A 57671-nucleotide genomic window follows, 5' to 3' on the forward strand; every position below is an offset into this window, starting at 1 on the left:
TGCGGCTTCAGACGGATCCTCCACTGTCTCCTGAAAACAGTTCACATACACATAATCATTGCCGATTCCCTGCATCTTTGTAAATTTCATCGCAGCTGCCTCCTTTGCTTTGTAACCCGTGTTCTCCTTTTTCTTTTCCTCCGGACAGCATAACACCTATCCAGTCCGCAGAGAAAAAAGAGGGTGTCTGTAAAAGATACCCTCTTCGTTTCTTTGCTATTAATCATAGCAATCCATAATTCTTTTGTCAATGCAGAAAAACAGTTTGTGTCAGGACTCTCCTGATTAACAGGTAGCTCCGCCCACCTCATGGAGCTTGGCGGAAAGGATTTCCTCTTTCCTCTCCAGGATCTCATCAGAGATCAGCTGCGCTTCCACATTCTCAAATCCAAGACGCTCAATGGTATCGGAGAAACGCTCCCCTGTCTTTCCCTGTTCCCTGTACAGAAGCAGTGTTTTCTCAATCACGCTCATAAGCTCTTCCTTGGTTGTGAAAATTTTGCTCATAGGCTTGCCAATGGCAATTTTCTTTCCCCATCTTCCGCCCAGGTAAATCTTATATCCGTAAGTACCATCCTCGATGGCGTCAAAATGACAGGTTCCGATACAACGTCCGCAGTTGATACATTTCTCTCTGTCAAGTTCCATAATGCCGTCAACCAGTTTCACGGCATCAATAGGACAGGCTTTCACAACTCCGCATTTCTTACATCCGCTGCACATGTCCTCATCATAGTTGGGAATGAGCTGGCCCACAATACCAAGATCATTCAGGTTAGGCTTTACGCAGTTATTTGGACATCCGCCCACGGCGATCTTAAATTTATGAGGCAGTTTTACATCATGCCAGTTTACATAAAACTCATCATGGATTTCCTCTGAAAGACCAAAGGAATCTAAAAGACCGTACTGGCAGGTAGTTCCTTTACAGGAAACCACAGGGCGCACTTTGGAACCGGTACCGCCTGTGTCCAGCCCGCATTTCTGGATATAGGCACGGAACTCGTCAATCTTCTCATAGGGAACTCCCTGTACTTCAATGGTAAGACGTGTGGTATATGTAACTGCGCCGTTGCCGTACAGCTTTGCCGCCTCCCCAATACAAATCTGCTGTTCTGCTGTAATTTTTCCGTTCTTTGTAATGATCCTGGCGGAAAAATTATCGGTTCCCTTGTTGCTCAAAAAGCCCAGGGCTTTTACTCTTTTTTCATCTTCACTGCTCACTGTTAATGTTGCCATTTTAATTTCCTCCAACTTTTTATCTTTTATGGCCTTGCCTGTCCTGTGTGATCCTGTTGTTTCTATTGCTCATTTTGTCAGTCTTCCATCAAATCTTCCCCGTTAAAGGTACTTCCGCCTTCCAGAACCTTTGTATTGGTATACCCATAAGATTTCAGGCGGTTCTGCAGCATGTATGCCCTTTTTCCTTTTGCACATACCAGAAGCATCTTCTCATCCTTGCTGTGTCCTTCCACTTCTCCGTCAACTTCCTCCAGGTTCATGAACTCCACACCTTCCAGGGTTGGTTTCAAAGAAGCGTCGATCACCTTATAACCTTCTGCCTTGCCCTCCGCAAACTCAACCGGAGTAAAGGTCTCGAAAGAACCGGACATCTTGTTCAGAAGGATATTGATGCAGTGTGCAAATGGATGGATAGCGGTTGAGAACGGCGGTGCATAAGCAAAATCCAGATGCTCCAGCTGCTGCACCGTGGCCTTCAGACTCAGTGCCACTACAGCGATATCCACCATCTTGTCTACAGCACCTTTTCCAAGAACCTGGATACCCAGGAATTCACCTGTTGTCTTATCCGCGATCATCTTAACCAGGAAGGAATCTGCTCCCGGATAATAATGAGCCTTATCATCCACTACAGCCACAACGGAAACCACATCGTGTCCTGCATCCTTTGCCACCTGCTCTGTAAGTCCTGTGCGGCCTGCGTTCAGACCCGGCAGTTTTACCACACCCGTTCCCAGAACACCGGGATAGGAAACATCAGCACCGGCAATATTCTGTGCCGCGATCCTGCCCTCAATGTTAGCTGAGGAACCCATAGGTGACCATGCCCTGGCCTGTGTCATGCGGTTGGTGATCATGGAGCAGTCCCCCAGCGCATAAATATCCTCGTCATTGGTCCTCATATGATCATCTACCAAAACAGTCCTGTTTGGCGCAAGCTCGATGCCCGTATCAGCCAGGAATGCAGTATTTGCACGGATACCAAGGGAGAGCACCAGCGCATCCGCTTTGATGGCTCTTCTGGATGTTTTGACCTTCTCAACCGTTCCGCTGCCTTCCACGCCTTCCAGCTTTGTATCGAGGAGTGTCATGATCCCCTGGTCTGCCAGGTGGTTTTCCACAAACTCTGCCATCTCCGGGTCAAATCCCGGCATAATGTGTGGCAGCATATCCAGAACTGTGGTGCGGATGCCGCGGCTCTGAAGATTCTCTGCAACTTCCAGGCCGATAAATCCACCGCCTGCGATCACTGCACGCTTAATTGTGCCCGACTCTGCTGCTTTTCTGAGCGCTTCCGCATCATCAGGAGTCCTCATAAGAAATACATTTTTCATATCCAGTCCCGGAAGGGGCGGTACAACCGGAGACGCACCTGTTGCTATTACCAGTTTATCATATGTATACTCTTTTGTCTCACCGGATTTTAAGTCTTTTGCAGTGACCTTTCTGCCCTGGCGGTCAAGCCCTGTCACCTCAATGCCTGTCTCCACTTCCGCACCTGTCAGTTTTGCAAATTTCTGAGGTGTGTTGACGATCAGCTGGCTTCTCTCATGAATGACATCCCCTACATAATAAGGAAGTCCGCATCCTGCATAAGATATGTCTTCACTCTTGGTCAGAATCAGAACTTCTGTTTCTCTGCTTTCTCTTTTCAGTTTTGCTGCTACCTTTGTACCTGCGGCTACACCGCCAATGATCAATACCTTCATAGCCCATACCTTCTTTTCTCAAATTTGCTTTTCGTGTTATCCGGTCCCTGCTCCCGTCTCCGTTCCGAAATCGTTACGGTCTGCAGACCTGCCTGCGAACAGTGACCAAGGATTCGTTACTGTCCGCGGGATAGTATTATACGATCAGTAACAGGAATTATTTTCCTTAGCTTTATATCCAGTATAGCACTTGTACATGTATAAGAAAAGTAATATAATATTATATAATTAATAGGTTTTACCTATGTTACTGTACACAGGCGATTGTACCGGGAGGCATTTTCATGCCGGAAGCATGAAAATCCCGAGGCAGCCAGCGCGATATGGGGCAGAATGCTCCATATCTGTGCATCGCGAAGCGTGTTACTGGACACGGAGTGTACAGTAACTTACCTATGATAAAGGAGATGTGTTATGACAATCCGACATCTGAAAATATTTCTGGCTGTTGCAGAAGCGGGAAAGATGAGCCTGGCAGCGGAACAGCTTTTCATCACCCAGCCCTCCGTCAGCCAGGCAATCCGGGAACTGGAGGAACACTATGGGACCCTGCTCTTTGAACGTCTCTCTAAAAAACTGTATATCACAGAGGATGGCAAAACCCTCTATGTCACTGCCAAACAGCTTGTCACACAGTTTGAAAGCCTTGAGGAGAGCATGCGAAAGGAAAACCGGCGGGAGAAGATCCGCATCGGCGGTACCATTACCCTTGGCAGCGGCATCCTCTCTAAGGTAGTCCGGGACCTGAAAATGGAACAGCCGGACCTTGACATTTATTCTTATATGAATAATACACAGATCATAGAACAGAAGCTTCTGAACATGGAGCTGGATGTGGGCATCGTGGAGGGCAGGGTCAAAAGCCGTGATCTGATCAGCATCCCCCTCATAGATGACATGCTTGTGCTTGCATGCGGTCAAAACCATCTTTTTTATGGCCGTCATACCTTATTTATCAATGAGCTGAACGGACACGATTTTGTAAAGAGAGAGCCCGGCAGCGGCACAAGAGAGCTGTTTGAAAATTTCATTGTCCGCCACGGCCTTGATATCCACACAGTCTTTGAGGAGAGCACCCCTGATTCCATAAAAAATGCCATACAGATCAACAACTGTATGGCTGTTATCTCCATCCGTCTTCTGGAAAAAGAGATCCAGAACCAAGAGATCCATGTATTCACCGGCCCTCACAAAGAATGGAACAGGGACTTTTCCTTTGTATACCACAAGGACAAATACCTGACCGATTCCATTATCCGCCTGAAGGAGATTGTGAGCAGTTACAATGATGTGGAAGAAATAAAAAAACTCCCCGGAGGACAGTTAGTTGACCGCTGAACACAGAATGGCTGCCGTTTTTAGCGGCAGCCATTCCTATTTCATTTAAGCTTCTACAAATACTTCTTTTCCCATACCGCAGATCGGGCAAACCCAGTCTTCCGGAATATCATCAAATGAAGTTCCCGGTGCGATTCCGTTCTCAGGATCTCCTACCTCAGGGTCATATTCATATCCGCATGGTTCACATACATATTTTTTCATAATATTATATACCTCCTATAATTAGCTTCTCCAGTTATCTCCTGAATTACACTGATTTTATCACATATTCATTCATAAATCCAGTCTTTTTTTGTCCAATTTATCCATTGCTAAATATTGTGTTATTGTACACAGGCCACTGTACCGGGAGGCGTTTTCATGCCGGAAGCATGAAAATCCCGAGGCCGCCAGCGCGATATGGTGCAGAATGCTCCATATCTGTGCATGCGAAGCGTGTTACTGGACACGGAGTGTACAGTAACAATATCGTTAAGAAGAGACTGCACACTTACAAAACTCATAAGTGCGCAGCCTCTCTATCCGGGAAAGTAAGAGGAGTTTACTTTCCCTTCCCTATAATTTGGAAATCCGTATGTATAAAACAGATTTCCAGGACATATTCCAAGTAACTATTTCTTTTTCTTGTAGCCAGCCATCTGCCGCGGGTCAGCATCCGCCACCACAGCTCTGGAATTTTTCTTTCTGGCCAGTACCATAATCTGTTTTGCATCTGCCTTTGTGAAAAACAAGCGCTTGCTTCTATTGCCCCTGCCAAAATGGAGCGCTATCAGTTCCGGATGCTTTCTGTCCTCGCGGATCACCGAAACGATCTCTTTCCAGCTCCAAAAATCATAGTGTGTGGTAATCCGCATCTGATAAAAAATCTCCAGTCCCCTCTCGGTAATGACGGTATCTTTTTTCATCATCAGTGTCAGTATGTACAACACACCAAATACAGCAGCCACGCGGTAAGGCGTGATAATACCGCCGATAATCAGGGCAGCGGATAAGATCCAGCAGCCATATGTCACCCACGGTTTACGTGGTTTCAAATCCCTTGCATAATATATCGGTCCTTCTAATGAGTCCCAGGGAAGATGCTCAACACTCACTATGATACTCCTTTCAAAAAACAATAGACATCATGTTTATGCCTGTGCTCTCGGTGCTTTACCTGCTGCACGCATAGCTTCAAGATTCTTCACTGCCAGCTCATGTTTATCTGCCGGAGCTGCAGCCGGTTTGCGCATGGTCGTCTTTCCAAAAATATTGGTATACGCGCCGTCAGCCCAGAAGATATTGCGTCCCAGGAACGCCAAGATTGCTGCAAGAATCGGGTTTAACAAGTTAACGAATGCAAATGGGAAGTACATGAACGGATGCACTCCCAGAACGCCCATCTGGTAAGCGCCGCAGCCCGTCCACGGGAACATAACTGCCCATAGAGTACCACAGTCCTCCAATGTCCTGGACAACATATTTCGTCCCAGACCCATCTCATCATATTTGTCCACATAAAGCGGAGCCGGCACACCAATTCCCAGGAACTGGTCGCACATGGTAGCATCGCAGAATAAGGATGTCAGAAGTGTGGCAAGGATCAGACTTCCCACAGAGTGAAGTCTCTTCTTCAGACCTCCGAACAGTGTATCCACACATCCGCAGCGCTCCAAAGCACCGCCGTAGGCTACAGCCAGCAAGATCAGGTTAATGGTCCACATCTGGTGGTCCATACCTCCCCTGCTCAACAAGTCGTTGGCCAGATCGTTGGTGGATTCAAATGTTGTACCATAATGCAGAACGTCGAACAGTTCTCCTAAGCTGTGCATACCCTGGAAAACTGCTGCAAACAGAACACCGCATCCCACAGAGATGGAAATACCAACCAGTCCCGGTACCTTCATGATACAAACAACCACGATCACAACAATAGGAAGCAGCAGGATCGGACTTAAATTAAAGCCTTCTGCCAGTGCTGCCTGCAGATCTGTTGCAACAGAGGCATCAAATCCTGATGTATCAATATTCAGGCCCATGATCGTATATAAGATCAGGGCGATCACAAACGTTGGCCCGGTGGTCGAGACCATGGCCGTAACGTGGTCAAACAGTCCCGTCTCCGAAACTGCTGCTGCCAGGTTTGTAGTATCGGACAGCGGTGAGAATTTATCTCCCACGTATGCGCCGGAGATGATCATACCAGCTGTGATGGCAGGATTAATACCAAGACCTGCACCAATACCTAAAAAAGCAATACCGATGGTAGCGGTAGCAGTCCAGGAAGAACCACATGCCAGACCAACAACAGCACACATAATACAGCCGATTGGCAGGAAAAGCTTAGGTGTCAGTAAATCCAGGCCGTAATAGATCAGGGCCGGAATTGTACCGGACATAATGAAAGATGCCACGAGAATACCAACTGTACAAAGAATCAGTATCGCTTCCATTGTAGCATTCAGCCTGTCCAACATACCAGCCAGCATGTCGGAGAAGCTGTGTCCGCAGAGACAGCCGATGATACAAGCCACTACGATAGATACCAGTAACGGCATATGGGCATCGCTGTATCCGCTTCCTCCTACGAAGCCATAAAGCATGAGTGCCATCATGACAACGATCGGAATGATCGCTTCGATAAAATTAGGAAGGCGAACTGTACGTTCTTTCTTTTCTTTTTTTCCCATTAAGACTTACCCTCTTTTCTTAAATTATTTTTGCAGGACAGTTTAAGAATTTATTTTGTTTCTATAGCTCCGCCAAGGGCCTCCTCTACCGCTTTGACGAGAGAGCCATCCTTAATAATTTCTTCACAGTAGTTGATATCACCATATAATTCACGGTCCTCATCTAATGTGGCAACCTGTTTGCGGACTAAGTCATAAGCAGCCTGTGTTCCTTTGCCCAGACCTTTATTGCCGCGCATATCAATACCCTGGCATGCAACCATAAGCTCCATAGCCAGAACACGTCTTACATTCTTAGCGATCTCCCCTGCTTTTCTGGCAGCGATCGTACCCATGGATACGTGGTCTTCCTGACCGGCGGATGACGGGATACTGTCAACAGATGCCGGATGTGCAAGAACTTTATTCTCGGAAACTAATGCTGCTGCAGAATACTGCACGATCATGAATCCGGAGCAAACGCCGCCGTGAGGTGTTAAAAATGCAGGCAGTTCACTGTATGCCGGGTTGACCAGACGCTCAATACGTCTCTCAGAAACGTTAGCCAGCTCGGAAACTGCGATTCCCAGGAAGTCAAAGCTTAATGCCATAGGCTGTCCGTGGAAGTTACCGCCGGAGATTCCGTTCTTATCCTCTTTAAAGATGATCGGGTTATCTGTTACAGAGTTGATCTCAATATTTACATGGTCAAGTACATAATTCACTGCATCCTTGCTTGCACCGTGGATCTGCGGTGAACAACGCAGGGAATAAGCATCCTGTACGCGGATCTCGCCCTGGCGTGTGGTGTTCTTGCTGCCGTCCAGAAGTCTCAGCAGGTTTCTTGCTGTTGCAAGCTGTCCTGAATGGGGACGTACATCATGCAGACGATGATCCAGAGCGCTCACAACACCGTTCTGCGCCTCGAAGCACAGAGAGTCTGCAATATCTGCAACCTTCAGAAGCTGCAGCGCGTCGTGCAGTGCCAGTGAACCGGCGCTTGTCATAGCCTGTGTACCATTGTTCAGAGCCAGTCCTTCTTTTGCGGACAGTTCAATCGTCGGGATACCTGCACGCTTCATAGCCTCTGCACCCGGAAGGAGCTCTCCTTCATAGTAAGCCATACCCAGGCCCAGCATCGGCAGAACCATATGAGATAAGGGTGCCAGGTCTCCGGAAGCTCCAAGGGAACCTTTCTCCGGGATAAACGCAGTAACACCTTTATTCAGCATATCAACCATAGTCTGAACGGTTTCCAGACGAATGCCTGAAAAACCTTTCACCAGGTTGTTGATCCTAAGCAGCATAATACCTCTTGCAACATCAACGGGGAACGGATCACCAGCACCAACCGCATGGGTGATGATCAGGTTTTTCTGAAGAGCCTTGCACTGGTCCTGAGAAATCACAACATCACTGAATTTACCGAATCCGGTAGTGATCCCATAGACAACCTTCTCTTCCGCAACAAGGTCATCCACCACTTTTCTTGATTCGATAATGTTCTGTTTTGCCTCCTCGGCTAACTCAATTTTTGCATTCTCACGACAAATTAAAGCAATCTGTTCCAGTGTGAGGTCTTTACCAGTAATTACAATATTGCTCATATCGCACCCTCTTTTCCTTATATTTTATAGTGCAATTATACAGACCCTCGTGTCAAAAAAGCGTCAATAAATGTCAATTTCCACAAATGCAATTATCTGACAATTCTCTTTCATCGTCAAATTCTTTGTGGTACGGTCATTTTTCCGTCATTGGCGAACAATATTTTTTCGTGTTATCAGGCTAAATTAAAATATTTTTTTATAGCGGGAATCTTTTATCAGAATCCCGCTTTATTCTTGATCTCCTTCAAAACTTTCACAGTGGTAGGATTATTCATTTTTTCCGAGAGCTGTACCCCCTTTTTGTAATGACGCTCTGCCTGTTCTGTCTCTCCCTGTTCCAGAAGAACAAGTGCCATATACGCCTCCGCCCGTTCCAGTCCCCAGTAATATCCATGCCTTTCAAAACAGGCGATCGCCTGTTCCAGATATTCCCGGGCTGCTTTTATCTTTCCCAGAAGATAATAAATCTGGCCCGCATTGGAATAGAACTGCCCCAGTCCGTTTGTGACCACCTTGCCGGTTCCCTTTTCTATGGCAATTTTATAGTAGGACAGGGCTGACTGGTAGTCACCGGTAGCACGGCAGGCATCCCCGATGTAGTTGTAACATGCCGCAATGCTCATAATATAGCGGGAATCTCTTCCGCTGTAATCCTCAAATATCTGACGAGCCTCTGTCAAAGTCTGGCGGGATTCCTCATATCTGCCTTCATGGAGCAGATACCAGCCTTTCAGCCTCATAAAGGCACCTCTCTCATCCGGTTCCTGTACATTTATCAGGGACAGGCCTTCATCCACGTATTTCTTTACCAGTTCCAGGTCCTCCACCTGAATCCCGTAAAAGATCATCTGCTTGAAATTATTCAGAAGAGACTTTTTATCCTCCAGCATCTCAGCCAGTTTCATGCTCTCCTCAATATTGCGGATGCCGGACGCGTAATCCCCTACAGCAATGTCAAAACGGCCCTTGACATAATACATTTCCTTTTTCATTTCCTGCAGCTGATGAGAATCCTCGTCAAACTGGATCACCTTCTGGGCCAATTCTAACAGTTCATTTGCCTCAAAGGTCACTCCATAATTGTCGTCGCCATATTCCATCTCCCAATGAAGTACAGGAAAGTTTTCATTGACAATCGTATAATACTCTTTCAGATATTTAATCTTATATTGATACGCTTTCACCATGTTATGGCACTTCTCATAGTGGTGGATCGTCATTGGAAGATACCCAAAATTTTTCTTCCCCTCAGCCTTTGACTCATAATACTCAGCCAGCATCTGATGATACATGCGTTTCTTGCCTTCGCTCTGGCGCTCGTATATAAACTGGCGGAATACCTGATGCTCAAATTTATAGTAGACATTCCAGCCAACAAGGATCTCTTTGATCAGATGGCGCTCCTGCAGTTTTTCCAATATGCGGACCAGCGTCAGCCTGTCCATCTTTGGCAGCAGAAGCTCTATCTCCTCAATACTGATCTTTTCCGGAAACATGCTCATGCAGTCCAGCACTTCATTTTCCGTTTCCGGCAGACCTGCGAGCCGGGCTTTTATCACATTGTTGGTCTTCTGGGATTTTTCCAGGGTATATCCTTTTTCTTTTATGAGACTGACCAGCTCCATCAGGAAAAATGCATTTCCGTCCGTCATCTGGTAAATGCTTCTCTGTTTCTGCTCATCCCCATTGAGTTCAGGCAGATACTTGTGAAGCAGCTCCATGGTCTCCTCCTCCGTAAAGGGGTTCAAAGAGATCACATGGAGATAATCCTTTTTCATCAGTTTCTCCAGCGATTCCATAACCTCCACATCATTGTTCTGGTTATAGGTACACATGAGCAGGATCCGTTCTGTCCCAAGTGTCAGCAAGATCCTGTTCAGCAGCTGGAAACTCATGGTATCCATCCACTGGATATCGTCAAAAAACAGCACTACCTTATGCTTCTCCACAATTTTGCGGAACATATCCAGAATGGCCTTCTCCATAAGCTGATAGGTGAGTCTTCCAAGGGGTTTCTCATCCCCCAGAATACTGCCTTTGAAGAAGCGGTCAAGCTGTGCCTGTTCCTCCTTTGTGATGGAGCGCTCCAGCAGCCCGTTTTCCACGCATTGCTCCACCTCCCAGAAGATATCATTCCAGGGACGCAGGAAAAATTCGGACTCCTCCCTGTAGCAGGCAGCATACAGAGGGATCATCTGATACCCCCGGACCATCTGTTTTGCCTTGTCAAGAAGGGCTGATTTTCCCACTCCGTCCTCCCCGCTGATGGCCACACATTGGGGATGGCGGCTTTTCCCTGTGCCCACAATACACTCGCTGACCTGGTATATTTCAGAAGTCCTGCCCAAAAAAGGAGCATTCCAGCCAGCGGCTTCCACAGTGGTATTTCCTTTTACATTAAAAATGCGGTGAAACAGTTCCTTGATCTCCGGGGACGGCTCCACACCCAGTTCATCAGCCAGGACCTTCTCCAGATCGTAATACAGCTTGATCGCCATATTATAGTTTCCATTCACCGCATAGATGTCCATGATCTCATAGTACAGCTTTTCATTGTAGGGATCATGCTTCAGCAGGATATTGCTGTACTTTTGAATCAGATCCACATCTTTTGTGGCATCTGCGTCGTACAGCTTTTCCCTGGCACATTTTATAAATGCCTGATTGTACTGTTCCTGCATGGAAGTGATCCACTCTTCATATTCGTAGCTGTTCTTTATCATAAAATGGGAGAGAAATCCCTCCTCCTCGTTTTCCAGAATGTTCTCCGCACTGATATGGTCCCAGTCAATATCGGGCATACAATCCGGATTCAGGGAGATACTGGTATGGCCTGCTGTCACCAGAATTTCTTTGCCCAGCAGTTTTTTAATCTGGTAAACCGCTTCTCTCAGGTTCTTTCTGCCCACATTCTCATTGTCCGCACCCCAAAGCACGTATATGATCTCTTCCCTTGTAGCTGTCTTCTTCACACAGAGGTAATAGAAAAAGCCCTCTGCTTTCTTATATGGAAAATTCACACGTTCTCCGTCTACCTCTACATAAGGTCTTCCCAAAAGATGTACACTGATGTTCGCCACAATTCATCCCTCATATTCTAAATCGGTCACTGCCCACAGCCCTGCAAAGCAGGAGCCTCATGAACAGTAACCTCAATTTACAGTCCCAAAGTCATAAATTATACTGTGTTAAGTATACTCTAATGCGGACACAACTGTCAATACTTCACCAAATTATGGAAATTTGAAGCTTCTTCTTGTTATTACTTTACCATACAAAAATATGGCAGATGGATTTCCTTGTATTTTTTCACTGATATAGGCTGGTTTCTTTTCTGTTTCTTATATATTTTCACAGTTTGTTTTTTCACCGTAACTATTCAGTAGGTCTGCGCATTCACTGCGCTGACCGTAAGAAAGTGTACCACGGCCAAGCAAAAATCCCATCGCCAAAGGCGATTTTGCATGAATTTTTGCCTGTAACTGTGAGGGTACTGAACAGTTACTTTTCACCTATTATTATAGGAAGAAACTCCTTCGCAAAGTGTAAAACGGTTCTTGCGGAATGTGATCAGCCCTTCCTCCTGCATTCTGCCCAGCTCATCGGACAGAACACTACGGTTCACGCAGAGATAGTTTGCCATTTCCTCCCTGGAATAGGGAATCTCCACGGTATCACTGCCTCTTTTGCGGCATTGAATGCGCAGGTATTTTAATACTCTCATTCTCACACTTTTGGTGGAGAGAATATCAATTCTGTAAAACTTCCTTACGTTTTCATTGGCAATGAACGCCATCAGCCTGCGTTCCAGCTCCTCCTCCCATTTTTCATGACCCGGCATCCAGTCAAAATACCAGACTTTTGCATCCTGGCTGCAGTAGGCCGAATAGGGACTCTGCCGTGTGGGAGTGCAGACCACATCTGCGCCCAGCATATAGGAGGGGACCAGTTTCTGGAAAAGTCGTTCATTTCCCTCCATATCAATGCGCACAATACGCACCTCCCCTTCCAGAACAATGCCCAACTGTCCCACAGTGTCACCTTCATGCAGGAGTAGTTGTCCTTTACCATAGTCCTGTATCCTTCCTCCGAGGAGACTGCAAAGTTTTTTGATTTCTTCTTTATTTTTTTGCCTGAATAGGAAGCTGCGTTTTAATATTTTTTCATAATTCTCAAGTTGGTCCATTTTGTGTTGTTCCACCTTTTTTGTTTGCTTGTTTTATTTTATCATTTTTGGGTGGGTTCGTAAATTGTTACATTGGATTGATGGGGGGACGGGCTGGCGGGGGTGTCTGCTGGGCTCCTTTGGCAGCCAGCTTCGTTCCCCTTCAACTAATCGCTAACTCCGACTAAGACGCTCAGCAAAGGCTTCGCGCCAAGTCTGCATAAGCGATGGATTTTCAGGCTCTCTACCGCAATGTCTGCCAAAGGAGCCCAGCAGACACCCCCACCAGCCCTGGTTTTCTCTCCGGCAGTAAAAGCATTGTAAGCGAAACATTTTTCCAAAACATAGCAGCCATCCACTACAACTTCCGATCCGCCAACAACCAGGAAGAGGCATTTCTCTTCCCCGGCCCTCTCCCTGCCTCTTCCGTCCCCCCTTTCATTAATATTTTCAAAAGATGTAAGAACCCCGTTGAAAATTCATAACATATAGTATATGATAAAATTATGAAAACTGCCTGGAGGGATTGTTATGATTCGCAGACCCAATATTTTATACTATAACAATGGGCAGACGGAAAAGGAAAAAGTTTTGGAAAAAGCAGCACGCCGTATGGGATTTGATTTTTCTCCCATTCTCCCACAAAATGTACTGCAGACAGTGGGATATCTGGCAAAAATCAAAGGCTTTCCTCCTCGGAAAATATCCGTGCTGGAAAACCTTCCTTCTATTCCTATGGATGTTATGGTTATGTGTAATTTCACTGACGATAACCTGAACCACCTTCTTCGTATGATGAAGAACGGGGAACTTCCATCCGTTGCCTTAAAAGCAGTCCTCACATCCCAGAACTGCTTCTGGACATTTGCTCATCTTGTAAAAGAGCTGGAGGAAGAACACAGAGATTTTATGGAGAGAGAAGAGGAAAAATAAGGCTGAGGGAACGCAGGTGATGCGTTCCCTCAGCCTTGTTTCATAGCTGTTTATTTCTTTTTCTGTATGGGCAGGGTGACAGATTCAGGGACGTTCTCAAACCGGGCCTGTACGTTTCCGTCCACAGATATTTGAAATCCGGATGGGCTGCCATATCGTTGGCCGTTCTTATCATACTGGATTGACACCAAATGCCCTCCTGCCGGAACATCTGTCAGCTTGAAATAGTTCCAGTCTTCGTCCAACAAAGGAGATATGATCAGTTTTCCCTCTTCATACATATGGATCCCTGCTGTGCCGCTGATGAGCAGGTCACAGAAGGTGGAGTGGTTGTAATCTTTTCCCCGCTCATATCCTCCCGTTTCCTTTGGGAATCCCCGTTCTTTTAAAAAACTGCGTGCTTCCCATTCTCCCGTTTCGGGATGCAGGTTCTCATCTATCCAGCAGATTTTTTGACCATCTTTGTTCAGCCTATAATGAGAATCTGCATACAAGCGGAGTAAATCCGTATATCCTTTTTTTCCGAATCCGGTGTCTCTTCTATTTTCCCTGCACTTTTGCAGGTATTCTGCCGCTGCGGTCAGGGTCTGTGATGTGGAAAAGGGCCAGGAATAGCCATTCCACAGACATGGGTGATTGACCGTTTTTTCTAAGTATCCGGGATAAGGGCTGCAGGTTCTTGGCCCATAGGGCGCATAAAAACATGCACTGTCCAGCAGACAGGAAAAGGACCTCCCCATTTTTTCCGCCTGGGTATTGCCCTCAAACAGATGCGGCAAAGCGAAGTACCAGGGCAGATAACCGCTGATCTCATCCATTTCCGTAAAGCTGCCCAGATCTGGGTCTCTGCTTTCTGCCTGTATTCCTCTGTAAAAATTCAAATCCGGCTGCCAGAGCAATGTCTGTATTCTTCCCCATAGCTGTTCTGCCTCTTCAAGATATTTCTCCTGCGCAAAATGGTCTCCTGTCCATTTTGCCATATGGAAGAGCGCATAGGCCGCTGCTGTCATATAAGAATTTAAGGTAAGACGGAGTCCGCTGCCCCCTGCAGAGAATTCCATACCGTCCCGGTCGTCTGAGGACCAAAACAGGCCGCATTTATGCATGTTTTTCGCTTTCCATTTTTCGTAGCTTTCTTCCATGCTGGGAAACAAGTCTGCCGCCAGGCTGTGATCCCCTGTTGTTCTGCAGAATCTGTAAACTGCGTGAATCAGCCAGTTGCTGTAATCCCGCTCGTATTTGCGGCCGCTTCCTTTGAACCAGTAGATGCAGTAATCCCTCAGATATTTTTCACCGCCCCTGAGCCAGCGCCCTTCCATCAGATGATGGCCTGCTGCGCACGATATGGCGTTATAAGCACCGGACCAGGGGACTTCCGGAAGAAATTCTGTGATGATATATCCCTCTGGGGTTCTTTTTATATGTTTCCGGTAAACCCACCAGCGGAAATAATAGATTTCCTCTATGACCGGATCCGGGCAGTCCAGCAGGGGAATGTGTTCCTCCATCCAGGCTGCGGCATGTGCATTGTCAATCTCCTGTCTGCAGACTTCCTCATCCTGACCAGAAAACTTCCCTGCATAGTATTTTACTTTCCCTTTCAGGTGCATTTATCTGTCCTCGTTTATGTACCATGGAAATTGACTGACTCTCAGCTTTGTGCAGCCATAAGGGATCAGAGCAATCTCTTCCTCCTCACCGTCCGGACGTACGGGACTGGTGGGAAGGGTTCCCGCGCTGTTTGCTTCCAGCTCCCAGGCGTCCAGCCGCCGCCCTTTCGTTTTCAGCTTCACCGGGGGATGCGCTTTTGAAAAAGGTGTTTCCCCCACTGGGTTTATGCTGACTTCAAAAGCGGGATTTTCTTCCAATGCATAATTCCAGGCACTTTCCGGGTAAACCTCATAATCCCTGACTCCGGCTACCTCTTTTACTGTTTTCCATTTTTCTTTCATATCCAGGGCATACACCAGGGGACCTCTTTCCACTGCCATGCTGTTGCGGAACCAATAGGATCTTTCAATGTCCATGGAAAACTCTGCCCGGATCACATCACCTGTCTTAAGCCCTCTGCACACAGGTATTATGACTCCTGTCTTTTCTCTGTGATCCTCTTCTTTTATACAAGTTCCGTTTTTGTATAATTTATAGCTGGTGCACCACTGAGGGATCCTGATACCAAATTCCAGGTTTTCATGGGAGGCTTCCTCCACGTGGTATGTAATTTTATCTTTGAAGGGATATTCGGTCTCCTCCCTGATGCATATCTTTCTTCCCTCCACCTCTGTCTCCAGACTGCAAGGGGCAAATACCATGGAAACCAATCCCAGATCCTCCGCTCTGTACCACAGGCTCTTCACGAACTTCGGCCAGCCCTGATGCATATTTGCTGTGCAGCAGCCAAAATTCGGCTCCAGTCCAAACATATTGGACTCCTCATTGTTATTGAACCAGCATCGTTTTGCCCTGCTGACCAGCACCTGGTTCGCCTGCTGCACATACTGATGGGCCATAAAATCCTCTGTGATGGTGGCAGGCAGTGCATTGTAAGCCAGCCGCTCCATTTGATCCGCAAAGTCCGGAAGTCCGAAGGCTTCCAGCATGGTCTGAAGGCTGAACATGTACTCCACCACGGAGCAGAGTTCCGCGCCCTGGGAAGGGTTATTTCCGCTCAAATGCTCATCCCCATTTACAGCGCCGCTTGCTACCCCGTGATATTTCCGGGCATTCTCTATTCCTGCAAGGGAAATCGCCTCATAATCCCTGTCCTCAAAGAAATAAGACAGCATTGCCGGGTATTTAAATCCCATGGTCACATTTACGATATGATTGGCGTGGTATTTCATGGTGTCATGGTAATCCTCACATGAAAAATGGCTGTACTCCTTATCCCAGTTATAATAATAACCTGCGGGCCTGGTAAATGGAAAATCCTCAAATATATCTGCCCAGTCAAGCGCCTGCTCACGGAGCATCCTCACCAGTGCATGGATGTCAAACGAATCCCCCTCTGTACGGATATGCTCCTTTTCTCCCTGCTCACAATACCACCGGATACAGTACAGCAGATCCCCAATCCTGGCGCTGGACCACTGCTTCATGGGAACTTCCCGGATCCTTTTATACAGGTATTGAAGATATTTGTCAAAAAGCTTCAAAACCCTTCCGTCTCTCTTGATCTCATAATATTGGATCAAGACCTTCAGCATAACAAACCTGGACCAGTAGTCATCCTTGCTGGCTATCGGGCCGAAATTGCCCTCCTCGTCCTGGCTGCCCAGGGTCCATTCCACGAACCTACATGCAGTCTCCCAATGCCGGGTATCATCCAGATAATAGGCCAAAGGAAGCAGGCCGTCCAGATAATAAGGTGCCCTCTCCCAGTTTTCCCCCGTGCCGCCCAGCCATCCGGAATAGCTGCCTACACTGTCCCAGATGTCATACAGAATACCGGTAAGCCCCTGCATCTGTATTTCCAACTGGCGTTTCAGCCATCCCTGGGGTTTTACTTCAGGTATGGTAAAGGTATGTAATCTTTTTTCTGTTTTCTTGCTCATAATCGTTCCTCCAAGGTGCCATTTTATTTTAATGCCCCGCTCAGCATTCCCTTAATAAAATATTTCTGCAGGAATACAAACAGGATCAGGATAGGCAGCAGGCCTATAATGGAGCTGGATGTGAGAAGCCCCCAGTCCGTCCCGTACTGGCCGATCGCCAGGTTGGTAAGTCCCACATTGAACGTTTTGATGGAATTGCTGTTGGCAAATACCAGCGCGATCAAATAGTCGTTCCATGTAGTGTAAGCCGCGTATACGGCAATGGTCGCCACAGACGACCAGGTGAGCGGAAGGCATATTGTGGAAAACACAGAGAAAGCCCCCGCACCGTCCAGTTTGGCGGATTCCAGCAGACTGTCCGGCACCATATCAAAAGCATTTTTCATCATATAAATACAAAACGGTGACTGGAAGGTAGCGTAGATCAGCACCATGCTTGGAATTGTATTCAAAAGATGCAGTTTTGACATAATGGAGTACAGCGGGTTTAACAGCGCCTGAAACGGGATCATAATTGCCGCCAGGATACAGGCCATAAGCAGTCCCTTGCCCTTTAACTGCAGTTTGGAAAACCCATATCCCGCAAGCACACTGACAAAGACTACCAGTAAAATAGTGATTGCCGTAATGATAAAGGAATTCAGCAGATATCCTCTGTACAGACCGTCATCCAGAGTAAAGATCTTTATGTAGTTAGCCAGAGTCGGATGCTTGGGGATCAAGCTGGGCGGTGTCCCGTAAATCTCCGTCTTATCCTTCAGTGAAGTCACAATCGTCCAGTACAGCGGCAGGAAAAAGATGACTGCCAGAACTGTATTCATCCAGGTTTTTTTCGTCACTCTCTTCATACGTCTCCTCTATTTCGTGGGGTCCTGCAGGACCTTATTTTCAAAATAACTCAGGAATCCCAGCACAACCAGCAGGATCATAGTCATAGCAGACCCATATCCCATCTTAAAGTATTTAAATGATGTGTTATATATGTAGTGCACAATGGTGGTTGTATCCTGGGCCGGGCCGCCCTTGGTCATGATCAGGAACTGCTCAAATGCCAGGACAGAACCGATAACGGAAAGGATCAGTGCCAGAGCTGCGTGAGGCTTGATAATCGGCAGTGTGATCCTGAAAAACTGTTTTACTTTATTTGCTCCGTCCACACTTGCAGCTTCATAAATCTGTTCATCCACGGACTGGAAGGCTGCCAGGATGATCAGCATGGAGAATCCCGCCATTTTCCAGGTGACCATGAAGATCACGGCAGGAAGGGATGTCTTTGCGGAATTCATCCAGAGAATGGGGTCCTGTATGATTCCCAGTGTCTGGAGCAGATAGTTCAGCACCCCGTACAGATCATTGTAGATCCAGAGCCATACCATGCTGCAGCAGGTCATGGATATGACCACCGGAGCGAAATAAAGAGAGCGGAACAGATTCACACCTTTAAATGCTCCGTTGATCATAAGCGCAAGGACAAAAGCCAGAATAAACAGGCAGGGGGTTACAAAAACCGCATATTTCATGGTAAAAAGCAGTGAATTCCAAAACTGGGAATCCTGAAACAGCTTTATATAATTATCCAGAAAAACAAACGTTTTTTCCCCCAGCACCGGCCAGTCATAGAATGACATGAGCAGGGACTGGAGAAACGGAAATACAAAAAACATCAGATTCAATATCAATGCCGGGAGTATGAACAAATAGGATACCAGCGATATTTTCTTTTTATGTCCTCTCTTCATCAGATCTCCTTATTAGGGAGGGTGCCTGCCCTCTCAGACAGGCCCTCCTATCCATCACTGCATGATTTTATTGATAGCCTCCGCAGCATCCCCAAATGCCTGTTCCGGTGTCTTTTCTCCGTTCAGACAGGTCTGCATAGCCTCCAGAATGGGCACATACATCTCATCATATTTCAGGGATACCGGAGTATGTCCAACTTCCAGTGCCTCTTTCAGTACCTGATATTCCGGTGTATTGTTAAAATACTCATTGTCAAAGAAATCGCTTCTTGCCGGAAGCAGGCCGCCTTTTGCCAGCTCATCCACCTGCACTTCTTCTGAAAGGCCAAACCGGATGAAATCCCAGGCTGCATCCACATCTTCACACTGGGAGGTGATCCCAATGGAATCTCCGCCGGAGAAAGATGCATATTCCGTACCGTCCGGTCCTTTTGGAAGAAGACAGGCACCCCAGTCCATATCATCGTGCTCACCGCTTATGAAGGAGTAGATAGCCGCGCTTCCCAGCACTACCTGGCTGGCCTTCCCGGTAAGGAATGCATCCTGTGCTTCATTCCAGGAATATGTGGTGACACTTGGAGGCGTGACTTTATAAGTGTTCGTCAAATCGTTGAACATGGAGAGGGCTGCAACCGCATTTTCCGTATCCAGTTCACATGTCTTTCCGTCCTCAGATAATACCTCACCGCCGTTATTCCATACATAGGGCATGAACGTAAACATATGTCCTCCTGCGTCACCTCCCGCATAGACATAGCCGTACCGGTCTGATGTGGTCAGCTTCTGGGAATACGCGATCAGCTCATCCCAGGTCTTGGGCGGGGTTTCCGGGTCCAGTCCTGCCTCCTGGTAATGGTCTTTGTTGTACAGGAGTACAGAGACATCCGGTGCAAACGGCACTGCGTAGGTCTTGCCCTCAAGCTGCCCTGACTTTATCATGCCCTCACTGAAAGTATCCTTATAGTCCAGCGCTTCATACTTGTCAGAAATATCAGCAAAAGCTCCTATGGATGCAAAGTAGGGAACTTTTGTACAGTCCAGGGACACAATGTCCGGCGCCTCGTCAGAGGACAATGCCAGGGAGAGCTGGTCAGCCATCTGGGACGCGGGCTGCTCCACTACCTTGATCTCCACTTTATCGTTCTGTTTATTATATTTCTCTGCTGCGCTCTTTACGGCAGCAACGGTGGAATCACGGGTCCACACAACAATCTCTGTCTTCCCGGATGCTGCTTCCTTGTCCTTTTTTTCTCCCGAACCGCCATCACCGCCGCAGCCCGCCAGCATGGAAACTGCCATAAGCGATGTCATAGAAAGAGCTGCCCATTTTTTCATTTTTCCTGCTTTCATAATTTTCCTCCTGGGATGCAGACCCCTTTTGTCTGCTCCATTATGCATTTTGATATGTTTTACGTTGTATCGGACCGATATCTTGGGTATATTATACAAAAGCTTTTTCTATAAGTAAATTCATATTCTTTACCCAAAATAGTAAAATATTAACAGCATAAAATTGTAATAATTTAACATATTATCTTGTTATTTTTTTCTTTAATCGTTGATTTACAACAAATATTCATTTATAATTATATTAAAATATAAACATATCAGATAGGAGGCCGTCATGGAATATGTGAACTTTTCTACTCCCCCTTACCCCCATTTCATTATTGCCGGGTCTGCGCTCTACCGCCCCGGAGACGCGCACGGCAGAAGAAGCAATATCGGTATCTTTGATCTGATCTTTATTGAATATGGGGAACTTTATATCACCGACGGAGATGCTGCTTATCATCTCCGGGAAAATGAACTGCTTATCTTAAAACCGGATTCCACCCATTACAGCCACAAAAAAGTGGCGGAAAAGACTAAATTTGACTGGCTTCATTTCAGAAGTGTGGGAGATTATCAATACTCCCGGGAATTCCATCTGGTGAAAGAAGAACGGAAATCCCTGAGTATCTATACAGACCGGAAAAGCACGCTTACCCTTCCCTTATATAAAAAAATGACTCCCATGGAAAGCAGTGAATTCACATCCATATTTTCAAAGTTGATCTCAGCCAATATAGACAAATACCAGCAGAAGGAGACCCAGGACCAGGCTCTTTTATCTCCCCTGGAATGCCAGGAGCTTTTCTTCCGGCTTCTGAGCTTTGTGCAGGTTTTCCAGCCCCAGAGAAATTCCTCGGAACTGCTGGCTGCCAATATTATGGAATACATACTGCAAAACTTTCACACACAGCTCACCCTGGAAAGCATTGCCGATTATTTTAACTTCCACCCGGTCCATATCATACGCTGCCTGAAAAGAGAATACGGTATCACCCCAAACAAAGCCATCATACAGATCAGGGTCGACAACGCAAAAAAAATGCTCATAACCTCTAATCTGAGCATCAATAAGATTTCTGAATTTGTGGGTTTTTCCTCCCCCTCTTACTTTAATAAAGTCTTTCGGGAGTATACAAGTATGACCCCCAAAGAATACAGAGCACTAAAAAGGCCCGGAGCATAAACCGGACCTCTTTCCTCTGTGTTTATTCTATTCCGGGCTGCATCTGTACAGCCGTCTCTTTTTTTAACTCCCACTCCAGAAGCAGTAAAAATACAAGTGCTGCCCCGCCGCACAGGGCGCCTATGGCAAATACCACATTGATATCCATACCTGCACCCAGCACGGAATTGGTAACAGCAGGAGCACTGAGTGTTGCCACAATAATGCCGAACATGACATACCCGTAATTTTCCCCGGAATGTTCCATACCAAAAATGGAACTTGCCAGTGAGGGAAAACTGCCCATGATCCCACCGTAGCAGGCATACATGAGTATCACGCACACGGTTGTCACAGGTGCCGGTGCGGTTATCAGAAGTATCATAGCCAGGACAATGGCAGCCAGCACACCTTTCAGGCAGATGGTACGCCCCACTTTATCTGCAGCAGTAGGCAGGAGAAGCCGGGCAGCCGCATTGCAGACAGACCCCGCCATGACAGACGTCACTGCTACAGATGATGCTATCCCTCTGTCCATCTGTACGGTCTGGGACAGGGGGGACAGGATCAGATAGGGAATCAGCCCAAACAGCATGACTGCCAGCAAGTAATAAAATTTCTTTGTCCGCAGCATTTCACCCGAAGTATACTGACGGCCCTTATTGATGGCTGCAGCGGTCTGTTTTTTTCCTCCCGGTCCTATCTTTCTTGTTTCCGGATTCCTGATAAAAACACTTGCCAGAATCCATGCCAGAGTCAGCACGGAACCGATTGCCAGCAGCGTGAATTTGATCCCCTTTTCTGCCAGCATCACCCTGCTTAAGGGTGCCAGAAAAAATCCGCACAGACCGTTTGCCGTCACAATGACTCCTGAGGCAAAACCTGTCCTGTGGGGGAACCATTTCTGGGCAGTGGATATTATTGTTGTATAAATCATTCCCTGTCCGAATCCCTGCATGATCCCATAGGTCAGATACAGCATGACCGGAGACTGCCGCATGGAAAAAGCAGACAGCAGGATACCTGCCGCGAATATCCCGCCTCCCACTGTCACCACAATTTTGGGGTTGGATTTATCCTGTATCCTTCCTCCGATAATATTTCCCGGCACAAATGCCAGAAAACTCAGATAAAATCCCATACTGGCCTGGCTCTGGCTCCAGCCGGTAAGCTCCATGGCATACGGCTGATAGATAGACCAAATATGCGGATACCCTGTAAAAAATATGGCAAAGGCGCCAAATATCAGTATCAGATATTTTGTCTTTGCACCGGTTTTATTCTCTTTCACAATATCTCCCTCACAAACCTCTTCTCTCTTTATGTAAACCACCATTTCCCCGTTACTGTTTTAAAATACCGGACAACAGCTTACACTGCTATCCGGTGCTTTATTTTCTATCAATACATACTTCCCTTACTGTGCCTGCTCCGCCCAACACTGCCGTTGATCTTGTTTTCGGTGATTCATCTCTTCACCTGTAAAGGTGGGAAGATCCTCACTTTATCATGTTGAATACCCGAATGTGATGTTTCACATTCTCATATGTTCCCTGCACCATGGCTTCATTCAAGTCAAAATAATTGTGTTTCCCCTCAGCGGCAATGTACTCTTCCACTTTCTTTGTCAGGCAGTTGAAGCTTGCTGTGGCAATATTCACTTTCTTGATCCCAAGAGAGATGGCCTTCTGGAAATCAGAATCTGTGATGCCGCTGCCGCCATGAAGCACCAGAGGGATATCCACTTTATTGTGAATCTGCTCCAATACATCAAAGGCAAGCTTTGGTGCTGACGGGTAATTTCCGTGTGCATTTCCGATGGCCACCGCGAGGGCGTCGATACCTGTCTGCTCCGCGAATATTTTGGCATCATCCGGGTCTGTGCAGCGGATGCCGTGGTCGCAGCTTCCGTCCTCACTGCCGCCTACCAGGCCAAGCTCTGCCTCCACGGTCGCGCCATATTTTGCAGCCAGCTCCACAACCTTTTTGGTGTTTGCAATATTCTCTTCAAAAGGAAGTGTGGAGGCATCCAGCATCACAGAAGTGAAGCCCAGTTCCAAAGCTCTCTGCACCGTCTCAAAGGTAAGGCCGTGATCCAGATGCACTGCAATATCCACCTTTGCAGATTTGGCTGCCTGCACCATCATGGGTCCCATCAGATCAAGAGGGGAGTGTTTCAGACGGACTTCCGCGATCTGTAAGATGATGGGAGTATCAAGCTCCTCGGCTGCACGGACAGCTCCTTTTACCATTTCCATGTTGCCTACGCTGAACGCGCCGCATCCTCTGTTGTTTTTTGCTGCATTTTCCAGTAATGTTTTCATTTTTACCAGTGCCATAATTTTTTCCTCTCCTTTATATCAATAAATTTATTTCGCAAAACTTTTCGTTCCCATTGCCACAGCCTCTGCTTTCTCCCTTTTCATTTCCCTTTCCAGAAGAAGCAGGAACAGGAAGGAGATTGCCGCGCAGACAGCTCCGATGGCAAATACCACATTGATGTCATATCCCTGTCCGAGAACTGTATTTGTGATCGCAGGGGCGCCCAGTGTGGCAACTGCGATACCCAGCATAACGTATCCATAATTTTCACCGGAATGTGCCATGCCGAAAATGTTGCTTGTCAGTGACGGGAAGCTGCCCATGATACCGCCGTAACATGCATATACCAATACCACGCACACGGTTGTGACGGCTGCCGGAGCTATGACCAGCAGCACCATGGCTGCCGCTGCCACCACCAGAACCACCTTCAGGCATATGATTCTGCCCACTTTATCTGCTGCTGTGGGGAGTGCCAGACGTGTCCCCGCATTGAATACTGAACCTGCCATAACTGCTGCCACTGCCACGGTTGATGCGATTCCCCTGTCCATCTGAACAGTCTGGGAAAGGGGGGATAAAATAAGGTATGGGATCAGGCCGAACAGCATGGTTGCCAGAAGGAAATAAAACTTTTTGGTCTTGATCATTTCCATGGAGGAATACTGTTTTCCCTCATATCTGTGGACTTCATGTTCCCCTGTCTTATGTTCACTATCCGGATTTTTAATAAAAATACTTGCAAATATCCAGGAGATGCCTATCATAGCACCGATCACAAGAAATGTCACTTTAATCCCCTGGCCTGAGAGCAATGCTCTTGAAAATGGTGCCATAAAAAATCCAAACAAGCCGTTGGCTGTCACAATGACGCCTGAAGCGAACCCGGTTCTTCCCGGAAACCATTTCTGTGCAGTGGAGATGATAGTGGTATAGATCATACCCTGTCCAAATCCCTGCAAAATCCCATAGGTAAAATACATCATCATAGGTGACGGGCGAAGTGCCAGCGCACAGAGCAGAACACTCACTGTGAAAATGCCGCCTCCGAAGATCACTGCTATCCTGGGACTGTATTTATCCTGAATACGGCCGCCGAAAATATTACCCAGTACAAATGTGACAAAATACAGATAGAAACACATAGATGCCTGACTCTGGCTCCAGCCGGTCAGCTCCATGGCATATGGCTGGTAGATGGACCAGATATGGGGATACCCTGTAAAAAATACTGCAAAGGCACCAAATATGAGAATCAGGTATTTTGTTTTAGAATTTGCTTTTCCTGTCATAATAGCTTCCCTTCCTCCTTTGATAAACTTTTTATTAAATATTGGTTATCTCTTTGTATTTAAAATAGCATCTTTTGGGTATTTAGTCAATAGATTTTGATTATATTTTACATCTTTTTCATTTATCTCTTCACAACTTACCCAAAATATACTATACTTATATCAGAATCCATTTAAATTAGGTAACTGTTCCGGAATGTAATCTTCATAAGGGGCGGCAGAAAGCAATGATTTAGACTGTTACAGATATCCCACCATTAGAAATCGCTTTGCGATGGGCCGGATGCTTCCTGCACCCACGCATTCATACGGTCCGCGCAGGAAATGCGCAGACCTGATCGAACAATCACTCTGAAAGGACATAATCATGCGCACAAAACGAATTGATTTAATTGAAGCTTTCATCGAACAGGAAAAATCGGTACCCCTGGATACCCTGTGTGAAAAATTTAATGTATCCAAAAATACCATACGAAGGGATATTGACGATCTGGTAAAGAAGGGAACTGTGGAAAAAGTGTACGGAGGTGTGGTCAGCACACAGCAGGCCTCTGACACACGGCTGCTGCCCTATGAACAGCGCCACACGGTTCTGAGTGCTGAGAAGGACGCCATATCAAAAAAAGCCGCATCCTTTGTTGAGAACGGAGATGTGATCTATATTGACACAGGTACCACCTGCCTGAATATGGTGGACTGTTTGTCACACCTGAACTGCACCATCATCACAAACAGCCTGCAGATTTTTATCCGCGCGGTTCCATACCCCAATCTGCAGGTTATCTCCCTGCCCGGCATACTAAACAGGGACACACTCTCCTTTGTGGGAAGCGAGATTCCGGGATATCTGCGCACATTTAATATTACCAAAGCGTTTATGGCATCCACAGGTGTCACCATTGAAAACGGCCTGACCAATGCCTCCGCTGAGGAATATGCCGTAAAAAAAGCAGTCATCCAGAACAGCCGGACACGCTATCTGCTGTCTGACCATACAAAATTCGGAAAATTCGCCCTGATGACTTACTGCCGTTTAAATGAAGTACAGCATGTGATCACAGACCAGGCGCTTACCGTGGAATATGAGGATTACTGCAGAGAATACGGAATTTCTGTCCACCTGGCATGACTCATGGGTACCCCTCCCTCATTCCTGCCATAATATAAAGGGGAAAAACAGCCAAAGGCACCGACTCCATCAGGAAGCGGTACCTTTGGCCGTTTGTAACTGTTCAGCAGATTAACAGTTACGGCTGTTTTCAATATGATCAATTTTCAATTCAGAGGTAACAATTTTTATAAGCCTGTCTTTTCGGCAATGAATTTTCTTGCCTTCACGGCATACTCCAGTGGATTGGCCTTTGCAGGATCCTGCTCTGCCTCCACCAGCATATACCCTTCATATCCTGCCTCTTCCAGCACTTTGAAGATCGGTTCAAAGTCTATGCAGCCGTCACCCGGTACGGTGAAAGCTCCAAGGCGCACGCCTTCCAGGAAGCTTAAATTCTCTTTCTTTACTTTCTCCACCACTTCCGGACGGATATCCTTCAGATGTACGTGTTTGATCCTTCCCACGTATTTCTTCACCATCTCCAGAGGGTCTGCCCCGCAGTAGGTGAAATGGCCCGTATCAAATAAAAGGCTCACATATTCCGGGTCTGTGTTGGCCATCATGCGTTCCACCTCTTCCGGGTCCTGTACCACTGTCCCCATGTGGTGATGGAATGTCAGACTGATCCCATACTCTTCTTTTGCGATCCTGCCAAGCTTGTTCATTCCTGTGCAGAAGGTTTCCCACTCCTCATCATTCATCACGTATTTATGGCCGAAGATAGGGGTGTCCTGCATTCCCTGCACGCTGTGGCTCTGCTCGGACGCGCCGATGATCTTGGAACCCATTGCCTTTAAGAAAGCAAGCTGTGCGCGGAACTCTTTTTCCACCTCCTCAAAAGGCTTTGTGATCAGGAAGGAAGAGAACCACTGGTTGCAGATTTCAATGCCGCGGAGTTCCAGGGCTTTTTTCAGCACTTCCGGGTCTTTCGGATATTTATTTCCCACCTCTGAGCCTGTGAAGCCTGCCAGCGCCATCTCGCTGACACACTGCTCAAAGGTATTTTCTTTTCCCAGGTCGGGAAGGTCATCATTGGTCCATGCGATGGGTGCAATACCTAATTTTACTTTTTCTTTATTAAACATGATCTGCTCTCCTGTCTTTGTCAAAGGGATATTTTCAGCCCGCCCAGCTGTCTTTTGACAGCCGGAGGGAAATCAGCAGTATGCCTGCTCTTAATTACATGATCTCAGAAATCTTAACCGGTCTGTGCTCCTCACAGGATTTCTTTGCAGCCAGTCCCATAAGTACCGGTTTCAGTCCATCCATAACATTCAGAGGCGTTTCTTTGTCATTTACGATGGCATCAATAAATGCTCCGATCTCTTTTCCGTATGCGTCCATGTATCTCTCCAGGAAGAAGAACATCGGCTTCTCTCCTGTCACACCGTCAGCGTTGCTGATCACTGCGGATGACTGGCTGTCATTGCTGACTGCAACCATTCCCTCAGAGCCGAATACTTCTGCTCTCTGGTCATATCCGTAAACAGCCTTTCTGCAGTTGTCAATCACAGCGATAGCGCCGTTTTCCATCTGTAAGGTGATAACTGCCGTATCCACATCCCCTGCTTCTCCGATAGCCGGGTCAACCAGGTTGGCACCCTGCACATAAACCTCTGTGGCATCACAGCCGGCCAGGAAACGTACCATATCGAAATCATGGATGGTCATATCCAGGAACATACCTCCGGAAACTTTTACATAGTCAATGCTGGGCGGCTCCGGATCGCGGGAAGTGATCTTGATGATCTCCGGTTTGCCGACTTTGCCCGCTGCGACAGCCTGCTGAACAGCCTCAAAGTTATGGTCAAATCTTCTGTTAAATCCTACCTGGTATTTCAGGTTGGTTCCTTCCAGAGCTTCGATTACTTCTTTGATCTTATCTACATCATGGTCAATCGGTTTTTCACAGAAAACATGTTTTCCAGCTTTGATTGCCTCCAGGGAGATTGGAGAATGTGTGTCTGTGGAGGAACAGATCAACACAGCGTCAATTTCCGGGTCATTGATGATCTCTTTGTAATCTTTTGTTGTGTGCTCCACACCCATACTTTTAGCCCATGCTGCTGTCTCATCATTTAAGAACGGATCTGCAACTGTTTTGATAACAGCGTCCTTTACTCTTGTGCTGATGCTTGTGATATGTACTCTTCCGATTCTGCCTGCTCCGATAATACCTACTTTTACCATTTTTTTCTTCTCCTTTATATTTTGAGATATATTTGTGTGTTCTCTTCGTGTGCCCGAACACGCATTGCTGATAATGTTATAATAGCACTGCGTGCCCGAAAACGCAACCCGGGAAATTGTACAATTTTACCATAATAATTCTATTCAATTTTACCAAAAAACACTCCGGAAGGACGGCTGACATAAAATAAGCCGTCTCTTCCGGAGTGTGAACCTCTCAAATATCTTCCGGTATGGTATATTCATTCCTGATGAAAATCTCCGTATACTGCAGCTCCCCTTTGGGCTGCTCTCCATTAAAGAGAAGCCGAAAAAGAATCATGACAGGCTCATATCCCTGAATCTGGGCATCCTGTCCGATCAGGAAATGGATACTTCCCTCCCGCATCAGTTCATAGTTTTTCCCCATAAAATCGTTGGCGATCATCTTGACTGTACCTGCCCTGCCGTATTTTGAGAGCATCCGGCACACTCCCTCCTCACCGTGGGAGGTCATATAAATTCCCTTTAGATCCGGATTTTCTTTCAAGATTTTTTCTGTTGCCTGTCCTGCCAGATGATTATCCTCAAAACAATATTCCGGTCCCACCAGCTCAATATCCGGGTATTTAGCTTTCAGCTCCGAATCAAAACCGAGAACACGGTTACTCAGAGACGGGTTAGAACTATATCCGGATATAACAGCTACTTTTCCGCAGCCCCCCACCAGTTCTCCCATCAGGCCGGCAGCGGCACGTCCGCACTGAAACGCATTCTGTCCCACAAAACAAAGACGCCTGGTATCCTCCATATCTGAGTTAAACGTCACGATCGGAATATGGTATTCCTCTACAAAAAGGTTGATATGATCTTTAATCTCATCCTCCTCAATAGGTACCATGGCGATGGCGCTGACCCCTTCTTTTCTCATATACTCCATGGCATCTATGGTATCACTGCAGCTTATATGAGGAATCTTACATAGGATCACCGTGCCGCCCAGACTGTCTACCTCCTCCTTCGCCCGCTCAATGCCTTCCAAGACGCACTGCATAAAAGGTGTCTCCGCTGCCTGAAGGATCACCCCTATTTTAATATTATTTTTACTCATGGAAAGGGCTCGTCCAAGCTGGTTGGGCTTATACCCCATCTCCTCTGCTATCTGTCTGATCCGATCAGCCACTTCCGGCTTAATTCTGCCCCGGTTGTTAAGCGCCCGGTCCACAGTTCCCCGTGAGACTCCGGCTGCCTCCGCTATCTGCCGTATTGTCACTCCCATACTGTCTCCTTTTCGCGCGCCTCCCTGTGTGCGTTCCTGGGCACGCAATGTCTATGCCTATTATATAATCCCCTTGCAGAATGTGCAAGAGATATCCGCATTCTCATATGGGAATTGCTGCGCAAAACACCTCCCGGAACATTGGCCTGCGAACAGTAACTTGGATGTCACTGTTACCGGTTTATGTCAACCTTACTGCATTTTTTGCTCAAACTCCTCAATTGTCTCAGCTTTTGCCGCACATTTAAGCCAATGATTCAGGATCTCGGTATCCTTCTGTCCCATGATCTGATCTCGCAGCTTTTCAGACACTTCACCCAGGTCATGCAGCAGTTCCAATACAGATTCCGCCTTTCCTTCTGATTTTTTTGCTTCTAGTTCATCCTTCATCAATTCTTCCAATGCCTCGCACATGGTCTTTACCTCGTCAAATTATTCCTACATCAATTTCCTTTGGCTTTGTTCCCAACTGATGCTCGCTCTCGAAAAAAAGATTTTCCGTCTCCCCCTCCAGTTCAATCTGGATTCCAGCATAAAAAGCCGGATGCCACTGCAGGAACAATAAAACCAATTTCTTATTGACATCTGAACTATTTTTCGTATAATAGTTCTATAAAGAACAGTTTTATATAGAACTATTTTGCGAACCTTCCACCACCCTTTTCAAACAGGAGGTACCAATGAACACACTAAGTGACACTCTAACAACAAGCTGGCTTTTCCACCAGCTATATTCACGGAAAATAGGCGAAGCCGCAGCCCCCTATGAAATTTCCAAAACAGAGGCCGACATCCTCCTCTTCCTCTGCAACAATCCCGGTTTCGACACAGCCAGAGACATAGTAAATGTCCGGGGGATTGCAAAATCTTACGTCTCCAAATCCATAGAGATACTGGTCCAAAAAAACTATCTGACCACCTCAACGGATTTAAAGGACCGAAGGATCACACATCTGCGGCTTACTGCGGAGGCCGGCACTGCACTTGCCGATTTAAAAAAATCCCAGGAGGAAGTTTTTATCCTGATCACCCGGGATATCCCGGAAGAAAGAAAAAAAGAAGTCAGACTGGCATTTCAACAAATTGCGAAAAACATTAAGGAGGCACTTTAAAATGATTCTGAAACTAATTGTATATCTTCTTGCAGGTATGGGGGCAGGTATCGGAACCGGACTTGCCGGACTATCCGCTGCTGCCGTGATTTCCCCCATGCTGATCACTTTCCTGCATTTTGACCCCTATCAGGCCGTGGGAATCGCCCTGGCATCCGATGTACTGGCATCTGCGGTCTCAGCCTATACCTACAAAAAGCATGGAAACCTGGATGTCCGGCACGGTATCATCATGCTTTTCTCTGTCCTTGCATTTACCCTGTTCGGAAGTTACATTGCATCCCTGCTTCCCGGCACCACCATGGGCAACTTTTCTGTATTCATGACACTGCTCCTGGGTATTAAATTTATCATACGCCCTGTCATGACAGAAAAAAGCGCACAGGAAAAGAAAAGTGAGAGGACCAAGATCATACAGTCCCTTCTGTGCGGAGCTGTCATTGGTTTTATATGCGGATTCATTGGTGCCGGCGGCGGTATGATGATGCTCCTCATTCTTACAAGCGTACTGGGCTATGAACTGAAGACAGCTGTTGGCACAAGCGTATTTATTATGGCTTTCACCGCATTTACAGGCGCTGCCTCCCATTTCTTCATTGATGGTTCTCTGCCCGATCTAGGCGCACTGTTTTTCTGCATCCTGTTTACCTTTCTGGGCGCCAGGGTTGCCGCTCTGTTTGCAAACAAAGCACCTGCAAAAACCCTTAACCGCGTCACCGGCGTAGTGCTGTCTCTTCTGGGACTGCTCATGGTCGGGGTAAAATTTTTAAGCTGACAAATAAAAAGCTGGCTCATCAAGTCTATTCCACAAAAAAAGATACTGCCGTCAAAACAGTTCCCTTTGGGTCCTGTTCTGCGGCAGTATCTTTTTGTTTCACGATCATAACGGTTCCGTGCCTTCACAGCTACAGGCAAACTCCATACAGGATACCTTCTGTAATGAAATATTTGCCAGCAGTAAACGGATAGACTTACTGAATCGTTACCTGTGATCATTCAATTAGAGGGGCATTTATTGTATATAAACTGTCCTTTGGGAGGCTGCGATCTCCGTCAGGACAGTACATACCGTTTTTAAAGTCCTGTCTTCTCAGCAATGAATTTTCTTGCCTTCACGGCATACTCCAGTGGATTGGCCTTTGCAGGATCCTGCTCTGCCTCCACCAGCATATACCCTTCATATCCTGCATCTTCCAACACTTTGAAGATCGGTTCAAAGTCTATGCAGCCGTCACCCGGTACGGTGAAAGCTCCAAGGCGCACGCCTTCCAGGAAGCTTAAATTCTCTTTCTTTACTTTCTCCACCACTTCCGGACGGATATCCTTCAGATGTACGTGTTTGATCCTGCCCACGTATTTCTTCACCATCTCCAGAGGGTCTGCCCCGCAGTAGGTGAAATGGCCCGTATCAAATAACAGGCTTACATATTCCGGGTCTGTGTTGGCCATCATGCGCTCCACCTCTTCCGGGTCCTGTACCACTGTCCCCATGTGGTGATGGAATGTCAGACTGATCCCGTACTCTTCTTTTGCGATCCTGCCAAGCTTGTTCATTCCTGTGCAGAAGGTCTCCCATTCCTCATCATTCATCACGTATTTATGGCCGAAGATAGGGGTGTCCTGCATTCCCTGCACGCTGTGGCTCTGCTCGGACGCGCCGATGATCTTGGAACCCATTGCCTTTAAAAAAGCAAGCTGTGCGCGGAACTCTTTTTCCACCTCCTCAAAAGGTTTTGTGATCAGTAAGGAAGAGAACCACTGGTTGCAGATTTCAATTCCTCGGAGTTCCAGAGCTTTTTTCAGCACTTCCGGGTCTTTCGGATATTTATTTCCCACCTCTGAGCCTGTGAAACCTGCCAGTGCCATCTCGCTGACACACTGCTCAAAAGTATTCTCTTTTCCCAGGTCGGGAAGGTCATCATTGGTCCATGCGATCGGTGCGATTCCTAATTTTACTTTTTCCTTATTAAACATGATCTATTCTCCTTTACTTATCAAACTCCCCAGCGGGCCGTTCCTTTGTTCTTAAATAAAGGATATCAGAGATTCACCATGTCTGAAATCGGAAATATTTTTAGCTTTGTTGTATTTTCATGTGTTGTTTTCATCACATCAGAGAATGTGGAATATTTTTGTGTCTTTTTTTTAGAAGTCCCCTGATTCCCCGGCTACTGGTGTTCCCTCCGGTAATCTGCCGGGCTGCAGTCATTGAGCCTCTTAAACGTTTTGGAAAAATAGTGGTAATCATTAAATCCTGCCTCTGACGCCACATCCTTAATTTTATAATTGGTCGTGCAGAGAAGTTCTTTCGCGCATTCCATTCTGCACTCCTGCAGATAATTGGAAAATCCAATCTGCATCTCCTGTTTGAACAGATAACTCAGATAGGCAGGATTGACTCCGGCCGCCTCCGCTGCATCCTGAAGGCTGATGGGGTTTTTGTAGCTACTGTTGATAAATTCAATGGCATGGCGCACTGCCCCTGATACCCCGGGCGGAACGGTCATTTTCTTATCCGCAAACAAGTCCTGTCCATATTGATCGGCAATCCTGCACAGTTCATCTATACTGTGCACATTGCTGTAAAAATCCGCCTTACGCTCCAGACCTGCCCTCTTATCCAGACGTCTGAGCCACTGCAGGACCAGTTTTCCGTCCACGTGGGAACGTTTGCAGGCGTCTGTTACCCGCTTCCACATTTCCGCCAGTTCTTCCTGCTTTCTTCCCACTTTCAGGATTTCTATCCGTTCAAACAATTCTTCCGCAGCAGCGGGCATCTGTGAACTGATTTCTTTCCCATTGTCAAAATAGAGGATATCACTGTCATCATAAAAGCTCAGCTTCATCATTTCCCTGGCCTGCTGGTATGCCTGACGGATACCTTCCTCCCCGATACAGATATTGCTCACGCCAATCCCGAAATGATACGGCTCCTTTTTACAGTATCGAAAGCAGGCAGATGCCACATTTGTCAGGCGCTGACGCATCACCGAACTTCTCCGCATAGATGACATATCCAGAAAACAGCAGAATATCCCTGCTCCCAGATAAATGATCTCCGCGTGATCACTGTCCTCCTGCAGAAGCTCCTCCATCTCTGTCATAAGCCCGTGGCGGAACCCCTGGGAATACTGTTCCGCCTCCAGAGGGCTCCATATCTGGTTCTGGTCATTCCATTCGTGCATGAACATATTAATGACTGCACTGTTCTGGAAACGCCCTCTGATACCGGCTTCTGCCCGCTTTTCCTCCCTCTCCTGACCGTTTAAAGTGCCGGAGAGGATGCCGTTGAAGAAGTGGTATTTCAGAGTATGGCTTCCCATTCGTATCAGTTTCCTGGTCTGCTCCTGCCGGCTGCTTTTCTCAAGCCTTGTCTCAATCTGATGCCTGGACTTCTCCAGGATCTCAAAGAGCGTGTCCTCGTCCAGGGTGTTTTTTAGAATATACTCATCCGCCCCCAGGCGCATGGCCTCCTTGACATACTCAAAATCATCATGGCAGCTCAGTACCATAATGTATATATTTTCCTTTTCTTCTCTGATATGCCGTATAAGCTCAATACCGTCCATGAGCGGCATGGAGATGTCTGTGATGACCACATCAATCTTCTCTTCCTCCATAATGTGCAGCGCCTCCTCGCCGTCCTGCACATCCTTTACCACCTCATACCCCGCTTTTTCCCAGGCACTCAGAGTTTTCAAATAACTCCTGACCAAAAAATCGTCATCCACTAACAATGTACGAAACATAGGCATCTTCCCCTTTGTCACAATTTATCTGTCTGTCAAATATTCACTTCCCTGTCTGCCGGAAGGAAAATAGTGGCAGTGGTCCCGTTCTCACTACTCTCATATATAATACCGCCCTCCGCCTCATAATAAAGCTCCAGACGCTCCCTCACATTGGGCACTCCAATGGCGCTGAGACCGTTCGTCTTCTTGGCTTTGCTGCAAAGCAGTGTCTCTATCTGCTCTTTTGTCATTCCCCGTCCGTTGTCAATGACAGACAGGGTCAGACGCGTGCCTTCCACTCTTCCCCGGATGATCAGACGGCCATTGCCGCCCTTCATATCAATTCCATGGAGTATGGCGTTCTCCACCAAAGGCTGCAGGATCAGTCTCGGAATATAACATCCGCAGGCTTCCTTGGCAATATCGTACTCCACGTCAAAACTTCCCTGATAACGGAACTCCTGCAGATGAATATAATTCTTCAGAATATGCAGTTCATCCGCCACGGAAATAAAAGTTCCTTTTTTATTGATGCTGGCCTGAAGCAGCTCCACAAAATCCCCAATCAATGCCCCCAGTTCCTTTTCCCCTTTGATCAGGGCAGCGTACTTGATGGAATTTAGCGTGTTGTACATAAAATGAGGGGTGATCTGATACTGCAGTGCTTCCAGTTCTGCGTCTTTTTTCAGCCTTTCCTCCTCAATCACTCTGGCGATCAAATCCTCCAGATTATCCAGCATGTGATTGAATTCCCTGCACAGAGTTCCGATCTCATCCTCTGTGGTCACATCTACGCGAAGGCTCAAATCCCCCTTGCTGACTTTTTCCACCGTATTTGTCATATTCTTAATGGGTTTGTACATGGCTCTCGTGATGGAGGTGGCAAGAATGCCCCCGATCATAAGAAAGAGAAAGAAAATGGCCACCAAAAAAATCTGCATCTGCTTTAAATCCCGCAAGACCTGGCTTTTCTGGATATCCATGTAAAGACCGCATTTTGAAAATGCTCCCTGGTAAAAAATACGGATTTCCTTTGCATCCTGATTCTCAATGCCGCTGACTGCCGGGAGCCGGTCTTTCCCTTCATAGACCTGTCCCACACTCTCATAATCCTTACTTGTGACAATTTCTTTATTTTTATCCAGAATCAATGCCTGGGATACCTTATCATCATACACGGGTTCCAGATATTCATAGAACAGTGTCCTCTCCTCTGTATTTGCCAGCATATATCCCAGCACAGTGCCATCCTGATCAGCCACTGACTGGATGCAGGAAAGCTGTTTTCCCGTTTCATGGACCATATCTCCAAACATGATGGGGACAGCCTCCTCCGCCTCTGCACGGCGGATCTTTTCTATCTCGTCCTCCGGTATATCCCTTTTACAAACCGGATAATCCTCCGATGTGACGGCGATCCTCTCATCCGGAAAAATGAAATAAAGAGAACTCAGGTCCTTGTATTCCGTGCGGTAATTTCTGAGAAGTTCTGCGATCTCATCCAGCGCCTCATTTTCCCCTGATGCCCTGTATTCTTTTACGCATTTTACCATATTAATATCACTGGCCGCTTTTACGTTGATATAATAAATTTCCTGCAGGGAGTCATCCAGGGATGTGACCGTCTGCTTCACCCTGCCATAGAGGTTCGTGGAATAATTCTCCTCTATCATACCTGCTGATTTGAAATAAAAAACCACCGTGATGGAACAGGCGGTAACCATAGTCACCGCCAGAATTGCCAGCAGCACCTTGCTTCTGATACTTTGCCGCATACTCTCTCCTTTGCTGTCCATACATGCTGATGTACGTTGCTTATGCGTACATTATAACATAGAACCTACTAGAAATCACGCCCCGCAGCCACTGATCCGCCTTCTGTCCGAAGGACTTGTTATTGTTCACTCTGTGTCCAGGAACACGCTTCGCGATGCACAGATATGGGGCATTCTGCCCCATATCGCGCTGGCTGCCTCGGGATTTTCATGCTTTCAGCATGAAAACGCCTCCCGGTACAGTGGCCTGTGTACAATAAGAAGGAATTTTTCCTTAACGAATAACAGAAGTGTGCTGCAAAAAACAGCACACTTCCGAATTTATAAAGGTCTTCCTCTAAACAATATGAGTGCGGATCAGTATTCGATTTTAACGATTCCGCCTTTTTTCCATGCTTCTGTAGTAGCAAAGCCAATCTGGGTGGATTTTGTTCCGTCATATACGGTCACTTCCGGTTTTCTGCCGGATTCTACACAGTTGATAAACTCCTGCATCTCTAACTGATAAGACTCTGCGAATCTCTCCGGGAATCCGCTGACACACTCAACAACCGCACCGTTTTTGTCATAAATCATGCACAGGTTTTTCTCTGGAACCGGGCTGATGCGGAGAGAACCTTCTGTACCAATGATCTCTGTCTCAACGTGATAACCGTGTGCTGCGGTACGTCCCACATGTACAAATCCCAGCGCGCCGTTTTCACAACGGTACATAGCAACACCTGTCTCGTCATCACCTGCTTCTTTGAATTCCGGGTGTTTGAAGGTTGCTCCTGTCGCATAAACCTCCACAGGGTCAGAGCCTAAGAACCATCTCATCAGGTCAATGTCATGGATCGCCATATCAATAAAGATACCGCCGCTGGTAGCTGCAAATTTGATTGCACCCTCAACCAGTGCTTCCGGGTCAATGCCGGTAGCTTTTACCATGTATGGAGTTCCGATTGCACCTTCCTCAATTTTCTTCTTTGCGTAAGCATAAGAAGGGTCAAAGCGGCGCATGAACCCTAAAAAGAATGCCAGTTCCGGATGGCGCTCAACCGCCTCCTCTGCCAGCTTGCACTCCTCAACCGTAACGCCCAGCGGTTTGTCTGAAAATACATGCTTTCCGGCATCCAGAGCTGCCGCGATCTGCCAGCAGTGCTCACCGCTTGTGGTAACGATCGCTACTGCATCAATGTCTGCTTTTTCCAGCATCTCACGGTAGTCAGAATAAACTTCTTTCACACCCAGCTCCTTTTTTGCGTATTCCAGCTCTGCCGGCATAATGGAGCAGGCTGCTGTCAGCTCTGCGTTTGGAATCTTAAATGCAATATTATTTGCGTGTACTTTTCCTAATCTTCCTAATCCTGCGATACCTACTTTTACTTTTTTCATGTTTACTTACCTCTTTCTTTGATATTGAATATAATTGAAAATGTATATTGAACTTTGCCAAAGGCGGTCCTGCTTAACTTTTCGCCTGCTACGAAGGTGGCTAAACAGCTGCGCCTCTTTTCTGTTACTCAGCCTGACTGCTCATCACATAATCCCAGATAAGGTCTGCTGCCTTCTGGACGGAAAATCTGCTTGTGTTGATCATCAAGTCATAATTCAGAGGTTCTCCCCATTTCTGCCCTGTATAGTAATTGTAATAACGTTCACGGGTTTTGTTCTCTTTTTCCAGTTCTTTGATGGATTTATTTCCATAAAACTCTTTTGCTCTTTCTCTTCTGAATTCTTCGTCTGCATAGATGAAGAAATTATAACATTCCGGAAAATCTTTCAGAACCACATCGGCGCATCTTCCCAGGAATACAGCGCTTTCCTTTTCCGCTATTTTGCGGATAACTTTGGCCTGTTCCCGGTACATCTTATTATAAGAAGGAATGGTCTCATATCCCAGGGAATTCACACCCTCCATGAAGGAACCCATGCTGTTGTCCGGCATTTTATAAGACATATCCAGGATCGTGTCCATATCCAGGTCTGAGTCCCCCAGTTTCTCTGCTGCCAAATACAGAATCTGTCTGTCATAACAGCGGGTCTCCATTTTTTTTGCAAGCAGTTCGGCTATTTCCTTACCACCGCTGCCATACTGACGGCTGATAGTGATCAATGTACGCTCTTTCATATTTTATAACTCCCCTCTTGATTCACGTTCAATTAATTCCTTCATAATGTCCGGGTACATCTTATCCAATTTGTACAGTGCAAGTGTAACAAATGCCACAACTGCGATCAGAATTGGTCCGAATTTATAAATGTTCACGATCATGTTAAGCGCTGTTTCCGGCTGTACTGCGGTTCCCACTGAGGAGCTTACATACCCTGCCAGAGAGAGAAGTCCTGTCATTGCTGCTGATGCAAGTCCTGCGCCTACTTTTGTTCCAATGGAACCACCTGCAAAAATAAGACTTTCCTGTCTGATATGTGTTTTCCACTGTCCGAATTCCACCACGTCTCCTACCATACCGAATACAACTGCATTCAGAGGAGCCAGGCCGATGGCACGTGCCACGCAGCTCATCACCATCCATGGGAAGCTGTAAGGATTCAGGAAGAACAGAAGCTGTCCTGCCAGTGCGATCAGTGAACCTACAAGAGCGATATTACGTTTTCCAAACTTACGGATAAGCGGTGTACAGGCGAAGATACCTGCTACCAGTGTCAATGTCTCCGTAAGGAACAGTGCACTGTACATCCATGTGTCATTTCCGAATATGTATTTGCAGTAGTACGGTAAAATGGTTCCGGAGATACCAAAGGAAACACTCTGTACCATCCACAATACCAGAACAGCCCAGAAATACTGGTTTTTGAAAAGTGCTGCAAAGCCTTTTCCAAGAGGTACTTTCGCTGCTTTTTCTTTGGCTTCGATCCTGACTGTCTCCTCACATTTGAAGAAGCATACAAGAAGAAGGATCAATGCCAGAACTGCCCAGATGGACATTGTCTTAACCCATGCTGCCTGGTCATCTCCAAACAATTTAACGATTGGAAGTGTACAGGTTGCAGCAATGATCTTACCGATAGGGGAAAGTCCCATTCTCACAACACTCAGCATATCTCTCTCAGAAGAAACCCTGGTCATCATGGCTGAGAGACTTCCGTAAGGAAGATTGATGGCTGTATAACAGACTGTTGTACAGAAGTTATAAGTTACGAACAGATAGAGGAACTGAAGCATTCCTGTGGTATGCGGCACTGTGAACAGCAGAACTGCCGACAAAGCAAAGGGTACGCTCATCCAGAGGATCCACGGTCTTGATTTTCCCCATTTGGAATTGGTACGTTCCACGATAACACCCATGATCAGGTCAGACACACCGTCAAAAAGCCTTGACAGCAGCATCATCAAACCTACGGTAGCCGGGCTGATTCCCACATAATCTGTGTAGAACAGAGTAAGCAGCGTGCCGATCATTCCGAACACAACGTTACACGCCACATCACCGCTGGCATAAGACAGTCTGGTTCCCCACGACAGCTTGCCTCCGGTTATTTTTTGCGCTAATTCTTTTCCCATTTTATTTCCCTGCCTTTCTTTGAATCATCCTTTTGATGATTTTATTTTACCTTTTTGCAGGGAAAATCCTAGTAATAGAAATTTTAGATTCCTTAGTTTTATTTTTACGTTTTTTCTTATATGGTTCTAAAAATATTCCCATTTTTCAGCACGACTCCGCCTCCCGCTTTATGACTGGGATTATTTTTAGATTTTTGTGTCATTTTTTTAGGTTCTGGTAATCTTCCACGTTTTCCCGGGTCAGTATTTGTGTGACCAAAATCTTTTCCCGGTCCTGTTTTACCCCTTTTTTATCATTCACGATATATTTCACGGTCTCATATCCGATATCATAGCCGGACTGGGCGCCCAGCACAGTGATGCGTCCTTCCTCCACTGCCCGGATAGCATCCTCCTGGTCATCCACAGAGGCTATGGCAATACCGCTTCCTTTGGTAGCCTCCGCAAGCCCCAGCGCCGTCACTGCGCTGGTGGTCATAATACCGTCCAGATCCGGATAGTTGCTCTGGATCTCGGCCATCTCCTGTTCCGACACCCGCAGGTTGCTGTACCCACTCTTCTCCACCTCAATATGCATATCCGGTTCCTGCTCCATATACTTTTCAAACCCGGCAATCCTTTTTTCGTGGGACGTCTGTTCCCTGCTGCCTGCAATGATGGCAATATTCCCTTTATGCCCCATCTCCTCAGCAAGAACCTTGGCAAGCTCATACCCCACTTTCTCATTGTCAATGCCAATATAGGGTACCTCCACATCCGCAATGGGGGTATCGTAAGAGTATACCGGGATCTCCAGTTCCTGAGCCTGCAGATAATAGTCCTGATTATCATTAGAATCAATGGGGGACACAGCCAAGGCATCCACCTTCATTTTCAGCAGGTCCCGGATCATTTTCTTTTGTATTTTTTTATCCGTCTCGGTGTCTGGGGAGAGAATGACTGTTTTCACGTTCATCTCTTTGGCAGCCTTCTCCATACCGGCATTGACGGACATCCAGTATTCGCTGTTTCTGGATTTTGTCACAACCCCTATGATAAACTCCCCTTCCGGTTCTTGCACATCCTTCCCGGCGCAGCCGCCAATACATAACAGGCACACTGCAGCCAGAAGAAGGCATCTCTTACGCTTTCGCATTCCACATTCCCTCATTTTGTTTTTTCTGTCCTAATTTTAACATTTTCTGCTATTTCTTACAATACTGTGTGTGATGGCAGAGTTTTTTTTACAATACGGACGGGCTGTTGGGGGTGGGGGCTGTGCTCCTGTGGCAGCCAGCTTCGTTCCCCTTCAACTAAGCGCTAACTGCGGCTAAGACGCTCAGCAAAGGCTTCGCGCCAAGTCTCCGTAAGCGCTGGATTTTCAGGCTCTCTCCCGCAATGTCTGCCACAGGAGCACAGCCCCTACCCCCAACAACCCTGGTTTTCTCTGCCGGAAGTATAAAACCATTGCATATAGACTTTCATCTCTTGCCTTTGATTCTATAAGAGTAAATCATCTAGCAAACCCGCGGTCAGTGAAGAACAGGAAGTGATTGGGAGAGGGCCGGGGGAGGGAGAAACCTGTGAGCGATGTTTTAGTGGAGCGCCGCGGAGATCCACCTGCCCCAGCTACTTAATGAAGAGGCCTTTGCCGATGAATTTAGTAGATGGGAGCAGGTTAGCTCCGTGGCAGCGGAACGCTTCGCTCACAGGTTTCTCCCTCCCCCGGCCCTCTCCCAATCACTTCCGTCCGCCTTCCCATTCCCATTCCCATTCCCCATCTGTTCCTCAAAAAAGCCCCAGAAACCGATACGCCCACCGGTCCCTGGAGCTTCATACTATCTATTGAATTACCACAAATTCCTATAAATCTGTTTCACATCATCCTCAGTAACATCCCTCATAGTGTTCTGTGGACTTCCGCTGTCCATAGCATCAAATGCCATCTTATCGATCACTTTAAAGAACTCGTCTTTATCAATCCCAAATTCAGCCAGTGTAGGTGTTTCCAGCTCTTTTGCGATAGCATCCACTGCTGCCAGGAATTTTTCACTTGCTTCTTTGTCAGAATCCGTATCTGCTGCAACGCCAACTGCGCGTCCCAGTTCTGCAAAACGGTCATATGCGCCTTCCAGTGCAAAGGTCAGGCACTCTTTTAACAGCATGGCATTGGAAAGACCATGTGCTACATGGAACAGGGCGCCGATTGGACGGCTCATTCCGTGGATAATGGTAACGGATGCGTTGTTGAATGCGATACCAGCCTCAAGAGCTGCTACAGACATCTGTACTCTGGCTTCCTCATTGCTGCCGTCCTTGAATGCTGCCGGCAGATATTTGAAGATACGTTTTACTGCTGACATAGCAAAAGTATCGGAAAGTGTCTGTGCTTTTCTGGAAGTGTAGGCTTCCACTGCGTGACATAATGCATCCAGACCGGTAGCTGCTGTGATCTTAGGCGGTGCGGTCATGGTGAACTGCGGGTCAATGATGGCCAGGCTCGGCATCAGGACTTTGCCCTTTAACAGCATTTTGATATTCTTCTTTGTATCTGTGATGATCGTGAACTGTGTAGCTTCAGAACCGGTCCCTGCTGTGGTGGGGATCGCTACCATAGGAGGTACCTCCACATCAATCACTTTTCCCATGTAATCAGAAATATTTCCTCCGTTTATAACCAGAGAACCGATGGCTTTCATGGAATCAATGGGACTTCCTCCGCCCAGGGCTACCAGGAAGTCGCAGCCTTCCTCTTTGTATAATTTCAGGCCATTTTCAATCATGGTATCTGTAGGCTCGCCTATGATCTCAGAGTAGATCGCATATGCAACCCCCTGATTTTTCAGAGCCGCCTCAACTTTTGCACAGTTTCCAAGCTGGATCATCACTTTATCTGTAACAATAAGGGCTTTCTTTCCCAGTCCTTTTAATACTGTCTCTGCCATATTTAATGCGCCTGAACCGGAAATGATCTGACCCGGTACGATAAATTCTCTTGCCATAATCGTGTACTCCTTTTTCTTATTCTCTATTTTTTTATATGGGATTTCTTAACTATTCAACAGGTCTGCGCATTCACTGCGCTGACCGTAAGAAAGTGTTCCACGGCCAAGCAAAAATCCCATCGCCAAAGGCAATTCTGCATGGATTTTTGCCTGTAACTGTGAGGAACAGTTACGGGATTTCTTAGAACTCAGCGTCGTGAAGCCAGGTGTAACGCTCATCCTCACAGCGGTCTGTCTGCAGCCATGGATTTCCTTCAATATGGCGGATCATCCAGCAGGTGTACATCTGGAATCCCGGAGCCACTGCCTGAGGATGCAGCTCACCGCCCGGGATTGCGGAAAAGCTTCCGTCGGTGCTCTTGAAGACCTGATCTCCCACAAAGCTGGCTCCAAAACCTTCCGGACGGTCAAACATGAAGTAATAAGTCTCCGGCTGGGGATGTCTGTGGGGCAGATATCCTGACCAGTTTCCTCTGTCGTTGAGGACTTCCCCTAATACCATGTTGGACCAGGGAGCGATATCATGGTCAAAGATCGTGTTGACTCTTCTCTTGGCAACATTGCCGAATTTACCTTTGCAGGAATAGCCCCAGGGAGCATCCTCCGGCCTATATAATTTAGCAGCAAACTCTGTATTGTTCTTTGTGCACTGTACTAATATCTCGGAATCTGCATCTGCAGTTACACGTACCTCTGTTCCTGTGCACACATGTACACACCAAGGCCCCTCTGTGAATACGTCTTTTCTGCTGACAGCCTCCTCATTTCCTTCCCATGTATAAACGATCTTTCCGGAGAGCAGAAGTACAGCCACTTCCTCACCGTCTCTTTTGAAGAATCTGGTCTCACCGGCTTTCATGCGGTAAACACGGATATCCATCATCATGTCTTTATATTCGTTGTCATAAGTTGTCAGAATCTTTTCACCGTTTGCGTCAAACTCCGGGTATCCAAACACTTTTCCCATATCTAATATCCTCCTGCTACAATATATTTATGGTTCATATCCCTAACAGACCGTAAGGGATCATCCATCTTCTTTTACATGCTGTTATCCTGCAGCAGCCCTCCGGTATCCAACTGCTGCATCTGGTTTTGCCGCACCGGCCCGATTTCCCTGCACTGCCGCTGTTATTCCGGTTAAGGAAAAGGGCAGCCGTGTTGAGAGCGGATGGGTCCGTGCGGCATCCTGTTTTTATATAAGATCAATAAGCTCTGGACTCATTACGTCCTGTCATAACGCCTTCGCAGGCTTTCTTTACACTGTCCTTGTCAGATGTTGTAGCGATTCCTACGTTCCACCAGGATTCGTAACCGTCTGTCATGGTTTTTGGAATTACTTTCAGGTCAAAGAGGCAGGCAATCTCCTGTTTCTTCGCATCCTCAAGTGCGTCAACCAGTTCAGCGATGGTTTTGCAGGTATATGTCTTCAGGCCATAGCCCTCACCGATTTTTGCGTAGTCTACAGGGATCAGATCTCCGGTAGGTTTCTTTCCGTCTGTATAACGGAACTCTGTGGCAATACTTCCGATACCGTGGTTCATCTCCAGGTTGTTGATACAGCCGAATCCGCAGTTGTCGAATACTAAGATGTTTACTTTCTTTCTCTCCTGCATGATGGTCATAATCTCACTGTGGAGCATCTGGAAGCTGGAGTCACCTACTACGCAGTATACTTCATTTTCCGGCTCTGCAAATTTTACGCCCAGAGTGGCTGCAACTTCGTAGCCCATGCAGGAATAGCCGTACTCTGCATGATATCCGCCTCTCTTGTCTGTTCTCCACATACGCTGCATACAACTGGGAAGGGAACCGCCTGCTGTGATGATGGTAGCGTCCTTGTCAATGGTCTTGTTGATAGCTGCCAGGGCTGCAGTCTGTGTGATCTTACCGTTTGTCAGTTTTACAAATTCAGGAACTGTTCTCGGGTCTCTTGCCTTGATGATCGGCTCAAAGTCATCGCCTGTGTATTCAATCCCTGCCAGACGATCCCACTCTTTATCCCATGCCCCCTTGGCTGCTTCGATCTCTCCGGTGTAGGAAGAAACATATCCTTTTGCGCGGAGCTTTTCAGCCAGGGCTTCCACAGTCACTTTTGCATCACCGATGGCCTTTACAGCGTCCATCTTGTATGCATGGTATCTATTGTTGTTAATGGTGACAAATTTCACGTCATCATTTCTGAACAAGTGCTTGGAGCTTGTGGTGAAGTCGGAAAGTCTGGAGCCTACAGCGATCACTACGTCAGCATCTTTTGCAATGACATTGGATGCCAGGGTACCTGTGACGCCGATACCACCTAGGCAGTAAGGATTGCTCGTCTGGCACGCACTCTTTCCTGCCTGGCTCTCGCCGAATGGAATATGGAATTCCTCGCAGAATTTCTCAACTGTCTCACCGGCTTCAGAATATTTCACACCGCCGCCTACAATAAGCAGAGGTCTCTTTGCGTTTGCAATGATTTCAGCTACATCTTCCAGTTCTTCTTCCACAGCTACAGGACGTGTGATCCTGTGTACGCGTTTCTCAAAGAAATAATCCGGGTAATCATAAGATTCACCCTCTACATCCTGGGGAAGGGCGATACAGCAGGCACCTGTCTCAGAGGGATCTGTCAGCACGCGCATTGCGTTGATCAGTGCTGTCATAAGCTGTTCCGGACGTGTGATCCTATCCCAGTATTTGCATACCGGCTTAAATGCATCATTTGTTGTTGTAGCCAGGCTGCTGCTCTGCTCTAACTGCTGCAGAACCGGGTCAGGCTGTCTGGATGCAAAGGTATCAGCCGGGAACACCAGAAGCGGAATATTGTTCACTGTGGCAGTCGCGCAGGCTGTCACCATGTTGGCAGCTCCGGGGCCTACAGAGGAGGCACAGGGAATGATGCTCTTTCTGTTATTCTGCTTTGCAAATGCTGTTGCCACGTGGCACATGCCCTGCTCGTTTCTTCCCTGCATAACTCTTAACTGTCCCGGATCAGTATCCAGAGCCTCTCCAAGGCCCACTGCAATACCGTGTCCGAAAATGGTGAAGAAACCTTCTACAAATTTTGTCTCCACGCCGTCCATGGATACATACTGATTATCTAAAAATTTAACGATAGCCTGTGCAACCGTCATTCTTGTTGTCTTTGCCATGATTAATCTCCTTTCATTTTACCGTGCAGGCTTTGCCTGCGTTACGGGCGAGGGGGGAACTCCCGGCCCGCCCCGCAGTCAGTGTTTATGTTAGTATCTATGTCAACGAATGTTACATCCGTTATGATGCCTTTATACCCTTGCGATCATCTCTCCGAATTTTTCTTTCTCTTCTTTGATAAATGCGTGTACCGCGTCCGGTCCCGGAAGGGAATCGGAACAGTTGTTGCTTCTTACCATCATGGAAGCCTCTGCGGAACCGAATTCCAGGCAGTCGATCACTTCCCATCCCTGATACAGGCCGTATAAGAAACCTGAGCCGTATCCGTCTCCGCCGCCGAAGCCTTTTCTGGCGTCAACCGGGAAGGGTTTGATGGAATATTTCTGTCCGTCACAGGTGTAGGCTGTGGACCCTTTCATTCCGTGTTTGATCACAACGATCTTTGCGTTGTAACCCTGCCACAGGGCTGCGGACTCTTCATCTGTCATGCCCGGCTGGATCAGCTTTTCTGTCAGGTCAAACTCTTCTCTGGAACCCATGATGATGTCAGCTTCTTTTGCTACCATGGAGTAGTAGATCGCTATCTCATCGCTGTTCTTCCAGTTATACTCTCTGTAGTCAATGTCAAAAATAATCTTTGTATTGTTTTTCTTTGCCAGAAGTACGGCTTTGATAGCTGCTTCTCTGGAAGGACTCTCCGCCAGCGCTGTTCCGGAGATCAGGATCGCTTTTGTCTGTTTTATGTACTCCTCATCAATGTCATCCACGTGAAGCTGTAAGTCAGCAATGCAGTTTCTGTACATCAGGATGCTGCTTTCCTTGGCTGATAACATCTCTGTAAATGTAAGACCCAGTTTCTCACCGCCGGTGCATCTTGTAATGTGTGATGTGTCAATTCCCTGCTCATCGAAATAATCCACTACATAGTCACCAAACTGGTCATCCGATACTTTACCCAGAAAACCTGCCTTCATTCCGTGTCTTGTAACACCTACAGCGATGTTGGCCGGTGAACCGCCGACAAATTTCTCAAACATATGAACTTTCTTCAGTGGTTTGAACTCCTCTTTTACCTGGTCATTGTAAGCTGGGTTAAAGTCAATTGCCACGCGGCCCAGTAATACCAGATCCATTGGTCTGCTCTGATCAAATTCTACATACTTCATAACAACTTTCCTCCTGTTTTCTCCATCCATGTTTGCGTGCTTTTTATTTATGTGTGCGTTTACGTGCTTTCCTTTTGTGCTTTTATAGTATCACACGCGCATAAAATGTGCAAGCACTTTTTTTGTTTTTACAACCTTTCTATTTTGTGCACAAATATAAGGGTTGATTTTGTAGCATTTTCACAATAACATGTGCGTGCTTTTAATGTGTGCTTTTCAGCAGTGACCTTCGCCTACAGGATTCCTATGTTACAGATGACTTCAGGATTTCAGGCTTTTTATCGCAAAATGTGTCTTTTGCGGGGTTGGGGTCAAACATGATACATGAAAGTTTAAAGCCTTTACCAGAAAATAAAAGCCGGAAATTTTCGGAAAGAATGATAAGCGTACAAATCTCTTCCATTCTATCCGGAAATTCCCGGCTGCTGTCTCCCGTTTCCGCAGTGTCTCTCCCATCGAAACCCGCAGATTTTCTATAGATTATATTTGGTCTTAATATTGATCTCCGTATACATGTATTCTTTTTCCGGCATTCTGCCCCGTCTCAACAGATCCGACAAAATGGACAAGGCCCGGTATCCCTGATCATAGCCTTCCTGGTCGATGAGAAAATCCACGGTATCTTCCAGAAGCGCCTTCTCATTCTTAGGTGTCAGGTCATAGATGATGACATACGGACGTTTCTCAAGCTTCAGCTTGTCAAAAGCTTTTCTGACACCTGCCTGCCCGCCGGATGCCACAAAAATCCCCTCCAGATCCGGAAATGCAGACATGGCATTTACAATGATCTTCTCCACCTCATCCGTATGGTCAAAACTGCTCTGCACCCCCACCAGGTCCATTTCCGGGAAACTTCTCTTTAGCTCCTCCACAAAACCATCCACCCTGCGGCTGCCTGCACTGTTGGAAAAGTATCCGGTGATGACCAGGACCTTTCCCTTCCCACGCATCATCATTCCCATAAGTCCGGCTGCCGTCCGGCCGCTTTTCCAGTTGTCAAGTCCCACAAAACAACAGCGTTTTGTGCCTACTATATCAGAGTTAAAGGTGACCACCGGTATGTTCCGCTCCTCTGTCAGTGCGTTGAGCTTAACCCTTACATTGTCACAGTCCACAGGCATGACAGCCAGTCCGTCAATACCTGCCTCCTCCAGTTCCGTGATCGCCTGCATCTGCTCGGATTCATCCACAGATGCATTCTCCTTTATGATCACTTCCATGCCCTGGTCCGCCAGCTTCTTGGCCGCGTCCCGGATCCCTTTATTGACCTGCAGCATGAAGGATGACTGGGATAACTGGGTCACTACGCCGATCCTCTTCCCCCTGCTGCCCTGCTTTCCTGCACTGTCTGCTTTTTTCCTGTGTTTTGGCACATATCCTATTTCAGACGCTATCTGTTCTATTTTTTTTGCCACCTCCGGGTTAATTCTTCCCCGGTTATTCAAAGCCCTGTCCACAGTTCCTCTTGAAACCCCTGCAAGCTCTGCAATCTGTTGTATTGTCCCCGCCATAATCCGCCTCCGGAATTTTTTGATTGATAGAATCTCTGCCGCACACGCAAAGCACACGTATATTTCAATTTAGCACGCGTTTTTTCTATTATATCCTTTTGCACGCTCTTTTACAAGCGGTATATGAAAAAACATTGTAACTGTTCAGTACCTTCACAGTTACAGGCAAAAATCCATCCATGCAGAATCGCCTTTGGCGATGGGATTTTTGCTTGGCTGCGGAATGCTTTCTTACGGTCAGCGCAGTGAATGCGCAGACCTACTGAATAGTTACAAAACATTTACTTCCGTTCCGGCAGCCCATGGTTCATTTTACGGTATAATTCTGTGACCATAACAGATACCTGCATATAATTTCTGGTATAGGCATCTTCAAGATCATATTTCAGAAGTTCCTTGATTTTCTTTATTCTGTACAGCAGGGTATTCCGGTGTATATAAACAGCCTGGGAAGTGTTCAAAACCGAACGCTCGTATTTCAGATAAGCGGAAAAGGTATCAAACAGCCCATCCTGCTCCTCCTGCTCTCTTTTCCATAGACTTCTCACATCCGGATGGCAGGCGTACATCATATGCTCCAGACTGCCGGACATAAGGATATAGTTGATCCCCATGTAATAAAAATCCAAGATCTTATCACTGCTTTCTCCAAGCAGATCCTTATTGTCCACAGCCGCTTTTGCCTGTGTATATAAATATGACAGGTGAAAGATCCCTTCCATGGGAAGGCTGATCCCCACATCCGCATCTGTCTGCAGAAAAATCTGCCGTACACGCTCTCTTTTAAAGGCCCCGGACTTACTGATGTTCCATATTAAGATAAATTCCTTTTCCCTGCCGATCATCCTGCATTCAGGAAAAATCCCCATTAGGGTGGAACGCATGACTTCTGCAGCTTTTGCCGAAAGTTCTTTTCGCCGGGTCCTCACTATGACCACCTGATACCTATCCTCTGCGCTCCATCCCGCGTACATCAGCTTTCTGTTTAGTTTTTCACTATCTGTCATTTCATTGTTCAGGAGACTGTAAAACACGGAGTTCTCCGCATTTCTGTTCTTCTCCCCCCGCTCATTATCCAGATAATGATGCATCATCTGCAGAAGCATTTCCAGCATCTGGTAGTCCCCCTGATTCAGGGCGCGGTCTTTCTCTATCACATTGATCCGCAAAAAAAACTCATTTTGAAAAATGAGAGCACCTGTGATTCCCTGACAGTTCAGTATTGTGCCCTGAAATTTAAAAGGAAGTACTTTCTCATACTCAAAATCATGCTCCGGGTAAAAGGATCTCATATATTCCAAAGCCTGAATCGAGGAATATCCATATCTGGACAGGTACGCCCACTCCCTGTCCCCATCGTCCTCTCCATACTGGGAACTCATGCCCAGCACTTTGCAGTCTGTGTCAAACAGGGTCATAGGATTGTGGAAAACCCGAAAACACGCATCCACCAGATCCTGATATGCCCTCTGTGTGATAAGCCCCTGAATATTCTGGTACCAGTCATCATAAAAATCAAACACACTCTGGATTATATCAAACCCCTCCGCAAGCCTTACATCTTTCAGCCGTATACTTCCGCTTTCCGCGCTGCATATGGTATCATTTTCATCCGCATAGATGTAAGCACAGTCCGTTGCATACACAAGCCGCGCACTTTTTAAAACCGGAGGATCGCTTTCACGCAAATGGACCTCCATATCAAGAAAATATATCCGATTGGCAATCATATGCATACTTAACTTCATAAATCTCCCTTTCCCCTCCAAAATCTCTGCACATTCTACATCACATGATACCATAAATCGACAAAAAAATATATAATTCGACCCAATTTCAAGATTTGTGCTTATCACACCAAATACGGACTCTATATTTTTGTTTTTTTGTGCGTTCAGCTTCTATATTTTTTCTCTTTTCTGTCCTATAATCCAATTAATTCAGAAATTAGCAGTAAACTATTTACCCTATATCATCTCCATGGAAATAAGAAAGGGGGGATTTTATGAAAATTTTAATTCTGGGGGGCTTCCTGGGGTCAGGAAAAACTTCTCTCCTGCTGCAGCTTGCCTATTACATCACCGGTCGTTCCGCCCATGACCCGGAATATAAAGTGGTCATACTGGAAAATGAAGTGGGGGAAGAGGGTATTGATGACAAACTGCTGCGGGGGAACGGGTACCGGGTGGAAAATCTTTTTTCCGGGTGTGCCTGCTGTACCCTGTCCGGAGAACTCCTCACAGCAGTCCACAACATTCAGGAACAAATGAAGCCGGACTGGCTCATCCTGGAAACCACAGGCCTCGCCTACCCGCATTTGATCCAGAAAAACCTGGCTGACAGTATGCATCTTACTTCCAGAATCTGTGTTGTCACCGATGCCTCACGATGGGAACATCTTTTGACGCCGCTTCACCAGCTTATATCCGGACAGCTAACAAACGCAGACACCGTGCTGGTCAATAAGACCGATTTGGTTACTTCAGACTTGCTAAATAAAATGGAACAGCAGATCTCGGAGATAAACCCGCACCCAAAGATTTTCCAGACTTCAGCAAATCAGCCGGTTTCTCACAGTATCTGGGATTTTGTACTGGGGGTGATCTAAATGCATGAAAATTCCCACGACTGCACACACGGACATGAGCAACACACGCATTCCCATAGCCACGAACACCATGAACACACTACCGTTTCCCTTCATAAGGATCATATGGTCATTCATTTAAACGCCTATGAACAAGACGCTGCCAGTGTCGTGTCCCTGGAGTGGAATACCTGCGGGGATGTACGGCAGACAGAACTTTTGGTGAAGCAGTTTTTCAAAAAAATCGCCCGGGATATCACAGAGCATAACGGTATAATCGGGCACATAAAGGCATCCATGGAAACAAATGAGGTTATCATGATTTCCCTCACAGACACAGACGCCATGAAAAAAGCCGCGCAGTCTCCAACTATATCCATACATGCCGTCGTTATTGCCCTCTGCATAGAGAAAGATACATTGACACATCTTGTAGAGTCCGCAGTTGACAGCAGCCCCTTATTTTCCATCTGACCACAAGGGAGGGAATCACTATGGCAGAACAGAAAAAATACACGTTAATGAACACGGTAGCTGTGTTGTCTGTCAGTACCTTACTATATCTGGCCGGCATCAATGCATCATCCCTGGCTTATTTGGTCAAGGAATTTCCGCAGTATGATATCACAACCGTAAAGCTGTTTTCCACTATCCCGTCACTCATGATGATCGTCTGCTCACTATTGTCGGGAAAACTGATACAGATTTTCCCCATTAAGAAGATTGTCATCAGTTGTGCCTGTCTTATGCTGGTGGCAGGCTTTGGTACTTATTTTTTATTTAATCTTCCATCCATCCTGATCATGAGGGTAATCTACGGTATGGGTTCCGGAACCGTTTTCCCACTGGCGAATGCGATCATTCAGCAGCTCTATGAGGGGGACGAAAAGGCTAAGCTTTTGGGATTCCGTGCCGCCTTTGGCGCACTGTTCGGAGCCGGGGTAACCTTAGTAGGCGGCTGGCTGACCTCCTTTGGGTGGAGATATGCATTCTTTGGATACCTGTTCGCAATCCCGGTAGCGCTTCTGGTACTCTTTTTCTGTCCGTCCAACGAGCCTATAAAAAAAGAAAAAACCTCTTCCAGCGCGGGAGAAAAGAAATACACGCGGAAAACCTTTTATGTTCTGCTCTTTGCAATATTTTTTAACGCGTGCATGATGTCCTTTAATGTTGAACTTTCCCTTGTCATAACAGGGGAGAATATCGGCGGCGCCGGTCAGGTTTCCATGGTTGCCTCCACCAACACTATTTTTGCCTTTATCGCAGGCCTTGTATTTGGCACTCTGCAGAAAAAGACACGGCGGTATATGGCGATCATATCCACAGGACTTGTGGGACTGGCTCTGACACTGTTGTGTTTTGTCCAGCAATTTCCTTTATTTATTATATGCGGCGCAATCTTTGGACTTGGTTTCGGCTTCTACAACCCCACATACAACCTGCTGATCGCGGGGACCGCTGCAAAACCAAAGTTTGGCTCCCAGGCAATTGCCATTTATACAAGCTGTGTGGGACTTGGACAGTTCCTCTCTCCTTACCTGATCAGCGGTGTCAGAAAACTGCTGGGCCTGAATATTCCCAGGGCGGAGTGGAGGATCACATCCACAGCCACCATTTGCCTTGTTGTGGGTGCGGCAATATACATTCTTGTCACCGGAGGAAATAAAACGGCAAAACAAAACTGATCCAGCTACAGCAGGAAATCAATCATCTATGAAAAGGAGGAAATATTATGTTAACTGAGAAAGAAAACTATTTGATGACGCTGCGCGGAGAAACCCCTGAATGGGTACCAAGACTTCTGATCCCCTCGCCCGGACATGCGCCGGCTACTGCCTGGGTAGGCCCGGGATTCCTGAATGCCAGAAAAAATCCTTCAGGCGGGTTTGACATCTGGGGCGTGGAGTATGTTGCCACCAAAGAAACCGGTTATATGTCTCTGCCCAAACCTGGAAAATTCATACTCGATGACATCCGTCACTGGCGCGATATTATAAAAGCACCTGATATTTCTCATATTGACTGGGAATCCATGGCTAAAAAAGATATGCAGCATATAGACAGAACGCAGACGGCTGTCACTGCCACCATCCATGTTGGTTATTTCCAGCAGCTCATGAATTTCATGGGATTTACTGAGGGACTCTGTGCTATGCTGGAAGAGCCGGAGGAAGTAATGGCACTCTTTGAATATTTGAATCAATTCTATGTGCAGGTATGCAGCAAAGTGAGGGATCACTACAAACCCGATGCCTGGGCTATCACAGATGACACGGCTACCGCCACCAATCCCTTCATTTCTGTTGCTATGTACAGGGAAATGGTGAAACCATTCCACGCAAGTGAGGCAAAGTTTGCCCAGGAAGCCGGACTGCCTATTGACATGCATGACTGCGGAAGATGTGAAGACTTTATTGAGGACTGGCTTGACTTCGGTGTGTGCGCTTGGAACCCTGCCCAGACCATGAATGACCTGGTGGGAATCAAGAAAAAATACGGAAATCGTCTGGTTCTGGAAGGCTGCTGGGATTCTTCAGGTCCTGCGGGCTGGCCGGGCACCCCTGAAGAGGTGGTCAGAGCTGAGGTCCGGAAATGCATTGACACCTTTGCTCCGGGAGGCGGATTTGTTTTCTGGGCAAGTACATACGGCGCACCGGACGATGAAGAGATTAAAAACAAAGCACGCTGGATCGCTGAGGAATATGACTCCTACGGAAGGAACTTTTATAAGAAATAACGGGCTTGATACGGGAAAGGGTTGTTTACCTTATAAGGGGTATGCAGCCCTTTCTCTGCCTGCTGCGTTCTTTTCTGCCCCCAAACGGCATATCATTATAACAACATTCTATTGGGGGATTCTCCCTTGCTTAAAAAATTGATCAATACCATTATCACACTTGGATTTGCCGGTGCACTGGTACTATGTGCTGTTACATATCTGCCAAAAGCCGTCTCTGTCAGCAGCACTGTCGGAAGCCGGGAACTCCCCATCTACTGTGTAAAGACCGATAAACCACAGATTGCCATCAGTTTTGATGCTGCCTGGGGCAATGAGGATACTGCCACACTCCTGGACATTCTGGCAAAACACAATGTCAAGGCCACCTTTTTCATGACCGGCGGATGGGTTTCCAGTTATCCTGACGATGTAAAAAAGATCTATGAAGCAGGCCATGACCTGGGCAACCACAGTGAGAACCATAAATACATGACCAAGCTCACAGACGAGGAAAAAACCCAGGAGCTCATGTCAGTACACAATAAAGTAAAAGAACTGACCGGATATGAAATGTTTTTATTCCGTCCCCCCTATGGGGACTATGACAATGATGTGGTTAAAAATGCCCGTGCCAATCACTACTACCCTATACAATGGGATGTTGATTCCCTGGACTGGAAAGATTACGGCGCTGACGATATCATAAAAAGGGTCACGGAAGATTCCCATCTGGGCAGCGGGAGCATTATCCTCTGCCATAACGGGGCCAAATATACCAAGGATGCACTGGACACCCTTATCACGACTCTGCAGGAGAAAGGATATGAATTTGTTCCAATATCACAACTTATTTATAAAGACAATTATCATATGGACCATGAGGGCAGACAGATAGCAGACTAAAAAAGACAGCGTACAGAACCGTGGAATATCCTTCCGGAACGATTTCCGGAAACTATATCCATTTCCCTGTACGCTGTTTTTACCGCTTTCGATTTCCTGCAGTCTTTCTTATAAAATGCCGGGCAGTTCCCTCATTTTCGCAGCCGCCCGGCTGTCAACAGTTTCCCGGCTGACCATACTTTCATGAACTTTGTATCGGACGATCAAAATATACGGACCATTTCTTAAAATGGATACCCGGTAAGTCACTTCAGGAACTTCCTCCCCGGACTCCTCCGTCTCCTTCCTATTCCAGTAATCCGGTTCATGATAAAAAAATCCCTGTACATATATGTTTCCTTCCCAATACGCACCGGATTCTCGGTAATTCGGGCTGCTTTTGCTCAGTTTCCTTATATAATTTAAAACCCCCTTATACCTGGACTTATATAATGTATACGAAAATTCATTGCCGCTCTGTGATACCCGATATCTTTCCTGTTCCAACAGGATGCTTCTGCTGCTGTCATGGAGTCCCCTTTGAACCACACCGGTTTCACTGTCCTTTGCATCATTGTCCGGTAAAAGCAACGAATACTCCAGAAAAGGACCATCCCCAGTCATCCACGTGTCCTCCTTTGGCTCCTCCATACCTGCAAGGGTGTCTATTTTATGTAAACCCATTATCATAATAACGATAGCAGCCAATGCAAACAATAGATACCTCCACCGAAATCCGGTTTTTCTTCTGCTCCACATAAAAAGATACAGGCTTCCGTATATAATCACAAATAATAACAGAGTTGCCAGCCCTCTCCAATCCCTGTCCTGTATCAAACCGCGCAAAATCCCTATATAAAAGAACACTGCCAGTAAAAAACAAAAAGTTTTTGTGGCTATATCCTTTAGGCGGAATAAAGGATAGGACCTGTATCTCACGGGCTTTTTCTGTGATACAGCTCTTTTTGCCGCCTGGCACCACACCAGATAAAAGATCACACCGGCTAAACCGCTAAGAAAAAGATACAACATACAAAACAGTGCAAGGACTCCCCCATTGGTTTCAAGAAGCACGCCCAACTTATATCCCGCCAGACTGGGTGCTCCCATAAGAGCAGGCCAAAAATAAATGCCCGCAAATAACACGTCTAAAACCATGAGCAATACCGCCTGCTTCCGAAACTGGCTCTTCACTGCCTCCATCTTCAAAGCCTCGTCAGTCTCCACAGGGACAAGCCCCCTATCTTCACTCCATAAAATCTGCATACATTTCTCGGCACACGCAAAATGCCAGCCTGCACGCTCGCAGTAGAACTGAAAATCCCCGGACTTCTCGTTTACACTCCCTTCCCACATGGAAACATCTTTTAATATAACAACCGAAAATTTCACATTCCTAGGCGTCTGCCTCTCAAATCCCCAAAAGCCTCCATTCGCATCCTTCAGCATCCATCCACGAGCTGCCATTTTTTCAAAGAAATACTCCATTGCCGGAGCATCCAGGACTCCAAAGGTTCTCCATCTCCAATACAGCATCTCCATCCCCCTCCAATCTGGCAGCCCCGTCCCTTGCCATGGCTAAAATACGGCGATACTCCTTTTTCAGGGTATCATCCCCTTTTTCCGTGATTCGGTACCACTTTTTCCGCCCTTCCTGTCTGGTCTCTTCGATCATATCACCCTCCTGGAATTTTCCCAGAAGCGTATACAGGGTTCCGGGTCCCACCTGTACACGGCCCCCTGAGAGAACTTTTACTTTTTCCATGATATCCACTCCGCAGCATTCATCCTGCAGGGACATGAGAATATAGTACATAGGTTCCGTCAAACTCTGAAATTGTTCTCTTGGCATATCTGCTCCCTCCCCTTTGCCTTATAAACCATCGCTTTCTGTTATTTCGCATCACTGGCGTATACATCACTTTTGGCAATATCGTTATACGATATTTCTTATCTTTATTATAATATCGTATAACGATATTGTCAAATAAAACGCATTCTCCCCCAATACAATTTTTTTGTCGGTTTCTGTCAGGATTTACTTGCTTATTTTGGCAACAAACCGTAGAATAGTAATGGTGGCAATGTCCACGAAAATGAAAAAATGGGGGAATATCATAATGTCTAAAATGGTAGGTACCATATCCCGCGGCGTCCGCGCTCCAATTATCCGTGAAGGGGACAACCTGTCGGAAATCGTAGTGGACTGCGTGCTGGAAGCTGCAAAAAGCGAACCCTTTGAGATTCGCGATAAAGATGTAATCGCTGTCACAGAGGCGGTGGTTGCCAGAGCCCAGGGCAACTATGCCAGTGTGGAACAGATTGCCAAAGATGTACATGAAAAATTCGGTGATGATACCGTTGGTGTCCTCTTCCCGATCCTCAGCCGGAACCGCTTTTCCATCTGTCTGAAAGGAGTCGCCAAAGGCTGTAAAAAAATCGTGCTCATGCTGAGCTATCCTTCTGATGAAGTGGGAAATCATCTGGTGGACCTGGACGTCATGGACGAAAAGGGTGTCAATCCCTGGACCGATGTACTGTCAGAAGAAAAATACAGAGAATTGTTCGGATACGAAAAACACGTATTTACCGGTGTTGACTATGTGGACTATTATAAAAATGTGATCCGTGAGAGCGGCGCAGAAGTGGAGATCATTTTTGCCAACAATCCAAAAGCGATCTTGGACTACACAACCAGTATCCTCACCTGCGACATTCACAGCAGAGAACGCACCAAACGCATCCTGAATGCCAATGGCGCAAAAAAAGTCTACGCGCTGGATGATGTTATGACACACAGCATCGACGGAAGCGGATACAATGACAAATACGGCCTGCTTGGCTCCAACAAAGCCACAGAGGATACTGTGAAGCTCTTCCCTATCCGCTGCGAAGAAATGGTTGATTCCATACATAGATCCATTCTGGAAAAAACCGGCAGACATGT

The 57671-nt window shown here is 46.7% G+C and carries 48 protein-coding genes (2 of these 48 cut by a window edge); 12 read left to right on the forward strand and 36 right to left on the reverse strand.

All coding sequences use genetic code 11. The features are described 5' to 3' along the window. From dapF to CI595_RS20225, 3 genes are all read right to left on the reverse strand, one after another. On the reverse strand, positions 1-90 hold the 5' portion of the coding sequence (gene dapF, locus CI595_RS20215; protein WP_095175435.1) for a diaminopimelate epimerase. It extends 744 nt beyond the left edge of the window; only the first 90 of its 834 coding nucleotides appear in the window; it begins with the start codon at positions 88-90; its stop codon lies beyond the left edge, outside the window. A gap of 195 nt (positions 91-285) precedes the next feature. Then, the gene (locus CI595_RS20220; protein ID WP_095175436.1) at positions 286-1239 is read right to left on the reverse strand and encodes a ferredoxin-like domain-containing protein; all 954 of its coding nucleotides are present in this window, start codon (positions 1237-1239) and stop codon (positions 286-288) included. Between the two features lie 77 nt (positions 1240-1316). Further along, the gene (locus tag CI595_RS20225) at positions 1317-2951 is read right to left on the reverse strand and encodes an FAD-dependent oxidoreductase (protein WP_095175437.1); all 1635 of its coding nucleotides are present in this window, start codon (positions 2949-2951) and stop codon (positions 1317-1319) included. 414 nt (positions 2952-3365) lie between these two features. Here CI595_RS20225 and CI595_RS20230 point away from each other — a divergent pair, with 414 nt between their 5' ends. After that, a complete protein-coding gene (locus tag CI595_RS20230) occupies positions 3366-4289 on the forward strand; it encodes a LysR family transcriptional regulator (RefSeq protein ID WP_095175438.1) in 924 nt (307 codons plus the stop codon). Between the two features lie 45 nt (positions 4290-4334). Here CI595_RS20230 and rd read toward each other — a convergent pair whose 3' ends face one another. From rd to CI595_RS20260, 6 genes are all read right to left on the reverse strand, one after another. Beyond that, the gene (rd, locus tag CI595_RS20235) at positions 4335-4493 is read right to left on the reverse strand and encodes a rubredoxin (protein WP_095175439.1); all 159 of its coding nucleotides are present in this window, start codon (positions 4491-4493) and stop codon (positions 4335-4337) included. Positions 4494-4903: 410 nt separating this feature from the next. Then, on the reverse strand, positions 4904-5386 hold the full coding sequence (locus CI595_RS20240; RefSeq protein WP_095175440.1) for a PH domain-containing protein: 483 nt from the start codon (positions 5384-5386) through the stop codon (positions 4904-4906). Positions 5387-5422: 36 nt separating this feature from the next. Then, the gene (gene nhaC, locus CI595_RS20245) at positions 5423-6961 is read right to left on the reverse strand and encodes a Na+/H+ antiporter NhaC (RefSeq protein WP_095175441.1); all 1539 of its coding nucleotides are present in this window, start codon (positions 6959-6961) and stop codon (positions 5423-5425) included. Positions 6962-7011: 50 nt separating this feature from the next. Next, entirely contained in the window at positions 7012-8547 is a 1536-nt protein-coding gene (gene hutH / locus CI595_RS20250) for a histidine ammonia-lyase (RefSeq protein WP_065544521.1), read from the reverse strand. A 218-nt stretch (positions 8548-8765) separates the two neighbouring features. After that, a complete protein-coding gene (locus CI595_RS20255) occupies positions 8766-11630 on the reverse strand; it encodes an ATP-binding protein (protein WP_095175442.1) in 2865 nt (954 codons plus the stop codon). A gap of 428 nt (positions 11631-12058) precedes the next feature. Continuing rightward, positions 12059-12736 carry a Crp/Fnr family transcriptional regulator gene (locus tag CI595_RS20260; RefSeq protein ID WP_095175443.1) on the reverse strand — a complete coding sequence of 226 codons (678 nt, stop codon included), beginning with the start codon at positions 12734-12736 and terminating at the stop codon, positions 12059-12061. Positions 12737-13246: 510 nt separating this feature from the next. Between CI595_RS20260 and CI595_RS20265 the strand changes: the two genes are divergently transcribed. Beyond that, the gene (locus CI595_RS20265; RefSeq protein ID WP_095175444.1) at positions 13247-13648 is read left to right on the forward strand and encodes a DUF3783 domain-containing protein; all 402 of its coding nucleotides are present in this window, start codon (positions 13247-13249) and stop codon (positions 13646-13648) included. Between the two features lie 50 nt (positions 13649-13698). Here CI595_RS20265 and CI595_RS20270 read toward each other — a convergent pair whose 3' ends face one another. From CI595_RS20270 to CI595_RS20290, 5 genes are read right to left on the reverse strand one after another with little or no spacing between them, the layout of a single operon-like run. After that, positions 13699-15258 (reverse strand): MGH1-like glycoside hydrolase domain-containing protein, encoded by a 1560-nt coding sequence (locus CI595_RS20270; RefSeq protein ID WP_095175445.1) that lies wholly within the window; start codon positions 15256-15258, stop codon positions 13699-13701. After that, a complete protein-coding gene (locus CI595_RS20275) occupies positions 15259-17202 on the reverse strand; it encodes a beta-L-arabinofuranosidase domain-containing protein (RefSeq protein ID WP_095175446.1) in 1944 nt (647 codons plus the stop codon). Positions 17203-17225: 23 nt separating this feature from the next. Then, entirely contained in the window at positions 17226-18050 is an 825-nt protein-coding gene (locus tag CI595_RS20280) for a carbohydrate ABC transporter permease (protein WP_095175447.1), read from the reverse strand. A gap of 9 nt (positions 18051-18059) precedes the next feature. After that, entirely contained in the window at positions 18060-18941 is an 882-nt protein-coding gene (locus CI595_RS20285; RefSeq protein WP_095175448.1) for a carbohydrate ABC transporter permease, read from the reverse strand. A 54-nt stretch (positions 18942-18995) separates the two neighbouring features. Continuing rightward, positions 18996-20291, reverse strand: a complete 1296-nt coding sequence (locus tag CI595_RS20290) for an ABC transporter substrate-binding protein (RefSeq protein ID WP_095175449.1) — start codon at positions 20289-20291, stop codon at positions 18996-18998. Between the two features lie 274 nt (positions 20292-20565). On the opposite strand from CI595_RS20290, the gene CI595_RS20295 reads away from it, so the two are divergent. Then, positions 20566-21459 carry an AraC family transcriptional regulator gene (locus CI595_RS20295; RefSeq protein ID WP_095175450.1) on the forward strand — a complete coding sequence of 298 codons (894 nt, stop codon included), beginning with the start codon at positions 20566-20568 and terminating at the stop codon, positions 21457-21459. 22 nt (positions 21460-21481) lie between these two features. Here CI595_RS20295 and CI595_RS20300 read toward each other — a convergent pair whose 3' ends face one another. The 3 genes from CI595_RS20300 to CI595_RS20310 all read right to left on the reverse strand — a co-directional run bounded on the left by CI595_RS20300 (position 21482) and on the right by CI595_RS20310 (position 25052). Continuing rightward, entirely contained in the window at positions 21482-22729 is a 1248-nt protein-coding gene (locus CI595_RS20300) for an MFS transporter (RefSeq protein ID WP_243135223.1), read from the reverse strand. 208 nt (positions 22730-22937) lie between these two features. After that, complete coding sequence (locus tag CI595_RS20305) at positions 22938-23777, reverse strand: class II fructose-bisphosphate aldolase (RefSeq protein ID WP_095175452.1); 840 nt, start codon at positions 23775-23777, stop codon at positions 22938-22940. 30 nt (positions 23778-23807) lie between these two features. Continuing rightward, entirely contained in the window at positions 23808-25052 is a 1245-nt protein-coding gene (locus CI595_RS20310; RefSeq protein ID WP_243135224.1) for an MFS transporter, read from the reverse strand. Positions 25053-25419: 367 nt separating this feature from the next. Between CI595_RS20310 and CI595_RS20315 the strand changes: the two genes are divergently transcribed. Then, positions 25420-26181, forward strand: coding sequence for a DeoR/GlpR family DNA-binding transcription regulator (locus CI595_RS20315; protein WP_095175454.1), 762 nt, complete (start codon positions 25420-25422; stop codon positions 26179-26181). A gap of 167 nt (positions 26182-26348) precedes the next feature. Here the strand turns inward: CI595_RS20315 and iolE (CI595_RS20320) are convergent, their stop codons facing one another. From iolE (CI595_RS20320) to CI595_RS20335, 4 genes are all read right to left on the reverse strand, one after another. Next, complete coding sequence (iolE, locus tag CI595_RS20320) at positions 26349-27248, reverse strand: myo-inosose-2 dehydratase (RefSeq protein WP_095175455.1); 900 nt, start codon at positions 27246-27248, stop codon at positions 26349-26351. Positions 27249-27342: 94 nt separating this feature from the next. Continuing rightward, positions 27343-28353 carry an inositol 2-dehydrogenase gene (gene iolG, locus CI595_RS20325; RefSeq protein ID WP_095175456.1) on the reverse strand — a complete coding sequence of 337 codons (1011 nt, stop codon included), beginning with the start codon at positions 28351-28353 and terminating at the stop codon, positions 27343-27345. 217 nt (positions 28354-28570) lie between these two features. Beyond that, positions 28571-29611 (reverse strand): LacI family DNA-binding transcriptional regulator, encoded by a 1041-nt coding sequence (locus CI595_RS20330; RefSeq protein WP_095175457.1) that lies wholly within the window; start codon positions 29609-29611, stop codon positions 28571-28573. A gap of 192 nt (positions 29612-29803) precedes the next feature. After that, the gene (locus tag CI595_RS20335) at positions 29804-30025 is read right to left on the reverse strand and encodes a hypothetical protein (protein WP_095175458.1); all 222 of its coding nucleotides are present in this window, start codon (positions 30023-30025) and stop codon (positions 29804-29806) included. A 266-nt stretch (positions 30026-30291) separates the two neighbouring features. On the opposite strand from CI595_RS20335, the gene CI595_RS20340 reads away from it, so the two are divergent. Both CI595_RS20340 and CI595_RS20345 read left to right on the forward strand, forming a co-directional pair. Continuing rightward, complete coding sequence (locus tag CI595_RS20340) at positions 30292-30723, forward strand: MarR family winged helix-turn-helix transcriptional regulator (protein ID WP_095175459.1); 432 nt, start codon at positions 30292-30294, stop codon at positions 30721-30723. A 1-nt stretch (position 30724) separates the two neighbouring features. Then, positions 30725-31498, forward strand: coding sequence for a sulfite exporter TauE/SafE family protein (locus tag CI595_RS20345; RefSeq protein ID WP_095175460.1), 774 nt, complete (start codon positions 30725-30727; stop codon positions 31496-31498). A 299-nt stretch (positions 31499-31797) separates the two neighbouring features. On the opposite strand, the gene iolE (CI595_RS20350) is transcribed toward CI595_RS20345, so the two are convergent. From iolE (CI595_RS20350) to CI595_RS20420, 13 genes are all read right to left on the reverse strand, one after another. Then, positions 31798-32697 carry a myo-inosose-2 dehydratase gene (gene iolE / locus CI595_RS20350; RefSeq protein WP_095175461.1) on the reverse strand — a complete coding sequence of 300 codons (900 nt, stop codon included), beginning with the start codon at positions 32695-32697 and terminating at the stop codon, positions 31798-31800. Positions 32698-32891: 194 nt separating this feature from the next. Continuing rightward, complete coding sequence (locus tag CI595_RS20355; protein WP_095175462.1) at positions 32892-34472, reverse strand: response regulator; 1581 nt, start codon at positions 34470-34472, stop codon at positions 32892-32894. 35 nt (positions 34473-34507) lie between these two features. Further along, positions 34508-36229, reverse strand: coding sequence for a sensor histidine kinase (locus CI595_RS20360; protein ID WP_095175463.1), 1722 nt, complete (start codon positions 36227-36229; stop codon positions 34508-34510). A gap of 357 nt (positions 36230-36586) precedes the next feature. Then, positions 36587-37606, reverse strand: coding sequence for a Gfo/Idh/MocA family protein (locus CI595_RS20365; RefSeq protein WP_095175464.1), 1020 nt, complete (start codon positions 37604-37606; stop codon positions 36587-36589). A gap of 124 nt (positions 37607-37730) precedes the next feature. Further along, positions 37731-38342 carry a cytidylate kinase-like family protein gene (locus tag CI595_RS20370; protein WP_095175465.1) on the reverse strand — a complete coding sequence of 204 codons (612 nt, stop codon included), beginning with the start codon at positions 38340-38342 and terminating at the stop codon, positions 37731-37733. 3 nt (positions 38343-38345) lie between these two features. Further along, on the reverse strand, positions 38346-39737 hold the full coding sequence (locus tag CI595_RS20375) for an MFS transporter (RefSeq protein ID WP_095175466.1): 1392 nt from the start codon (positions 39735-39737) through the stop codon (positions 38346-38348). 199 nt (positions 39738-39936) lie between these two features. Then, positions 39937-40872 carry a substrate-binding domain-containing protein gene (locus CI595_RS20380; RefSeq protein WP_095175467.1) on the reverse strand — a complete coding sequence of 312 codons (936 nt, stop codon included), beginning with the start codon at positions 40870-40872 and terminating at the stop codon, positions 39937-39939. Positions 40873-41566: 694 nt separating this feature from the next. Further along, entirely contained in the window at positions 41567-42718 is a 1152-nt protein-coding gene (locus CI595_RS20390) for an iron-containing alcohol dehydrogenase (protein WP_095175468.1), read from the reverse strand. A gap of 184 nt (positions 42719-42902) precedes the next feature. Next, complete coding sequence (locus tag CI595_RS20395) at positions 42903-43688, reverse strand: 5-deoxy-glucuronate isomerase (RefSeq protein ID WP_095175469.1); 786 nt, start codon at positions 43686-43688, stop codon at positions 42903-42905. 238 nt (positions 43689-43926) lie between these two features. Continuing rightward, the gene (gene iolD / locus CI595_RS20400; protein WP_095175470.1) at positions 43927-45858 is read right to left on the reverse strand and encodes a 3D-(3,5/4)-trihydroxycyclohexane-1,2-dione acylhydrolase (decyclizing); all 1932 of its coding nucleotides are present in this window, start codon (positions 45856-45858) and stop codon (positions 43927-43929) included. Positions 45859-45990: 132 nt separating this feature from the next. Further along, entirely contained in the window at positions 45991-47025 is a 1035-nt protein-coding gene (gene iolC / locus CI595_RS20405) for a 5-dehydro-2-deoxygluconokinase (protein ID WP_095175471.1), read from the reverse strand. A gap of 473 nt (positions 47026-47498) precedes the next feature. After that, the gene (locus tag CI595_RS20415; protein ID WP_095175473.1) at positions 47499-48536 is read right to left on the reverse strand and encodes a LacI family DNA-binding transcriptional regulator; all 1038 of its coding nucleotides are present in this window, start codon (positions 48534-48536) and stop codon (positions 47499-47501) included. Positions 48537-48817: 281 nt separating this feature from the next. Next, positions 48818-50284 carry a PucR family transcriptional regulator gene (locus CI595_RS20420; protein ID WP_162291931.1) on the reverse strand — a complete coding sequence of 489 codons (1467 nt, stop codon included), beginning with the start codon at positions 50282-50284 and terminating at the stop codon, positions 48818-48820. 257 nt (positions 50285-50541) lie between these two features. On the opposite strand from CI595_RS20420, the gene CI595_RS20425 reads away from it, so the two are divergent. The 5 genes from CI595_RS20425 to CI595_RS20445 all read left to right on the forward strand — a co-directional run bounded on the left by CI595_RS20425 (position 50542) and on the right by CI595_RS20445 (position 54745). Beyond that, positions 50542-51144, forward strand: coding sequence for a GTP-binding protein (locus CI595_RS20425; protein WP_095175475.1), 603 nt, complete (start codon positions 50542-50544; stop codon positions 51142-51144). Positions 51145-51249: 105 nt separating this feature from the next. After that, the gene (locus tag CI595_RS20430) at positions 51250-51597 is read left to right on the forward strand and encodes a hypothetical protein (protein ID WP_147737752.1); all 348 of its coding nucleotides are present in this window, start codon (positions 51250-51252) and stop codon (positions 51595-51597) included. A 20-nt stretch (positions 51598-51617) separates the two neighbouring features. Beyond that, positions 51618-52808 (forward strand): MFS transporter, encoded by a 1191-nt coding sequence (locus CI595_RS20435; RefSeq protein ID WP_095175477.1) that lies wholly within the window; start codon positions 51618-51620, stop codon positions 52806-52808. 47 nt (positions 52809-52855) lie between these two features. After that, positions 52856-53860 carry a uroporphyrinogen decarboxylase family protein gene (locus tag CI595_RS20440; protein ID WP_095175478.1) on the forward strand — a complete coding sequence of 335 codons (1005 nt, stop codon included), beginning with the start codon at positions 52856-52858 and terminating at the stop codon, positions 53858-53860. A 126-nt stretch (positions 53861-53986) separates the two neighbouring features. After that, positions 53987-54745, forward strand: a complete 759-nt coding sequence (locus CI595_RS20445) for a polysaccharide deacetylase family protein (protein ID WP_095175479.1) — start codon at positions 53987-53989, stop codon at positions 54743-54745. A gap of 108 nt (positions 54746-54853) precedes the next feature. Here the strand turns inward: CI595_RS20445 and CI595_RS20450 are convergent, their stop codons facing one another. Further along, a complete protein-coding gene (locus tag CI595_RS20450; protein WP_162291932.1) occupies positions 54854-56260 on the reverse strand; it encodes a DUF2812 domain-containing protein in 1407 nt (468 codons plus the stop codon). Continuing rightward, positions 56196-56576: a PadR family transcriptional regulator gene (locus CI595_RS20455; protein WP_095175481.1), complete on the reverse strand. Its 381-nt coding sequence runs from the start codon at positions 56574-56576 to the stop codon at positions 56196-56198. The genes CI595_RS20450 and CI595_RS20455 overlap by 65 nt, the downstream gene beginning before the upstream one ends. Positions 56577-56844: 268 nt before the next feature. Here CI595_RS20455 and CI595_RS20460 point away from each other — a divergent pair, with 268 nt between their 5' ends. Further along, positions 56845-57671 carry the 5' portion of a coenzyme F420-0:L-glutamate ligase gene (locus CI595_RS20460; protein ID WP_095175482.1) on the forward strand. The gene runs 376 nt beyond the window's last position, so the window shows 827 of its 1203 coding nt (coding positions 1-827); it begins with the start codon at positions 56845-56847; its stop codon lies beyond the right edge, outside the window.

Origin of the sequence: Blautia hominis, from assembly GCA_002270465.1 — a bacterium.
Taxonomy (GTDB): domain Bacteria; phylum Bacillota; class Clostridia; order Lachnospirales; family Lachnospiraceae; genus Blautia; species Blautia hominis.

Coding starts and splice junctions, on each gene's coding strand:
- hutH (WP_065544521.1), bottom strand. CDS start 8,547: ATGAGCAATATTGTAATTACTGGTAAAGACCTCACACTGGAACAGATT.
- CI595_RS20335 (WP_095175458.1), bottom strand. CDS start 30,025: ATGTGCGAGGCATTGGAAGAATTGATGAAGGATGAACTAGAAGCAAAA.
- CI595_RS20225 (WP_095175437.1), bottom strand. CDS start 2,951: ATGAAGGTATTGATCATTGGCGGTGTAGCCGCAGGTACAAAGGTAGCA.
- CI595_RS20285 (WP_095175448.1), bottom strand. CDS start 18,941: ATGAAGAGAGGACATAAAAAGAAAATATCGCTGGTATCCTATTTGTTC.
- CI595_RS20415 (WP_095175473.1), bottom strand. CDS start 48,536: ATGGCGGGGACAATACAACAGATTGCAGAGCTTGCAGGGGTTTCAAGA.
- iolG (WP_095175456.1), bottom strand. CDS start 28,353: ATGGTAAAAGTAGGTATTATCGGAGCAGGCAGAATCGGAAGAGTACAT.
- CI595_RS20340 (WP_095175459.1), top strand. CDS start 30,292: ATGAACACACTAAGTGACACTCTAACAACAAGCTGGCTTTTCCACCAG.
- CI595_RS20375 (WP_095175466.1), bottom strand. CDS start 39,737: ATGGGAAAAGAATTAGCGCAAAAAATAACCGGAGGCAAGCTGTCGTGG.
- iolD (WP_095175470.1), bottom strand. CDS start 45,858: ATGGCAAAGACAACAAGAATGACGGTTGCACAGGCTATCGTTAAATTT.
- CI595_RS20345 (WP_095175460.1), top strand. CDS start 30,725: ATGATTCTGAAACTAATTGTATATCTTCTTGCAGGTATGGGGGCAGGT.
- CI595_RS20395 (WP_095175469.1), bottom strand. CDS start 43,688: ATGGGAAAAGTGTTTGGATACCCGGAGTTTGACGCAAACGGTGAAAAG.
- nhaC (WP_095175441.1), bottom strand. CDS start 6,961: ATGGGAAAAAAAGAAAAGAAAGAACGTACAGTTCGCCTTCCTAATTTT.
- iolE (WP_095175455.1), bottom strand. CDS start 27,248: ATGTTTAATAAAGAAAAAGTAAAATTAGGTATTGCACCCATCGCATGG.
- CI595_RS20310 (WP_243135224.1), bottom strand. CDS start 25,052: ATGACAGGAAAAGCAAATTCTAAAACAAAATACCTGATTCTCATATTT.
- CI595_RS20280 (WP_095175447.1), bottom strand. CDS start 18,050: ATGAAGAGAGTGACGAAAAAAACCTGGATGAATACAGTTCTGGCAGTC.
- CI595_RS20295 (WP_095175450.1), top strand. CDS start 20,566: ATGGAATATGTGAACTTTTCTACTCCCCCTTACCCCCATTTCATTATT.
- CI595_RS20380 (WP_095175467.1), bottom strand. CDS start 40,872: ATGCGAAAGCGTAAGAGATGCCTTCTTCTGGCTGCAGTGTGCCTGTTA.
- CI595_RS20420 (WP_162291931.1), bottom strand. CDS start 50,284: ATGAAGTTAAGTATGCATATGATTGCCAATCGGATATATTTTCTTGAT.
- CI595_RS20265 (WP_095175444.1), top strand. CDS start 13,247: ATGATTCGCAGACCCAATATTTTATACTATAACAATGGGCAGACGGAA.
- CI595_RS20275 (WP_095175446.1), bottom strand. CDS start 17,202: ATGAGCAAGAAAACAGAAAAAAGATTACATACCTTTACCATACCTGAA.
- iolC (WP_095175471.1), bottom strand. CDS start 47,025: ATGAAGTATGTAGAATTTGATCAGAGCAGACCAATGGATCTGGTATTA.
- CI595_RS20435 (WP_095175477.1), top strand. CDS start 51,618: ATGGCAGAACAGAAAAAATACACGTTAATGAACACGGTAGCTGTGTTG.
- CI595_RS20360 (WP_095175463.1), bottom strand. CDS start 36,229: ATGCGGCAAAGTATCAGAAGCAAGGTGCTGCTGGCAATTCTGGCGGTG.
- CI595_RS20305 (WP_095175452.1), bottom strand. CDS start 23,777: ATGGCACTGGTAAAAATGAAAACATTACTGGAAAATGCAGCAAAAAAC.
- CI595_RS20260 (WP_095175443.1), bottom strand. CDS start 12,736: ATGGACCAACTTGAGAATTATGAAAAAATATTAAAACGCAGCTTCCTA.
- CI595_RS20365 (WP_095175464.1), bottom strand. CDS start 37,606: ATGAAAAAAGTAAAAGTAGGTATCGCAGGATTAGGAAGATTAGGAAAA.
- CI595_RS20330 (WP_095175457.1), bottom strand. CDS start 29,611: ATGGGAGTGACAATACGGCAGATAGCGGAGGCAGCCGGAGTCTCACGG.
- iolE (WP_095175461.1), bottom strand. CDS start 32,697: ATGTTTAATAAGGAAAAAGTAAAATTAGGAATCGCACCGATCGCATGG.
- CI595_RS20425 (WP_095175475.1), top strand. CDS start 50,542: ATGAAAATTTTAATTCTGGGGGGCTTCCTGGGGTCAGGAAAAACTTCT.
- CI595_RS20450 (WP_162291932.1), bottom strand. CDS start 56,260: ATGCTGTATTGGAGATGGAGAACCTTTGGAGTCCTGGATGCTCCGGCA.
- CI595_RS20220 (WP_095175436.1), bottom strand. CDS start 1,239: ATGGCAACATTAACAGTGAGCAGTGAAGATGAAAAAAGAGTAAAAGCC.
- CI595_RS20430 (WP_147737752.1), top strand. CDS start 51,250: ATGGTCATTCATTTAAACGCCTATGAACAAGACGCTGCCAGTGTCGTG.
- CI595_RS20390 (WP_095175468.1), bottom strand. CDS start 42,718: ATGGCAAGAGAATTTATCGTACCGGGTCAGATCATTTCCGGTTCAGGC.
- CI595_RS20270 (WP_095175445.1), bottom strand. CDS start 15,258: ATGCACCTGAAAGGGAAAGTAAAATACTATGCAGGGAAGTTTTCTGGT.
- CI595_RS20355 (WP_095175462.1), bottom strand. CDS start 34,472: ATGTTTCGTACATTGTTAGTGGATGACGATTTTTTGGTCAGGAGTTAT.
- CI595_RS20230 (WP_095175438.1), top strand. CDS start 3,366: ATGACAATCCGACATCTGAAAATATTTCTGGCTGTTGCAGAAGCGGGA.
- CI595_RS20370 (WP_095175465.1), bottom strand. CDS start 38,342: ATGAAAGAGCGTACATTGATCACTATCAGCCGTCAGTATGGCAGCGGT.
- CI595_RS20290 (WP_095175449.1), bottom strand. CDS start 20,291: ATGAAAGCAGGAAAAATGAAAAAATGGGCAGCTCTTTCTATGACATCG.
- CI595_RS20315 (WP_095175454.1), top strand. CDS start 25,420: ATGCGCACAAAACGAATTGATTTAATTGAAGCTTTCATCGAACAGGAA.
- rd (WP_095175439.1), bottom strand. CDS start 4,493: ATGAAAAAATATGTATGTGAACCATGCGGATATGAATATGACCCTGAG.
- CI595_RS20440 (WP_095175478.1), top strand. CDS start 52,856: ATGTTAACTGAGAAAGAAAACTATTTGATGACGCTGCGCGGAGAAACC.
- CI595_RS20455 (WP_095175481.1), bottom strand. CDS start 56,576: ATGCCAAGAGAACAATTTCAGAGTTTGACGGAACCTATGTACTATATT.